This window comes from Streptomyces sp. NPDC104313 (assembly GCF_055583985.1).
Genome location: NZ_JBVJMW010000008.1, coordinates 113159 through 169728, shown reverse-complemented (window position 1 = coordinate 169728; position 56570 = coordinate 113159). Strand labels below are relative to the sequence as shown.

General features: G+C 72.2%; 47 protein-coding genes, 3 tRNA genes and 1 pseudogene (2 of these 51 running past the window's edge). 18 read left to right on the top strand and 33 right to left on the bottom strand.

Features of this window, described 5'->3' with window-relative positions; translation table 11 throughout:
• The 3 genes from ACZ60Q_RS20505 to ACZ60Q_RS20495 form a co-directional block, all read left to right on the top strand.
• Positions 1-1997, top strand: partial view of an SPFH domain-containing protein gene (locus ACZ60Q_RS20505; RefSeq protein ID WP_469636811.1) — the 3' portion only. 160 nt of this gene lie to the left of the window's left edge; 1997 of the gene's 2157 nt are visible here — the last part of the coding sequence; its start codon lies off the left edge, out of view; its stop codon occupies positions 1995-1997.
• Positions 1998-2231: 234 nt separating this feature from the next.
• Entirely contained in the window at positions 2232-2822 is a 591-nt protein-coding gene (locus ACZ60Q_RS20500) for a lytic polysaccharide monooxygenase auxiliary activity family 9 protein (RefSeq protein WP_469636324.1), read from the top strand.
• Between the two features lie 26 nt (positions 2823-2848).
• Positions 2849-4501 carry a long-chain-fatty-acid--CoA ligase gene (locus tag ACZ60Q_RS20495; protein ID WP_469636322.1) on the top strand — a complete coding sequence of 551 codons (1653 nt, stop codon included), beginning with the start codon at positions 2849-2851 and terminating at the stop codon, positions 4499-4501.
• 54 nt (positions 4502-4555) lie between these two features.
• Here the strand turns inward: ACZ60Q_RS20495 and ACZ60Q_RS20490 are convergent.
• The 7 genes from ACZ60Q_RS20490 to ACZ60Q_RS20460 form a co-directional block, all read right to left on the bottom strand.
• Positions 4556-4629 (bottom strand) — tRNA-Lys (locus ACZ60Q_RS20490).
• Between the two features lie 187 nt (positions 4630-4816).
• Positions 4817-5575, bottom strand: coding sequence for an IclR family transcriptional regulator (locus ACZ60Q_RS20485; protein WP_469636321.1), 759 nt, complete (start codon positions 5573-5575; stop codon positions 4817-4819).
• A 167-nt stretch (positions 5576-5742) separates the two neighbouring features.
• Complete coding sequence (gene ehuA / locus ACZ60Q_RS20480; protein WP_469636319.1) at positions 5743-6600, bottom strand: ectoine/hydroxyectoine ABC transporter ATP-binding protein EhuA; 858 nt, start codon at positions 6598-6600, stop codon at positions 5743-5745.
• Entirely contained in the window at positions 6590-7231 is a 642-nt protein-coding gene (gene ehuD, locus ACZ60Q_RS20475; RefSeq protein ID WP_469636316.1) for an ectoine/hydroxyectoine ABC transporter permease subunit EhuD, read from the bottom strand. The genes ehuA and ehuD overlap by 11 nt, the downstream gene beginning before the upstream one ends.
• On the bottom strand, positions 7228-7959 hold the full coding sequence (gene ehuC, locus ACZ60Q_RS20470) for an ectoine/hydroxyectoine ABC transporter permease subunit EhuC (protein ID WP_469636313.1): 732 nt from the start codon (positions 7957-7959) through the stop codon (positions 7228-7230). The genes ehuD and ehuC overlap by 4 nt, the downstream gene beginning before the upstream one ends.
• A gap of 18 nt (positions 7960-7977) precedes the next feature.
• Entirely contained in the window at positions 7978-8880 is a 903-nt protein-coding gene (ehuB, locus tag ACZ60Q_RS20465) for an ectoine/hydroxyectoine ABC transporter substrate-binding protein EhuB (protein ID WP_469636310.1), read from the bottom strand.
• 286 nt (positions 8881-9166) lie between these two features.
• A complete protein-coding gene (locus ACZ60Q_RS20460) occupies positions 9167-10180 on the bottom strand; it encodes a D-2-hydroxyacid dehydrogenase (protein ID WP_469636307.1) in 1014 nt (337 codons plus the stop codon).
• Between the two features lie 241 nt (positions 10181-10421).
• Between ACZ60Q_RS20460 and ACZ60Q_RS20455 the strand changes: the two genes are divergently transcribed.
• Together ACZ60Q_RS20455 and ACZ60Q_RS20450 are read left to right on the top strand one after the other, a co-directional pair.
• A complete protein-coding gene (locus ACZ60Q_RS20455; RefSeq protein WP_469636304.1) occupies positions 10422-11186 on the top strand; it encodes a maleate cis-trans isomerase family protein in 765 nt (254 codons plus the stop codon).
• A 128-nt stretch (positions 11187-11314) separates the two neighbouring features.
• On the top strand, positions 11315-12481 hold the full coding sequence (locus ACZ60Q_RS20450) for an LLM class flavin-dependent oxidoreductase (RefSeq protein WP_469636301.1): 1167 nt from the start codon (positions 11315-11317) through the stop codon (positions 12479-12481).
• 32 nt (positions 12482-12513) lie between these two features.
• Here ACZ60Q_RS20450 and ACZ60Q_RS20445 read toward each other — a convergent pair whose 3' ends face one another.
• The gene (locus tag ACZ60Q_RS20445) at positions 12514-14544 is read right to left on the bottom strand and encodes a putative bifunctional diguanylate cyclase/phosphodiesterase (protein WP_469636298.1); all 2031 of its coding nucleotides are present in this window, start codon (positions 14542-14544) and stop codon (positions 12514-12516) included.
• A 386-nt stretch (positions 14545-14930) separates the two neighbouring features.
• Here ACZ60Q_RS20445 and ACZ60Q_RS20440 point away from each other — a divergent pair, with 386 nt between their 5' ends.
• Positions 14931-16172: a M6 family metalloprotease domain-containing protein gene (locus ACZ60Q_RS20440; RefSeq protein WP_469636808.1), complete on the top strand. Its 1242-nt coding sequence runs from the start codon at positions 14931-14933 to the stop codon at positions 16170-16172.
• A 104-nt stretch (positions 16173-16276) separates the two neighbouring features.
• Here ACZ60Q_RS20440 and ACZ60Q_RS20435 read toward each other — a convergent pair.
• From ACZ60Q_RS20435 to ACZ60Q_RS20405, 7 genes are all read right to left on the bottom strand, one after another.
• Positions 16277-16350, bottom strand: a tRNA-Lys gene (locus ACZ60Q_RS20435).
• Positions 16341-17036, bottom strand: coding sequence for a bifunctional DNA primase/polymerase (locus ACZ60Q_RS20430; RefSeq protein WP_469636295.1), 696 nt, complete (start codon positions 17034-17036; stop codon positions 16341-16343). The genes ACZ60Q_RS20435 and ACZ60Q_RS20430 overlap by 10 nt, the downstream gene beginning before the upstream one ends.
• Positions 17037-17387: 351 nt before the next feature.
• Positions 17388-17729, bottom strand: coding sequence for a hypothetical protein (locus ACZ60Q_RS20425; RefSeq protein ID WP_469636291.1), 342 nt, complete (start codon positions 17727-17729; stop codon positions 17388-17390).
• 181 nt (positions 17730-17910) lie between these two features.
• Positions 17911-19245: an AAA domain-containing protein gene (locus ACZ60Q_RS20420; protein WP_469636288.1), complete on the bottom strand. Its 1335-nt coding sequence runs from the start codon at positions 19243-19245 to the stop codon at positions 17911-17913.
• On the bottom strand, positions 19242-20861 hold the full coding sequence (locus ACZ60Q_RS20415; RefSeq protein WP_469636285.1) for a hypothetical protein: 1620 nt from the start codon (positions 20859-20861) through the stop codon (positions 19242-19244). Before ACZ60Q_RS20415 ends, ACZ60Q_RS20420 begins: the two co-directional genes overlap by 4 nt.
• Positions 20852-21886 (bottom strand): hypothetical protein, encoded by a 1035-nt coding sequence (locus tag ACZ60Q_RS20410; protein ID WP_469636805.1) that lies wholly within the window; start codon positions 21884-21886, stop codon positions 20852-20854. Before ACZ60Q_RS20410 ends, ACZ60Q_RS20415 begins: the two co-directional genes overlap by 10 nt.
• Before the next feature lie 106 nt (positions 21887-21992).
• Complete coding sequence (locus tag ACZ60Q_RS20405; protein WP_469636282.1) at positions 21993-23006, bottom strand: phosphatase PAP2 family protein; 1014 nt, start codon at positions 23004-23006, stop codon at positions 21993-21995.
• Positions 23007-23251: 245 nt separating this feature from the next.
• On the opposite strand from ACZ60Q_RS20405, the gene ACZ60Q_RS20400 reads away from it, so the two are divergent.
• Positions 23252-23848 (top strand): histidine phosphatase family protein, encoded by a 597-nt coding sequence (locus ACZ60Q_RS20400; protein WP_469636279.1) that lies wholly within the window; start codon positions 23252-23254, stop codon positions 23846-23848.
• A gap of 338 nt (positions 23849-24186) precedes the next feature.
• Here ACZ60Q_RS20400 and ACZ60Q_RS20395 read toward each other — a convergent pair whose 3' ends face one another.
• Positions 24187-25707, bottom strand: coding sequence for a tetratricopeptide repeat protein (locus ACZ60Q_RS20395; RefSeq protein WP_469636276.1), 1521 nt, complete (start codon positions 25705-25707; stop codon positions 24187-24189).
• A gap of 225 nt (positions 25708-25932) precedes the next feature.
• On the opposite strand from ACZ60Q_RS20395, the gene ACZ60Q_RS20390 reads away from it, so the two are divergent.
• Together ACZ60Q_RS20390 and ACZ60Q_RS20385 are read left to right on the top strand one after the other, a co-directional pair.
• Positions 25933-26370: a hypothetical protein gene (locus ACZ60Q_RS20390; protein ID WP_469636273.1), complete on the top strand. Its 438-nt coding sequence runs from the start codon at positions 25933-25935 to the stop codon at positions 26368-26370.
• Positions 26371-26446: 76 nt separating this feature from the next.
• Complete coding sequence (locus tag ACZ60Q_RS20385; protein WP_469636271.1) at positions 26447-27412, top strand: spermidine synthase; 966 nt, start codon at positions 26447-26449, stop codon at positions 27410-27412.
• A gap of 21 nt (positions 27413-27433) precedes the next feature.
• Here the strand turns inward: ACZ60Q_RS20385 and ACZ60Q_RS20380 are convergent, their stop codons facing one another.
• On the bottom strand, positions 27434-28006 hold the full coding sequence (locus ACZ60Q_RS20380) for a hypothetical protein (protein WP_469636268.1): 573 nt from the start codon (positions 28004-28006) through the stop codon (positions 27434-27436).
• Between the two features lie 161 nt (positions 28007-28167).
• Between ACZ60Q_RS20380 and ACZ60Q_RS20375 the strand changes: the two genes are divergently transcribed.
• Together ACZ60Q_RS20375 and ACZ60Q_RS20370 are read left to right on the top strand one after the other, a co-directional pair.
• Positions 28168-28896 carry a response regulator transcription factor gene (locus ACZ60Q_RS20375; protein ID WP_469636266.1) on the top strand — a complete coding sequence of 243 codons (729 nt, stop codon included), beginning with the start codon at positions 28168-28170 and terminating at the stop codon, positions 28894-28896.
• Positions 28893-30329 (top strand): sensor histidine kinase, encoded by a 1437-nt coding sequence (locus ACZ60Q_RS20370; protein ID WP_469636263.1) that lies wholly within the window; start codon positions 28893-28895, stop codon positions 30327-30329. The genes ACZ60Q_RS20375 and ACZ60Q_RS20370 overlap by 4 nt, the downstream gene beginning before the upstream one ends.
• A gap of 277 nt (positions 30330-30606) precedes the next feature.
• Here the strand turns inward: ACZ60Q_RS20370 and ACZ60Q_RS20365 are convergent, their stop codons facing one another.
• The 3 genes and pseudogenes from ACZ60Q_RS20365 to aspT form a co-directional block, all read right to left on the bottom strand.
• Positions 30607-32259, bottom strand: coding sequence for a bifunctional aspartate transaminase/aspartate 4-decarboxylase (locus tag ACZ60Q_RS20365; protein WP_469636260.1), 1653 nt, complete (start codon positions 32257-32259; stop codon positions 30607-30609).
• Between the two features lie 23 nt (positions 32260-32282).
• Positions 32283-32699, bottom strand: a pseudogene (locus ACZ60Q_RS20360) (aspartate-alanine antiporter-like transporter); the annotation flags it as partial.
• A 49-nt stretch (positions 32700-32748) separates the two neighbouring features.
• On the bottom strand, positions 32749-34425 hold the full coding sequence (gene aspT / locus ACZ60Q_RS20355) for an aspartate-alanine antiporter (RefSeq protein ID WP_469636257.1): 1677 nt from the start codon (positions 34423-34425) through the stop codon (positions 32749-32751).
• Positions 34426-34809: 384 nt separating this feature from the next.
• On the opposite strand from aspT, the gene ACZ60Q_RS20350 reads away from it, so the two are divergent.
• From ACZ60Q_RS20350 to ACZ60Q_RS20325, 6 genes are all read left to right on the top strand, one after another.
• Complete coding sequence (locus ACZ60Q_RS20350) at positions 34810-36132, top strand: ABC transporter substrate-binding protein (protein ID WP_469636255.1); 1323 nt, start codon at positions 34810-34812, stop codon at positions 36130-36132.
• 101 nt (positions 36133-36233) lie between these two features.
• Complete coding sequence (locus tag ACZ60Q_RS20345) at positions 36234-37250, top strand: carbohydrate ABC transporter permease (RefSeq protein WP_469636253.1); 1017 nt, start codon at positions 36234-36236, stop codon at positions 37248-37250.
• A complete protein-coding gene (locus ACZ60Q_RS20340) occupies positions 37247-38167 on the top strand; it encodes a carbohydrate ABC transporter permease (protein WP_469636250.1) in 921 nt (306 codons plus the stop codon). Before ACZ60Q_RS20345 ends, ACZ60Q_RS20340 begins: the two co-directional genes overlap by 4 nt.
• A 104-nt stretch (positions 38168-38271) precedes the next feature.
• Positions 38272-39741 carry a GH1 family beta-glucosidase gene (locus ACZ60Q_RS20335; protein ID WP_469636247.1) on the top strand — a complete coding sequence of 490 codons (1470 nt, stop codon included), beginning with the start codon at positions 38272-38274 and terminating at the stop codon, positions 39739-39741.
• 168 nt (positions 39742-39909) lie between these two features.
• Positions 39910-40947, top strand: a complete 1038-nt coding sequence (locus tag ACZ60Q_RS20330) for a LacI family DNA-binding transcriptional regulator (protein ID WP_469636244.1) — start codon at positions 39910-39912, stop codon at positions 40945-40947.
• A gap of 240 nt (positions 40948-41187) precedes the next feature.
• A complete protein-coding gene (locus tag ACZ60Q_RS20325) occupies positions 41188-41778 on the top strand; it encodes a lytic polysaccharide monooxygenase auxiliary activity family 9 protein (protein ID WP_469636241.1) in 591 nt (196 codons plus the stop codon).
• Positions 41779-41849: 71 nt separating this feature from the next.
• On the opposite strand, the gene ACZ60Q_RS20320 is transcribed toward ACZ60Q_RS20325, so the two are convergent.
• The 3 genes from ACZ60Q_RS20320 to ACZ60Q_RS20310 form a co-directional block, all read right to left on the bottom strand.
• Positions 41850-41922 (bottom strand) — tRNA-His (locus ACZ60Q_RS20320).
• Positions 41923-42042: 120 nt separating this feature from the next.
• The gene (gene orn / locus ACZ60Q_RS20315) at positions 42043-42648 is read right to left on the bottom strand and encodes an oligoribonuclease (RefSeq protein ID WP_469636238.1); all 606 of its coding nucleotides are present in this window, start codon (positions 42646-42648) and stop codon (positions 42043-42045) included.
• 10 nt (positions 42649-42658) lie between these two features.
• Positions 42659-43876 carry a helix-turn-helix domain-containing protein gene (locus ACZ60Q_RS20310; RefSeq protein ID WP_469636235.1) on the bottom strand — a complete coding sequence of 406 codons (1218 nt, stop codon included), beginning with the start codon at positions 43874-43876 and terminating at the stop codon, positions 42659-42661.
• Between the two features lie 1027 nt (positions 43877-44903).
• On the opposite strand from ACZ60Q_RS20310, the gene ACZ60Q_RS20305 reads away from it, so the two are divergent.
• Entirely contained in the window at positions 44904-45425 is a 522-nt protein-coding gene (locus ACZ60Q_RS20305) for a universal stress protein (protein ID WP_026290787.1), read from the top strand.
• A gap of 143 nt (positions 45426-45568) precedes the next feature.
• Here the strand turns inward: ACZ60Q_RS20305 and glmS are convergent, their stop codons facing one another.
• The 10 genes from glmS to ACZ60Q_RS20255 all read right to left on the bottom strand — a co-directional run.
• Positions 45569-47398, bottom strand: coding sequence for a glutamine--fructose-6-phosphate transaminase (isomerizing) (gene glmS, locus ACZ60Q_RS20300; protein WP_469636232.1), 1830 nt, complete (start codon positions 47396-47398; stop codon positions 45569-45571).
• Between the two features lie 70 nt (positions 47399-47468).
• Positions 47469-47744 carry a hypothetical protein gene (locus ACZ60Q_RS20295; RefSeq protein ID WP_003968990.1) on the bottom strand — a complete coding sequence of 92 codons (276 nt, stop codon included), beginning with the start codon at positions 47742-47744 and terminating at the stop codon, positions 47469-47471.
• Between the two features lie 86 nt (positions 47745-47830).
• Positions 47831-48718, bottom strand: a complete 888-nt coding sequence (locus ACZ60Q_RS20290; protein ID WP_469636229.1) for a DUF4429 domain-containing protein — start codon at positions 48716-48718, stop codon at positions 47831-47833.
• Between the two features lie 131 nt (positions 48719-48849).
• Positions 48850-50628 (bottom strand): IucA/IucC family protein, encoded by a 1779-nt coding sequence (locus ACZ60Q_RS20285; protein WP_469636227.1) that lies wholly within the window; start codon positions 50626-50628, stop codon positions 48850-48852.
• Complete coding sequence (locus tag ACZ60Q_RS20280) at positions 50625-51194, bottom strand: GNAT family N-acetyltransferase (RefSeq protein WP_469636224.1); 570 nt, start codon at positions 51192-51194, stop codon at positions 50625-50627. The genes ACZ60Q_RS20285 and ACZ60Q_RS20280 overlap by 4 nt, the downstream gene beginning before the upstream one ends.
• Positions 51191-52468, bottom strand: coding sequence for a lysine N(6)-hydroxylase/L-ornithine N(5)-oxygenase family protein (locus tag ACZ60Q_RS20275; protein WP_469636221.1), 1278 nt, complete (start codon positions 52466-52468; stop codon positions 51191-51193). Before ACZ60Q_RS20275 ends, ACZ60Q_RS20280 begins: the two co-directional genes overlap by 4 nt.
• Positions 52452-53900 carry a pyridoxal phosphate-dependent decarboxylase family protein gene (locus ACZ60Q_RS20270; protein ID WP_469636218.1) on the bottom strand — a complete coding sequence of 483 codons (1449 nt, stop codon included), beginning with the start codon at positions 53898-53900 and terminating at the stop codon, positions 52452-52454. Before ACZ60Q_RS20270 ends, ACZ60Q_RS20275 begins: the two co-directional genes overlap by 17 nt.
• A gap of 156 nt (positions 53901-54056) precedes the next feature.
• Positions 54057-54977 carry a siderophore-interacting protein gene (locus tag ACZ60Q_RS20265; protein WP_469636215.1) on the bottom strand — a complete coding sequence of 307 codons (921 nt, stop codon included), beginning with the start codon at positions 54975-54977 and terminating at the stop codon, positions 54057-54059.
• A gap of 331 nt (positions 54978-55308) precedes the next feature.
• The gene (locus ACZ60Q_RS20260; protein WP_469636212.1) at positions 55309-55968 is read right to left on the bottom strand and encodes a GNAT family N-acetyltransferase; all 660 of its coding nucleotides are present in this window, start codon (positions 55966-55968) and stop codon (positions 55309-55311) included.
• 119 nt (positions 55969-56087) lie between these two features.
• A protein-coding gene (locus tag ACZ60Q_RS20255; RefSeq protein ID WP_469636209.1) for an MFS transporter crosses the window boundary here: on the bottom strand, positions 56088-56570 show its final stretch. It continues 987 nt past the right edge of the window; 483 of the gene's 1470 nt are visible here — the last part of the coding sequence; its start codon lies beyond the right edge, outside the window — the gene reads right to left on this strand; the stop codon is at positions 56088-56090.

Below are 56570 nucleotides of genomic sequence, written 5' to 3'. Positions count from 1 at the left end.
CCCGCGAAGACAAGGCCCCGCCGCCGGACGGCGAGCTTCCGCCGTCGCCGGTCGCCGAGCCCACGCCTGCGCAGCACGCGAAGCCCGCGTCCGGCCCGGACGGGCAGCCCGCGCCGGTGCCGGTCACGGACGGGCGGCCCGCGCCCGCGGCAGTACCGGAGGCCGAGCTTCAGCCGCCGCCGTCCGGCCGTGCGGGCCGGGACTCCGCCCCGCCGGACGGCGGTGGGGTCCCGCCCGTGACCCCACGGACCGTAGCCCCGGAGCCCCCGAACGTGAGCCTGCACCTCGGCCCCGCCCCGGACCGCCGGACGGGCGGGCCGGGCGGGCCGGTCCCCGTCGCCGCTGCCGATGGCCGCGCCGACGACGCCTCCGCCGGCGGGCGTCCGGTCTCCGGCCGCCCCACCCCCGACCATCGAACGGGCGGGCCGGCCCCGGCGACCGCTTCCGGCGGCCGTCCCGCCCCCGACGGCCCTGCCCCCGAGGGCCCAGGCGGCGACGGCCCTGGCGGCGACCGGCGCACCCCCGGCCGCCCCGCCTCCGCGCGCCCTGTGCCGCTCGACGGGAACCTCCACTTCAGGCCCGTCCGGCGTTCGAGGACGGAACCCTCGGCGGAGTGGACCCCGCATCCGTCCTACGGGGCCGAACCCGGGGCCGGAAAGGGCCCCACCCGCAAGGGCCCGCCCGGGCCCGGGCCCCAGGGCGAGCACCCCGGGCCCGACACCGAGCCGGACCTCGTCCTGGACCTGGCCCCCGGCGACCGGGCCGCCTCCGCCACGTTCTCCGTACCCGTATCCCTTCCCGTGTCCGTGTCCCCGACCGCCGCCGCGACACCCACTCCGGCCGCGGCGACGCCCTCGTACCCCGGCCGCCGCCACTCCGTCATCGCCAACGAGACCACCGCCTCCATCCCCGTACACCTCCTCTTCCGTGACGACCAGGAGTCGGCCGAGCCGGGCGGGGCGGCGGCGCTGCCCGCGACCGTCGTCCGCCGCCCCGCCGCCGGGGACCGCTCGCCCGCCACCCGGCGCCCCGCCGTGCCGCGCTCGCCGCGGACCCGGGTCCAGCCGTCGACCCGGCCCGCCCCGGTCGCCGATCCCCGCCTCACCGAACGGCCCGGCCCCGCCCTGCCCGGCCTCGCCGCCCTCCTCGTCGGCGCGGCCGGCATCGCCGGCGGACTGGCCGTCCTGTGGTGGCGCGGCGCACTGCCCGCCGCCTGGCAGACGGCTGCCGGCCTCACCCCCCGGGCCGACCTCGGCGTCGGCGTCGGCGCCTGGGCCCTCCTCGCCCTCCTCGCCACCGTGGTGCTCCTCGCGCTCGGCGGCCTCGGCCGGGGGCGGGTCGGGTACGCGTGGGTGCTGACGCTCTGCGGCGACTACCGGGGCAGCGTCCGGCGCACCGGCCTCGTCTGGATCTCCCCCCTGCTGCTGCGCCGCCGCGTCGACGTACGGCTGCGGCACTGGCGCAGTGAGCCGCTGCCCGCCGTCGACGCGAACGGCACCGCGCTGCGCGTGGTCGTCCTCGTGGTGTGGCGGATCAACGACACGGTCCGGGCCGTCCTCGGCATCGAGGACCACGAGGCGTACCTGAGCGCACAGGTCGAGGCCGCGATGGCCCGGGTCCTCTCGCAACTGCCCGCCGACGCGTTCCACGAGGACGCCCCGAGCCTCCGCGACGCGGAGGCGGTCGGCGACGCGCTGACCCGGATGCTGAAGGCGGACTGCGAACCCGTGGGCGTGGAGGTGTACTCGGCGCAGCCGACCGGCATCGAGTACGCCCCCGAGGTCGCGGCGGCGATGCAGCGGCGGCGGATCGCCGCGATCGACTCCATGCACCGGGACAGCGTGCTCACCTCCGTGGTGGACGCCGTCGACGACACGGTCAACAGGCTCACCACGCGCGGCATCGTCGAACTCGACGACTACGAACGCAAGGCGCTCGTCAAGGACTTGACGGTCGCCTTCTACACCGGTCGCAGTGGGGGAGGAGAGGGGGCCTGAGAGGCAGGGGGAGGTCCGGGGGGGAAGCGCGGGGGGTGCTCCGGGGCGGTCCGGGGCACTTCGTCCACCCGCCGGAATACGACGCCCATTGGTCTGGACATGTTCACGTCGCGTCAATAATCTAGGACTTGGTCTAGACCGCAGTACCTCGCAGGCACAGCACCACGCACCAAGCGCGCAGCAGTCGAGCAATGCTCATGGAACCTCCCCCACGTTCTAGAGGAGCGACAGCCCATGCGGAAAAAGGCAAGCGCGGCCGTGATCGGTCTGGCGATAGCGGGCGTCTCGGTGCTCGCGACCACGAGCGCCAGCAGCCACGGCTACACGGACTCCCCGATCAGCCGTCAGAAACTGTGTGCCAGCGGCACGGTGACCGGCTGCGGCAACATCCAGTGGGAGCCGCAGAGCGTCGAGGGGCTCAAGGGCTTCCCGGCGGCAGGACCGGCGGACGGCAAGATCTGCGCCGGTGGCAACGGGCAGTTCGCCCAGCTCGACGACCCGCGTGGCGGCAACTGGCCCGCCACCCAGGTCACCGGCGGACAGGGCTACAGCTTCCGCTGGCAGTTCACCGCCCGCCACTCCACCAGCGAATTCCGCTACTACATCACCAAGGACGGCTGGGACTCCACCAAGCCGCTCACCCGGGCCGCGCTCGAATCGCAGCCCTTCATGACCGTGCCGTACGGCAACAAGCAGCCGCCGTCCACCCTGACCCACCAGGGCACGATCCCCACGCAGAAGAACGGCAAGCACGTCATCCTCGCCGTCTGGAACGTCGCGGACACCCCCAACGCGTTCTACGCCTGCTCCGACGTTAAGTTCTGACGCTTCTTCGGTTATCGTGCGGCGCCATGAGAAGTACCGGCACCGTCGCGGAGCTCGTACGACGTCAATGGGGTGACCACCGGCCCGCCCTGAAGCACGGCCCCACCGTGCTCAGTCATCACCAGGTGGTCGAGGGCGCCGCCGCACGGGCGGCGCTCCTCGCGGATCTGCTGCCGCGAGGCGGCGAGCCGCACCTCGGCGTACTGCTCGACAACACCTCCGAGTTCCCTTTGTGGCTCAGCGCGGCGGCCCTGGCCGGGGCCGCCGTCGCGGGGATCAACCCGACCCGGCGCGGCCCCGAGCTGGCCCGCGACATCCTGCACGTCGAAGCCCCCGTCCTGATCACCGAGCGCGCCCACCTGCCGCTCCTCATGGACCTGGAGCTGCCGGGTGTACGGGTCCTGGTCACCGACACCGAGGCGTACGCCGCCCTGCTCGCCTCCTACACGGGCGCCCGGCCCGGCGACGCCGTCGTCGCCCCGGTCAGCGGCGACAGCCGCATGCTCCTCTACTTCACCTCCGGGTCCACCGGCGCGCCCAAGGCCGCGATCTGCACCCAGGGCCGGCTCGCGGGGGCCGGAGCGTCCCTCGCCGGACACTTCGGCGTACGGCCGGACGACGTCCACTACATCTGCATGCCGATGTTCCACGGCAACGCGGTGCTCGCCGACTGGGCCCCCGCCCTCGTCGCCGGAGCCGCGATAGCGCTGCGCCCCCGCTTCTCCGCCTCCGCCTTCCTCGACGACGTACGTGCCTACGGGGCGACGTACTTCACCTACGTCGGGCGGGCGGTGCAGTATCTGCTGGCCACCCCCGAACGCCCCGACGACCGGGACCACTCGTTGCGCCTGGGCTTCGGGACCGAGGCCGGGGCGGTGGACGCGGCCCGGTTCCGGGAGCGGTTCGGGGTGCGGCTCGTGGAGGGGTACGGCTCCTCCGAGGGCGGCGCCGCCATCCGGCGCACCCCCGGCACCCCGCCCGGCGCGGTCGGCCGGGCCGCCCCCGCCGACGATCTGGCCGTCGTCGACCCGGAGACCGGTGCGGAGCGGGCCCCGGCCCGCTTCGGCCCCGGCGGCCGGCTGCTCAACGGGGACGAGGCGATCGGCGAGCTGGTCAACCGGGGCCCGACGCCCTTCGAGGGCTACTGGCGCAACCCGGAGGCGGACGCGGAGCGGGCCCGCCGCGGCTGGTACTGGACCGGCGACCTCTTCTACCGGGACGCCGACGGCTTTCTCTACTTCGCCGGACGCACCGACGACCGGCTCCGCGTCGACAGCGAGAACCTGGCCGCCGCGACGATCGAGAACATCCTGGCCCGCTGGGAGGAGGCGGCCGCCACCGCCGTCTACGCGGTCCCCGACCCGGTCACCGGCGACCAGGTGATGGCCGCCCTGGCCCTCCGGGCGGGCGCGGTCTTCGACCCGGCGGCCTTCGCCGCGTTCCTGCGCGCCCAGCCGGACCTGGGGACGAAGATGGCACCCCGGTTCGTCCGGATCCTCGACCGGATGCCGGTCACCGCGACGAACAAGATCCACCGCGTGGCGCTGCGCCGGGCGGGCTTGCGCTGTCCGGGCCCTCTCTGGTGGGACCACGCCGGCGACGGCTCGTACGCCCCGCTGGACGCGGAGGGCCTCGAGATCCTGCTCGCCCGGTACGCGGAGCACGGCAGAACGCTCTGAGAGGGCAAAGCGCAGTGGGCGGCCTCCGTGAAGGAGACCGCCCACTGCGTGTCGTGCGCCGTCAGGGACTCGAACCCCGGACCCGCTGATTAAGAGTCAGCTGCTCTAACCAACTGAGCTAACGGCGCCTGCTGACTCGAAAATAATACCTGGTCCGGAAGGGTGCTGATGACGCCCCTCGCGGCCCCGCCTTCCGCGGCCCCGGCCGCAAGGACGACCTCGTTGGGGTCCTCGAACTCCTTGAGGAGCTTCAGCGCGGGTATCGGTGCGTACACGGCGGTGACGCTACCGCCGATCAGCACCGGCCCCCGGCCGCTACAGCGCCAGCGACAGCAGGACCGGCGCCGCCCGGCGGCTGAGGGTGTCGGCCGCCGCCCGCAGCCGGTGCGCGTCCTCGATCGGCAGCGACAGGGCGAGGCAGCCCGCGGCGGAGCCCGCCGTCAGCGGCACGGCCGCGCAGACGGTGCCCACCGCGTACTCCTGGAGATCCAGCACCGGGACCGTGGCGGACTGCGCGTCCAGCTGGGAGAAGAGGATCTTCTCACTGGTGATCGTCCGGGAGGTGAGCCGGGCCGCCCGGTGCCGGGAGATGTGATCGCGCCGCCCGTCGTGGTCGAGCTGGGCCAGCAGGCACTTGCCGACCGCGCTGGCGTGCGCGGAGGAGCGGAAGTCCACCCATTCGTTGACCGCCGGTGTCAGCGGTCCGTCCGCGACCTGCGTCACACTGACCTCGCCGTCGACATACCGGCTGAGATAGACCGCCGCGCCGACGGAGTCGCGCAGCTCGGCCAGGGCGTGCTGGAGGCGGTCCTCCAAGGCCTGGCGCCGGACCGCCCCGGAGCCGATCAGCAGCAGCGAGGCGCCGATGACGTACGCGCCGTCGCTGATCTGCTCCACATATCCCTCGCGGCGCAGCGTGAGCAGCAGGGAGGCGAGGTGGCCGGTCGGCAGCCCCGTCTCGCGGGAGATCTGCGCGGCGGTCACGCCGTTGCCGTGCCGGGAAACCGTTTCGAGTACGCGCAGTGCGTACTGCACCGAGTGGAACGGTGCGGTCGGCTCGGGCTTCAACGCCACGGTGTCCCCCTACCAGGTTGTGACCGCAAGCTTTCGCCCCACGATAGCCGCCGGAACGCCCCTGCGGGGCGGCAGTCGACGGGTCGCTGGGCGCGCCCCGGAGCTGTCATCTGGAGCGCACCCGTCTGGCATATGCCACCGTCATGAGCGGAGGTGCAACCGCGAGGTCACAGCACCGCGTTGAGGAACTCGCGCGTACGTTCGTGTGACGGATCGGAGAAGATTTTCTCCGGGGATCCGGACTCCACGACCCGTCCCGCGTCGAACATCAGCACCTTCTCCGAGACGTCCCGGGCGAAGTTCATCTCGTGGGTCACACAGAGCATGGTGATGTCGGTGTTGCGGGCGATGTCCCCCAGCAGCTCCAGCACGCCCGCCACCAGCTCCGGGTCGAGCGCCGACGTCACCTCGTCCAGGAGCAGGATCTCCGGCTCCATCGCCAGGGCGCGGGCGATGGCGACCCGCTGCTGCTGGCCGCCGGAGAGCTGCGAGGGATGGGCGTCGACCTTCGCGGAGAGCCCGACCAGGTCCAGCAGCTCCCGCGCCCGCGCCTCCGCCTCCTCGCGGCTCTTGCCGAGCACACTGACCGGGGCCTCGGTGATGTTCTCGATCACCTTCATGTTCGGGAAGAGGTTGAACTGCTGGAAGACCATCCCGATCTTCTTCCGGGACTCGCGCAGCCGCTTCTCGCCCGCGGGCTTCAGCGAACCGTCCGGGGCGCGGACGTGGGACAGCGGGTCGCCGTCGACCCAGATCACCCCGTCACTGATCTTCTCCAGCGTCATCAGCAGCCGCAGGATCGTCGTCTTGCCCGAGCCGCTGGGCCCGATCAGGGTGACGTGCTCGCCACGGTCCACGGTGAAGTCCAGCTCGTCCAGGACCACATGGTCGCCGTAGCGCTTCACCACCTTGTCGAAGCGCACCAGCGGCTCGCCGGTGCGCGCGGTGGCCGGCGCGGCGTCCACGGGAGCTCCGGCCGGCCCCGGCGACTCCGTCTTCTTCAGGGGGAGGGGTTCAGTGACCAAGGCGCTTCTCCAGCCTTCTCATCAACAGCGACGTGGGGTAGCTCGCGACCAGGAAGATCAGGCCGGCGAGGGTGAACACCTCGGTGTAGGCGAACTGTTCGGCCCCGTACTTCCGGGCCTCGAAAACCATCTCCTGCACCGTGATCACGGCGAGGAACGGTGTCTCCTTGAACATCGAGATCGCGTAGTTCCCGAGCGCGGGCAGCACGTTGCGCACCGCCTGCGGCAGGATCACGGCCTGCCAGGTGCGCCGGGGCGACAGGGACAGCGCGCGGCACGCCTCCCACTGGCCTTTCGGCACACCGTCGATCCCGGCCCGGTAGACCTCGGAGGTGTACGCGGCGTAGTGGACGCCCAGCACGGCGATACCGATGTACAGCGGCTCCACCGTGTTGAACAGGGCTGCCGCCCCCACCAGTTGGACCAGCAGTGGGGTGGAGCGGACGAACTCCGTGACAACGCGCACCGGGACCGTCACGAAGCTGCTGGGCGCGCGCCCGGCCATCGCGACGGCCAGTCCCAGCACGGCCGCCACCAGGGTGCCGAGCACCGTGGCGAGCAGGGTGACCTTGAACCCCTCCAGGAGGAGGGGCAGGGACTCCCCGAGGGCGTTCCAGTCGAAGCCGTTCACCGGGTACCTCCCAGGGCGGTCGTGGACGCGCTGCGGCTTGTGAACAGGCTCTTCGCGCCGGTGTCCAGGCCGAGCCGCCGCTTGGCGCTCCGCTCCAGCAGATTCATCAGCAGGGTCAGCGCGTACGCCAGGACGAAGTAGGCGACCAGCAGGGTCAGATAGGCGGTGAGGGTCTCACCGGTACGGTCGCGCAGCTGCTGGATCACCGTCATCAGATCGGCGGCGGAGATCAGCCACAGCAGCGGGGTGCACTTCAGCAGCTGGATCAGCAGGTTGGTGAAGGACGGGATCATCTGTACCCAGGCCTGCGGCAGGATCACCTTCCACAGCCGCCTGGAAGGGCTCAGGTTGAGCGCGATCGCCGCCTCGTACTGCCCGCGCGGTACGGAGTTGATCGCTCCCCGTACCACTTCGGCACCGTAGGCGCCGTAGTTGAGGCCGAACGCGACCACGCCGCAGGCGACCGGCGTCAGTTCGTAGCCGGTCAGCAGCGGCATCGCGTAGTAGAGCCAGAAGAGCTGGATGTAGAGGGAGGTGCCCCGGAAGAACTCCACGACCACCCGGGAGAACCCGCGGGCAAGCAGCAGCCGGCTGCCCGCCATCAGCCCGAGCGCGAAGGCCAGGACCCCGGCCAGCAGCGCGCCCAGGACCGTGGCCTGGAGCGTCACCCACAGGCCCGACCGGACTCGGGGGAACTCCTCGACGAGGAGGGAGAAGAAGTCACTCATGCGTGCGCGTCCGCCCCGTCAGCCCTTGCACAGATCCGCGGTCCTCAGGTCCTCCGGCGGGATCTCCGACTCCCCGAAGCCGTAGGGCTCCAGGAGCCGCACATAGCGCGAGCGGTCGGAGACGATCTTCTTCAGCTCGCGGTTGAAGGAGTCCCGCAGATCCTCGTTGCCCTTGCGGAACACCGCCCCGCCCGGCGAGAACTGCGCGTTGCCGTCGATCTCCGGGACGAACGGCTCCGTGACCTCGGTGTCCGGGTTGGTCTTCGCCAGCCAGCGCAGCGAGATGCCGGTGAGCAGGAAGGCGTCGACCCGGCCGCCCTTGACGGCGTCCGCTCCGTCCTGCGGCTTCTGCAGCGTTTTGATCCGGTCCTCGGCTATGCCCGCGCCCTTGGCGTAACCGCCCTCCACCGCACCCGACATGACGCCGATGGTGATCCCCGCCTCCTTCGCGGAGGCCAGGTCGGTGATCTTCTTCGGATTGCCCTTCCTCACCATCAGCGCGGTCGGCGAGATGAACTCCGGCTCGGAGAAGACCGCGTTGCCGCAGCGCTCCGGGGTGATGGCCATGCCCGCGCTGACCACGTCGTACTTCCCGGCCTGGAGCCCGGGGATCAGACCGTCCCACTCGGAGAGCGTCGGCTTCAGTTCGGCCACCCCGAGCGCCTTGAAGATCTCCCGGTGCAGCGTCGGGGCCTCGCCCTTGAGCTCCTTGCCCTCCAGGTAGCCGTACGGTGCCTCGTTCGCGTACGCCACCCGTACGAAGCCCTGCTTGCGGAGCTTTTCCAGGGCGCCCTCGCCGGTCGCGGAGCCGGAGTCGGTCTTGCTGCACGCGGTGAGGAGGCCGGGAACGGCGAGGAGGCCGCCCACGGCCGCCGATCCGTTGAGGAAGCGCCGGCGGGACAGGTTCGGGAATTCAGCCATGGTTCGCAATCTCCTGGAGGTCGAACAGTCCGGACAGGGTGAGTGCCTGCCCGATCCCGTACATCTATGCAGGAGGCCGGAGTCATGTAACCCAACAGTGGCCGGAAGGTGACCTTCCCGTGCCCGAACGGGGCGGAGCGCGACCAGTGGTGTGCGGGACGTGTCGACCGCTCGGGATTCGTCCGGACACGACGCCGCCGGACACGACGCCGCCGGACACGACGCGCCGGACACGACGCGCCGGACGCCGAGGCGAGGGAGGTGATGGAGGCGATCAAGGCATTCGTCAGCCGGGCTTCGTCGCCGACCCGTTGACCCGGGGGTCCGGGTCTTGGTGCGGACCGGTGCTCCCGGGGAGGTCGGGGGAGGGGACGTAACCGAGACTCTTGTCGACCACGTTCGGCAGCGGCCCGCCCCGCTCCCACCGTTCGTACAGCGCGACGAACTGCTCGCTCAGCCGGTCGCACCACCCCACCGTGGCCCCGCTCGGGTGCGGCGTGAGCAGCAGCCCCGGGACGTCCCGCGACGGGCCGTCCGGGACCGGCGGTTCGCCCTCGGGCACGTCGAGCGCGGCGGCCGTGAACCAGCGGCGGTTCAGCGCGTCCACGAGGCCGGCCCGCACCACGCACGCCCCGTGCCCCACGTTGATGAACCGTGCCGATGGCTGGAGCAGGCCGAAGAACCGGCTGTCGAACATCCCGCGCGTCGACTCCGTCAGCGGGACCGCCGCGATCACCCAGTCCGCCCGCGCCGCCAGCCGGTCCAGGTCAGCCGCCCCGTGGATGGTGCGCCGGGCGGTCCGCCCCACCAGGGCGACCGTCACCCCCAGGCCGTGCAGCAGCCGGGTGATCTCCCGGCCGACCGGCCCCGCGCCGACCACCACCGCCCGCGTACCGGCGACCTGCTGGGCCTCGCGGTGGCGCGGGTGTCGCTGGAGCTCCAGGGCACCGGGGAGATCCTTGGCGAACGCCAGCACCAGGCCCGCCACGTACTCCGCGACCGACCGCTCGAAGACGCCCCGCGCGTTGGTCACAACGGTGTCGGACGCGACCAGCTCCGGACAGAGCAGCCGGTCCACAGCCACGCCCGCCGTGTGCACCCAGCGCGGCCGCCGCCCTGGGCCCGGCCAGGCCGCGCGTACCGCCTCCGACGCCGTGTCCCATACGAGCAGCACGTCGGCGGCCGGGAGCAGCCCGGCGAGCGAGGAGGCGTCCGTGTGCCGCATGTCCACCCGGCCGGTCAGCCGGCCCAGCCGCGGGGAGGGCGCGGCGTCCAGGACGAGCAGGACGGGAACCGGCATCGCTGGTCAGCCCTCCGCGGTGGAGCGGACGTACGGATCACCCACGCTCGCAGCAGGCTCCCCCTTCGTCAACGAGGCCCGGCCGCGCCCCGGTGCTCGCCCGGGGGAATACTGGGAACAAGTCGGGGCAAGAGTGACCGGTCGCGCGGGCACGGCCGCCGGAGCGTCCGGAGGGCCGCCGCGACCCCGTAACGGGGTCGCCCGCCGTGCGGCGAGCTGCCGACGCACAGGAAGGGTGGACATGACGACCGTAGGGCTTCTCTACCCGGGCCACGCCGCCGAGGACGACTTCCCACGGACCGAGATCCTGCTCGACACCGACATCCGGCTGCCGCTGTTCTCCACCGGGACGGGGGAGGACGCCTACCGTGCCGACGCGCTGCGCGAGCAGGGCGCCCCCGCCCGGATCGCCGAGGGCGTCGAGGAACTGCGTCTCGCCGGGGCCGAGGCGCTGCTCTGGGCCTCCAGCGGCGGCAGCTTCGGGCAGGGCTGGGAGGGCGCCCACGAGCAGGTCGCCACGCTCGCCCGGACCGCGGGCCTGCCCGCCTCCAGCACCTCGATCGGCTTCGTCCACGCGCTACGGGAGCTGGGCGCGGGCCGGGTCGCCGTCGCCGCCCCCTACCCCGAGGACGTCACCGGGCTCTTCGCGGAGTTCCTGGCGTCGGCGGGCGTCGAGGTGGTGGCCGCCGTGTCCGGCGGGGCCGCGTCGTCGGCCGAGGCCGGATCGTGGGTCCCGGAGCGGGTGAAGCGGCTGGCGCGGGACGCCGACCACCCGGACGCCGAGGTGGTGCTGATCCCGGACACCTCCCTGCACACCACGGCGTACGTCCCCGAGCTGGAGGAACTGCTGGGCAAACCCGTCCTCACGGCGAACCAGGTCACGGTGTGGGAGGGGCTGCGCCTCGCCGACCGCCGGACGTGGGCCCCCGTGCTGGGCACCCTGTTCGCCACCCGCGAGCCGGTTCTGGGGTCGCTGGAGCCGAAGGGCATCGAGGTACGGGAGTAGCCGCCCTGTACGCCTCGGTCCGCCGGGCGTGCTTCCCGGGCCTCCTCCGGGAATAAAACGGAGCCATCCTCCTGTTGTCTCCCTCCGATACGCAGACGTACGACAGCAGCACCGGGAGAGGCCGACACGTGGACGAGATCCGAGGCGACGGGACCAGCGGCGACGCGAGGGGTGGCGCGAGCGGCGGCATGAGCGGCGGCGCGGCCGATGCCGACGGGATCCGGGGCGCCGCAGCCGGAACGGCCGCCGTTCCGCTGTCCGTCCTCGACCTGGTCACCGTGGGGCAGGGCCGCACCGCGACCCAGGCCCTACGCACCGGCGTGGACATCGCGAAGCTCGCCGAGAGCCGCGGTTTCCACCGCTTCTGGGTCGCCGAGCACCACTCCATGCCCGGGGTCGCCTCGTCCTCCCCGGCCGTGATCCTGGCGCACATCGCCGCCCACACCGAGCGCATCCGGATCGGCTCCGGTGGGGTGATGCTGCCCAACCACGCGCCGCTGGTGATCGCCGAGCAGTTCGGCACCCTGGAGGCGATGGCCCCGGGCCGGGTCGACCTCGGCCTCGGCCGGGCCCCCGGCACCGACGGCGCGACCGCGGCGGCCCTGCGGCGCGGCGACCGGCTCGACGAGGGCGCGGACGACTTCCCGCAGCAGCTCATGGAGCTGATCCGCTTCCTGGACGACGACTTCCCCGACGGGCACCCCTACGCCCGGATCCACGCCGTGCCGGGCCCGGTCCAGGCGACCGCCCCCGGCGGCGTGCAGTCCGCGCACCGGCCGCCGGTCTGGCTGCTGGGCTCATCCGGCTTCAGCGCGCGGCTGGCCGGGACGCTCGGGCTGCCGTTCGCCTTCGCGCACCACTTCTCGGCGCAGAACACCATCCCCGCGCTCGATCTGTACCGCGAGTCCTTCCGGCCCTCCGCCGTGCTCGACGCCCCGTACGCCCTGATCGGGGTCTCGGCGCTGGCCGCCGACGATGAGCGTGAGGCACGCCGCCAAGTGCTGACCGGCGCCCTGTCCATGGTCCGGCTGCGCACCGGCCGTCCGGGGCTGATCCCGAGCCCCGAGGAGGCGGCGGCGTACGATTTCTCCCCGATGGAGCGGGAGTTCGTCGACGGCTGGCTCGCCAACGTGATCCACGGCACCGCCGACGAGGTCCGCGGCGGACTCGACGACCTGGCCAAGCGGACCGGCGCCGACGAGCTGATGATCACCGCCAACGCACACGGCGGCGACGCGCGGCTGCGCAGCTACGACCTGATCGCGGACGCCTACGGCCTGCCCGCGGCCCCGTAGCGCCGCACCGGGTCCCGGCCCGTCCGGGGGCGTCAGCCCTCCAGTGGGCGGGACCCGATCAGCCCGGCGATCTGTTCCGGCGCCACGGCCCGCGAGTACAGCCACCCCTGCCCGGTGTCGCAGCCGATCCGCCGCAAGCGCTCCGCCTGCCCGGCCGTCTCCACGCACTCCGCGGTGACGGTCAGGCCCAGCCGGTGCGCCAGCTGCACCATGGCCTCCACGATCGTCTCGTCGGCGGGGCTCGGATGCGTTCCGTCCTCGTACCGGAAGCCCTTCACGAACGCCCCGTCCAGCTTCAGCACGGAGACGGGCAGCCTGCTGAGGTAGGCGAGGTTCGAATAGCCGGTCCCGAAGTCGTCGATGGCGATCCGTACGCCCATGTCGCTCAGCGCCTGGAGCGCCCGCAGGGGACGGCCGCCCGAACCCATCACCGCCGACTCGGTCAGCTCCAGCTGGAGCAGCCCCGGGGCCAGCCCGGTCTCGGTCAGGATCTGGGCTACGTCGGCGACCAGATCGGAGTCCCAGACCTGCCGTACGGCGACGTTGACGCTGATGAACAGTGGCGGCGCGTCCGGATGGTCCAGCTGCCAGCGCCGCGCCTGCCGGCACGCGGTGCGCAGCACCCACCGGCCGAGCTGGACGATCGAGCCGTCCTCCTCGGCGATCTGGACGAACCGATTCGGCGGCAGCACACCGAACTGCGGATGGTTCCAGCGCACCAGCGCCTCGACGCCGCGCACCACCCCGTCCGCCATCCCGACCAACGGCTGGTACTCCAGCGTGAACTCGCCGCGCTCCACGGCGGGCCGGAGCGTGGAGGAGAGGGACTGCCGGGTCATGCGGTGGGCGTTGCGCTCGGGGTCGAACAGGGTCCAGCGGGCTTTGCCGTCCGCCTTCGCCCAGTACAGCGTGGTGTCGGCGGCCTGCATGAGACCGGTGGGCGAGGTGCCCGCCGCGACCCGTTCGACCACCCCGATCGACGCGGAGACCGAAAGTCGCTGTCCGGCGAGGTCGAACGGCTGCTGGAGCGCGGCGAGGACCGAGCGGGCCAGCTCGGCGAGTTCCTCGGTGCCCGCCGAGTCCTCGACCAGGATCGCGAACTCGTCGCCGCCCAGGCGCGCCACCAGCCGGCTGCCGCCGGGATTCCGTGAGGCCTCGCTCTCGGCGCAGTCGGTGAGCCGCGCGGCGACGGCGGCCAGCAGCCGGTCCCCGGTCCGGTGCCCCAGGGTGTCGTTGATCGCCTTGAAGCCGTCCAGGTCCAGGTAGCAGAGCCCGATCCGGGCGTGCTGACGCGGTGGCAGCGAGTCGTCCTGGTACGGCGGGGTCTCCAGGACCGAGGCGAGGCGCTCGAAGAACAGCGTCCGGTTGGGCAGCCGGGTCACCGGATCGTGCATCTGGAGGTGGCGCAGCCGCTCCTGGAGCTCGCGCCGGTCGCTGACGTCCGCGACCGTCAGCAGGATCCGGGCGGACTCCGCCGCCGACGCGCCGGTCATCGGCACGATGGTGATCTCGGCCCACAGGGAGCGCCCGTCGGGGTGCTTGAGGCGGCGGGTGCAGCGGAACCGGGAGCGGCGGCCCAGGAGGACCTCGCGATAGGCGTGCCAGGTGCGGTCGTCGGACGCCAGGTCGAGCAGTTCGCTCGACTGCCGCCCGGCGAGGACCGCCGCCGGGACCCCCAGCAGGCCGCCGAGCGCCTCGTTGGCCCGCACGACGTGGCCCCGGCCGTCGACGACACCCATGGGGAGCGTGGCGGTGTTGAAGGCGGCCCGGTAGTCACGCAGCTCGGAGGCGGTGGGATCGCCGTCGGTGGAGGGCGGGGCCGTGGAGTCCGGACCCTCGTGCGTCGGGCCGGTGACCGGTGGACCGGTGACCGGTGGCTCCGTGACCGGTGGACCGGTGACCGGTGGCTCCGTGACCGGTGGACCGGTGACCGGTGGGCCCGTGACCGCCGACTCCGTGACCGGTGGGTCCATCGTCGTCGTATGACGCTCCGTGACCGGCGCGGGGGGCACGTCGGAGGCCGTGCCCGCCGGCGCGCTCGGCCCTTCGGAGGTTCCGCTCACCGCTCGCTCCCGCTGTGAAGGTCGTCGTGAACTGGTGGGGTCGGACTGGCCACCGGGTGGTGGTCCCGTGAACGGGCCCGTTCCACGCGGGAAAGCGTGGTGAAGCATAGAGGGTGCCGCGCCGGCCGTTCCAGCTCACCGTCCGGTCCGCGCCATCGCGCGGGTCCGCGAGGTGACGGGAGTAAACGTTCCGCTTTGCCCGATCCCGATCTTTTCTGTGCGGATCTGTTTCATCGGCCGGCCGGAATGGCCGATGGTGACGTTCCGTGAAGGTGTGGGAGGCGATTTTGTCCGCTGACCCGTGTGGGGCAGCACAACAGGGCGTGGCGTGGTGAAGCGGCACAGAGTGGACGGGATGGACCGTGTTTCCCCACCCGGAGGTCGATGTGCCGTGCCGTCGCGGACCTGAGGGAGCGGAACGGCCGCCTCTGCGCAGTCTGGCCGCCGCCGCCACCTCCCTCCTGGCGCTCGCCGCCATGTCCCTGGTCACGGGCCCCGCCGCGGCCGTCACGGGGGACGCCGCGCCCTGCGCCCTGCCCCGGACGGCGGCGCACCACTCGCTGGGCCTGAACACCTGGAACGCGGCGTACCCGCGGCCCGACCAGGGCCTCGACGCGGTCATGATCTTCCTGTCCTTCCCGGACTCCGAGCCCACGCTCACCCCCGAGGCGCTCACCGCCGACCACTTCCCCGCCACGACCCGCTTCTTCGAGCGCGCCAGCTATGGCCGATTCACCCTGCGCCCCCATCCGCGGCGGACCTGGACGCAGATGCCGCGCGACTCCACCTGGTACGGCATAGAGCGTGACTGGAGCGCCGAGCGGCGCACCGCCTACCTGCGCGACGCCATCGACGCCGTCGACCCGGAGGTGGACTTCTCCCGGTACGACGTCGTCTACCTGGTGGCCGACCCGGACGCCCCCGGCGTCGACTCCGACGCCACCAAGGTCGTCAACTTCGACCGGCCGCTGCGCGCCGACGACAGCGACATCCGGCGCGTCGTCACCGTCTTCGAGCAGCACCCCCCCGACCGCAACGTCCTCGCCCACGAGACCGGGCACGTCTTCGACCTCGCCGACCTCTACCACCGGCCCACCGACGGCAAGGGTGACTGGGACACGCACGTCGGCGACTGGGACGTCATGGGCAGCCAGTTCGGCCTCGCCCCGGACCTGTTCGGCTGGCACAAGTGGAAGCTCGGCTGGCTCAAAGGGCGCCAGGTCGTGTGCGTCCAGGGCTCGGCCGACCTCACCCTCGAACCGGTCGCCGCCGCTCCGGTGCCCGGCGGGTCGATCGGGACCCGGCTCGCCGTCGTCCGTACCGGCGCCGACAGTGCCTTGGCCATCGAGGCCCGCAGTGCCACCGGGAACGACCGGGGCACCTGCGCCGAGGGCATCCTGATCTACCGCGTCCGCGGCGAGACCGCCTCCGGCGGCGGGCCCGTCGAGGTGGTCGACACCCACCCGGACACCGGGGCCTGCTGGGACCGCTCGGTCTACCCGCCGCTGGCCGACGCCCCGCTCGGGGTCGGGGAGACCTTCACCGTGCCGGGCGGCGACACGCGCGTCGAGGTCGCCGACCGCACCCCGTCCGGCTCCTGGACCGTCCGGGTCACCACCGGCGTCTGAAACGCGGCCCGGAAAGTGCTCCCGGACACGAGGAAGCTCCCGCACACGAAGAGGGCCCGCACACGAAGAAGCCCCCCGCTTTCGCGGAGGGCTTCTTCTGTCTGTGCGCCGTCAGGGACTCGAACCCCGGACCCGCTGATTAAGAGTCAGCTGCTCTAACCAACTGAGCTAACGGCGCCTGGTGACGTCGTAGACATTAGCACCCTGATCCGCCCGAGGAAAAATCGAATGCCCGGCGGCCGGGGACGACGCGGACCGGCTCACCCGTACACACGCCCAGAGCAGCACATCGGGGCCCGGAAGCCATGGGTTACGGGTGTCGGGGGCGACCACCCAACGCGGCCCGCCCTCTGGTGACGCGCAGGTCAGCGGCGGTACGGTCACGGCGTCACCGGTGCCGTGGCAGAGCAGGGGCGGCACCGTGCCGCGCCGTTCCGCGGAGTCTTCGGCGCCCCTGGAACCGCCGGTTCCCCACTCCTCCCAGGCGAGCAGCGAGGGCAGTCGCTGGGCCGTTCCGGGGGCGGCGAACAGCAGCATCCGGCCCCGGTGCGTGGCGACCGGACCGGAGCCGGGACCCTCGGCCCAGAGCTGCTCCAGCATCCGCCGCCCGAACAGCGCCGGCACGTTCACGACGTCGAAAGCGGAACCGCAGGGGAGCACTCCGGGGGCCTTGGGGCGTTCCTCCCAGTGGGCGAGCGTGCTGCGCGGGTAGGGGGCGGCCCCCGCCAGCCAGGCGGCGCCTGCCGCCGTGACCTGTGCGGCCTGGGGGCCGGACTGGTCCCGCAGCAGGGCGAAGATGTCGACGCCGAGGTGCGGGGCGGCACCGGCCTGCAGGGTCGTTCCGTCTTTCAGCCATGCGCTCATGGAGCCAGGTCTACCGGGAGTGACGGAAAGGATTCCGAGAGTTGCCGGAAACCGGGACGGGCCGGGAGGGGGAGGGGTATCTTGCCCGCCGGAATATGCCACGGGACCTGACCCCCGGCGTGGCGTACCGGCATCTGCCCCTGCTGCCTCCCAGGTCCCATCGGCCCTACGGGTCCCAGATGTCCCACAGGTCCCATCGGCCCTACGGGTCCCATCGGCACCGCAGGCCACATCGGCACCGCAGGCCACATCGGTACCGCAGGCCACATTGGTACCGCAGGCCACATTGGTACCGCAGGCCACGTCGGCCTGGTGGGTCCCGTCGGCCCGGTGGTCCCGTCGGCCTCGGGTTCAGGCTCTGGGTGCGTCCAGCAGGGAGCGGCCGAACTCGATCATCTTCTTCGCGTAGTCCTCGGTCCACTCCGCGCGCTCCGCGACGTCCGCCGCGGTCAGCCGGTCGAACCGGCGAGGATCGGCGAGCTGAGCCGCCGCCATCGCCTGGAACTCCACCGACCGGTCCGTCGCCGCGCGGAAGGCCTGCGTCAGCTCCGTCGCACGGGCCAGCAGCTCACGGGGGTCCTCCACCGACTCCAGGTGGAAGAAGTGCTCCGGATCCGCCGTGGCCTGAGACGGCTCGAAAAGCAGCGGCGCGGGGCGCAGCCGCTGCCGTTCGTTCCGGTCGGACTGTGTCATGTGGTGTTCCTCCCTCGGACGACCTGATGACCGGAAGATCCGGACGGCCACCCTCCATTGTCCAACCCCGCGCAAGGGGGCCGGGGCGTGCGACGGGGGCGCGGGCACGTGCCTCCCGCGCGGGGCGGCAGGGCCGAGGTGCGCTCCGGGCCCGGGCCCCGGGCGGCGGATGCGCCCCGGCTCAGGGCCGCCATCGGACGCGGCGTTCCGAGAGGTGCGCCAGCACCGCGTGGTTCGCCTCCCAGCCGTCGGGGAACTTCACCGTGACCCCCAGCTGGACCGGATCGGTGGACGGGTGCTCGTCCAGCAGGTCGGCCACCCCCTCCCGGCACACCACGACGCAGGCGTGCCGGTGCCGCGAGGCCAGCACGCACAGGCGCCCCGTCTCCAGGTGGAACGCGGTCGCGTCGGGCCGCCCCGACAGCGGGTGCAGCACCACCGTGACGTCGAACTCGCGGCCCTGGAGCCGGTTCGCCGTGTCCACCGCGACCCCCGTGACGCCCAGCTCCGTGAGGGCCGCCCGCACCGCCGCCGCCTGGTCCCGGTGGGCCGTGCCGACCGCCACCCGGTCCGCCGTCACCGGCACCGGCCCCTCGGCCCGCTCGCTCGTCGCGACCCCGCCCCGGTCCAGCAGCCGCCGGACCACCAGCGCCACCACCCGTACCGCCTCGGGATCGGTGCGCGGGGTGTGCCGGGCGGGCAGCTCCAGCAGCCCCCACCCGGACTCCGCCGCCTCGTCCAGCACCCGGTCGGGCCCCGACCCGTCCGACGCCACCCCGAAGGAGAGCTTCCGGTCCCCGTGGTCCGTACCGCTGCGGAAGGGCGTGTACGGGTAGAACGCGTGCGACACCAGCGGGGCCGCCGACGCCGGGAGCCGCCACGACACCGGCAGCCGGTGCTGCGGCAGCTCCGGATTGTGCGCGAGCAGCGTGGACACCGCGCTCGCGGAGGGGTCGTAGCTCAGCCCCGCCCACTGGTCCGCGCCGACGATCGAGAACGGGTCCAGCTGGCCCGGGTCCCCGACGAACAGCGCCCGCTCGAACAGCCCGGCCACGGCCAGCAGCGCGTCCGAACGCATCTGGTACGCCTCATCGACGATCGCGTGCCCCCACGGCTCCACGTTCTTCACGTGCGCCCACTTGGCCGCCGTCGAGATCACCACGTCCAGCCCGGCCAGATCCGCCGCCTTCGCCGACTTCCGTACGTTGCCCAGCCCGTCCAGCACCTTGTCGTACGGGTCGGAGTCGTTGCTGTGCAACCGGCCCACCGGCAGCTCCGGGTCCTTCTCCGCGAGCCGCACCACCAGGTCGTCGACCTGGGCGTTGGTCTGCGCGATCACCATCAGCGGATGCCCGGCGGCGGCCAGCTCCAGGGCCGCCCGGACCACCAGCGTCGACTTCCCGGCACCGGGGGGCGAGTCCACGACGATGCCCCGGGCGGTGCCGCGCAGGGTGTCGTCGAGGATCGCGCCGGTCGCCCGCGCCGCCTCCGCACCGGGGTCGAACACAACGGTCACAGCAGATCCTCCGGGGTCACGGGGTCGGGTCGCTCCGCGCGCACGGCGGCGTCCGCGCCCGGCGGGCCGCCGTGGGTCCACGGCGTCTCCTCCGGGTCCGGCAGCTTCGGGCCGCCGCGCTGGTCGTGCTCGAACAGGGTCCAGACGATCCGCTCGCCGGGCTCCGGCACCGAACCGGGCGCGGGCTCCTTGCCCCGGCCCATCCGGTCCAGGATCCGCAGCACCAGCGGGATCTCGCCGTCGTCGGCCGGCGGCCCGTCCGCGTACCGCACGAACTCCGCCGTCTGCGGCTTGCCCTCCAGCGAGCGGTAGACCTTCGTCCCCTCGTCCAGGTGCGGACGCTCGTCCGTGCGGACGGTGACCAGCGGGCGTGGGGAGGGCCGCTTGGACTCGGTGTACGCCATCTCCACCTCGGACACCGTGGCGAGGAACGCCTCGCCCGCCAGCCGTCGTCCCGCCAGCACCAGCGGATCGTCCAGCGCCTCCTGCGCCTCCAGCTGGGCCTGGGCGGTCTCCCGGGAGGCCAGCTTCTGGGCTGCCGTCACCGCGTCGTCGCGGCGTGGCTGCGGCGGCTCGCCCGAACGCACCCGGTCCCGGTGCCCGGTGAACGACCACCGGTCCCGGGTCCAGCGGTCCTCGGCCCGGGCCCCCTCGGGCAGCTCCCGCAGCAGGTCCAGACCCCGCCAGACCGCGTCCCAGGTCGGCAGCATGACCCGCGCCAGCAGCGAGCGGATCTCCCGCTCGGCGCCGCTCAGCTCACCGAGGCGGGCATCGGCGGCGAGGCCGTCCTCGGCGGACGCGAGCGCCGTGCGCGCCCGGTCGTACCGCTCGATCGCCGGGGCGAGGAGGCGGTTGTCGAAGTCCGGGTCGGTGGCCGGACCCGCGGGCGGGCACAGCAGCTGCCCCTCCCCGTCCCGGGCCAGCTCGGCCCGGAACGCGGCCTTCGCCCCCGAGGAGCCGGCCGGCGGGTCGATCCAGGCCAGCAGCGCGCCCAGATGCTGGTCCTCCAGGCTGCTCTGCCCGGTCGCCCAGTGCCGGTTCAGCAGATCCGTGACGGCGGGCAGCAGCGAGGAGCCGGGCACCCGGGCCCGCTCCCCGTAGTGCGTCAGCCAGCGGCCGAGCAGCGGCACCCGCGCCGGGGCCGGATACGGGGTGTCCGGATCGTCCTCGGCGGTACGGCGGAACCGCATGGACCGGCCCAGCAGCCGGACGAACTCGACGCCCGCCCGGCTCGGCACGATCAGCTGGGCGGCGTCGACGCACAGCTCTACCTCGACCTTGGTCTTCTTGCCGGTCGCCGGGTCCGTCTCGTTGCGCTCGGCGGGCTCGACGACGTCCGCGTACCCCTCGATGTGCGGCAGGACCGCCTCCGCCAGCTCGGCCAGGAAGGCGAACCGCAGGTCCCGGTCGCGCGGCTGGGCGACGGCCAGCAGCCGGGGCGCCTGCCGGTCCGTACCGACCAGCGCCCCGAGCGGGGCCCCGGCCTCACCGGCGGTGGTCAACGGCACCAGCACGAGCGGCCGGTCGGTGAGATGACGGTGCCGGACGGTCGCCAGCGGCTGGGCCCGACCGGTGTCGACGGCCTCCAGCCGGGCCAGGGTGGTGATCAGCGACATGCGGCCGCACCCTCCGGCGCTCCCGCGCGCGCGACGCAGGCGGCTTCCGGCACCTCGGAGCGCAGGACGGCGGCACGCTCCAACGCCTCGGAGCGCAGGACGGCGGCCCGGCGCAGCGCGGCGACCGTCGGATCGGCGGGATCGCCCTCCTTGCCCGCCGCGGCGGCCAGCACCCCGGCCACCGTGGTCAGCCCGCCCAGCTCACCGCGCACGCTCCGGCCCAGCGCCTCCACGGCCCCCTCGGCCCGGGACCTCGCCCGGCAGTGGAAGGCCAGCTCGCAGGCGGCCAGGCACTCCGGGGCGTAGGCCGGGGGCACCGCCGCCACGGCGGCGTCCAGCTCCGCCGGCGGGCACGCCGGATCGAACGTCGTCCCCTCCGGCAGCCCCGCCGCAAGGTCCTCGACGCGCGTCAGCCGGGTCAGCTGCCGACGGGTCACGGCGCGCTGCTTGCGTACGTCCACGACGGAGGCGGTCGGCAGGTTCGAGAAGTCCTTGGGGCAGACCAGCAGCACCCGGTGCCCGACCTCCGCACCCTCGGTGACCGCCGCGACCCGCTCCAGCGCCAGCACGTACACCGCGGCCTGCCGGGCGGCGGCGCCGACCTTCGACGGGTCGGCCGACGCGTCGATCATGGGGAACGACTTGATCTCGACGACCGTCCACCGGCCGTCGGGGTGCACCACGACCGCGTCGGGCTCCAGATAGGCGGGGGAGCCCGCCACCTCCAGGGCCAGCATCGGATGGTCCAGCAGCGCCCAGCCGCCCGCCGCCGTGGCCTCCCGCAGGGCGAGCGCGGTGCGCGCGGCGCGTCCCTCGGGACCGGCGGCGCTCAGATCGGGCGTGGCGACGTCCCCGGCGGGGGCCGGCGTGCCCGCGCCGAGCCGCTCGTACAGCAGGCGCAGCAGCTCGGCACCGCCATCGGCCTTGACCTTCGCCTCGAAGGCGTTGCCCCGCATGAAGGCGAACTGGGACTGCCCGAAGGGGGCGGGGGAGCCGAGCGCGGTGGCCAGCACGCCCTTGTCCACCCCGGCGCCGTCCAGCAGGGCCCGCCGCTTGCAGCCGGGATTGGCGGCGAGGGCGGCCAGGGCTCTGGCGTCGAGCGGGTGCGGTGCGACGGAGGGGCCGCGCAGCTCAGCGAGCCGCTGCCGGAGCGTCGTCGACCGAGGCCGCGTCGGCGTCGTCTCGGGCTGCCGTGCCGCCGGCTGCCGGGCCGGGGGGATCTGCGGAGGTGGTCCGCTGGCCGGGGATTCGCTCACCCGGGGAAGTCTTGCATCCGGTACTGACATTCGGGGGCGCAGTCGCGGATACGGACCCGGCGACGGAGCTCCGGCCGCCCCCGCTCCGGCCCGCGAACAGGACGGCGGCCGGCCCGGTGAACCGCGCCGCGCCCCACGTCTTGAACCGGTCGGCGACCCGCATGACGGGCCTGACCAGCAGGGCTCCGGCGCCCATCACCGCGGCGCCCGCGACGGCGTCCAGGAAGTAGTGGTTGGCGGTGCCCATCACGATGATCGTGGTGATCAGCGGATAGGCGATTCCCGCCGCCCGTACGAGGGGATGGCGACCGTGCCGCCACAACAGGATCCCGCACCAGAGGGACCATCCGACGTGCAGGCTGGGCATCGCCGCGTACTGGTTGGTCAGACCGCTCAGCCCGCGCGGGGCGCTCGCCCCCTCGCCCCACCAGCCGTACGCGCTGTACTGCGCCATCGTGTCGACGAAGCCGTGGCTCGCGTCCAGCAGGCGGGGCGGACAGGTCGGCATCAGCGAGAAGCCGACCAGCCCCAGCAGCGTGGAGTTCATCAGCCAGACCCGGGCCGCCCGGTACGCGGCCGATCTGCGTCGGAACATCCATATGAGGACGGCCGGGGTGACCAGGTAGTGCAGGGACGCGTAGGCGAAGTCGGCGGGTATCCCGATCGCCGGAGTGCTGGTGAAGAGACGGTTCAGCGGCTGCTCGGCGTTGAGGTACAGCGCCTGCTCCAGCCGCAGGATCGCCAGGCCGTGGTCGACCGCCGTCGACACATCGCCGCGCACCAGGAGCCGGCCCACCGAATACAGCGCGTACACCACAGCGATCAGTGGCAGCTCCGTCCACCAGCGGGGCCGGTGACCGGTCGCGGGCGGCGCGGTGGCGTGCGGCATCCGTTAGCTCTCCCCATGTTCATGCGGCCGACGATGAACGTTCAACCGTACGGCGGCACGGTGCCGCCGGCTCCCCCGGGGGCCCCTTCCGGACATCCCGTACGCAGAGGCCCCCGCCCCGGTCCGCATCCTCGGCCCGGGGACTGCTCAGGATGGGACGCCCGCACGGCCCGGGAGGTTGCCTTCCGGGCCGGTACGGGATGATGGAAGGCCCCAACAGCACCAACGTTCCAGGGAGAGCCTTCATGGCATCGCGCATCCTGCTCGCCCGGCACGGCCAGACCCAGTGGTCGGTCCGGGGCAACCACACCGGCAGGACGGACATCCCGCTCCTCGACAGCGGGCGCGAGGGCGCGAGGCTGCTCGGCGAGCGGCTGCACCGGGCGCCGTGGGCGGGGCTGCCCGGCGTCGAGGTCCGCACCAGCCCGCTCGTCCGGGCCGCCGAGACCTGCGAACTCGCCGGGTTCGGGAAGCGGGCCGAGCCGTGGGACGCGCTGATGGAATGGGACTACGGGGCGTACGAGGGGCTGACCCCGGCCCAGATCAAGGCGGACCGCCCCGACTGGCTGATCTGGCGCGACGGGGTCCCGGAGGGGGAGTCCGTCGCCGACGTCACGGCCCGCGCGGACAGCATCGTCGCCTGGGCCCGCTCGGCGGACCGGGACGTCCTGGTCTTCGCCCACGGCCACATCCTGCGGGCGCTCGGTGCGCGATGGCTGGGCGAGGACCTGTCCTTCGGCGCCCGCATCCGCCTGGAGCCGACGTCACTGTCGGTCCTGGGCTGGGCGTACGGCCTGCCGGCCGTGGAACGCTGGAACGACACGGGACACCTGGAGCGGTAACCCGAGCCCCCTTCGGGCCTGCCCGGCGGCCGCGCAAGCCCGTCCCGCGGTCCGCGCAAGCCCGTCCGGCGGTCCGCGCAAGCCCGTCCGGCGCTTGAGGACGGAACCCTCTGCCCGGTGGGCGAGGCATTCACGGACCCCGTGGCGCGGGAGACCCATATCCGCACCCGGGAACATGCTGAACGGTTCCGTCCTCAAACGCCGGACGGGCTGGAGTGGCGGCCCGGGACGTGCTCGAACGCCAGGTAGGCCGGGAGGCGCGCCGGACGGGCTGGAGTGGCGGCCCGTGACGTCGTGCTCGAACGCCGGACGGGCTGCCTTGCGCACCCGGCGCATGCTCAAGCGTCCGGCGGTGGGGACTTCTGGTGGCGGGTCAGAAAGCCGGCCACCGTACCCACCCCGGCCCGCGGCTCCAGCACGCGCGCCGCCCCCGCCAGCATCCCCCGGATGCGCGAGGACTGGACCCGGGGCAGCAGGTCGAGCACCTGGTGCCCCGCCGCCGCGGCCTCGTCCACCCGGCCCGCCCGGGCCAGGTCACCCGTGAGCTGGGCCCGGTACAGCGCCAGGTTCCGGGTGAAGTGCGCGTCCTGGAGAGCCGTCGCCCGCCGTCCGTGCCGCGCCGCCCGGGACCAGTCGCCCAGCGCCGACCAGCACTGCGCCTCCAGCAGCTCCAGCTCGGCCTCCCGGAAGAAGCTCATCCACTCCGGATCACCCGCCGCCGTGCCCCGGTCGAACGCCGCACGGGCCCGCCCGATCGCCCGGTCGCACCCCGTCCGGTCCCCGAGCCCCGCCCGGCCTCCCGCCTCCCGCAGCGCGAGCAGCGCCAGCAGCCGGGGGGACCCCAGTGTGCGGGCGGCCCGCTGACCGGCCTCTGCCGCCCGTACCGCCTCCCGGGGCCGCCCCGCGTCCCGGGCCAGGAACGACGTGTTGCAGAACGCGTGCGCCTCCAGCCCCGCGTCCCCGGCCAGCCTCGCCGTGGCCAGCGCCTCCGCGTAGTGCGAGCGGGCGTCGTCGAAGCGGCCCGAGTCGTGGGCCAGCCAGCCCACCGAGATGGCCAGCTCGCCCGCCCCCGCGTGCAGCCGGTCCGCGGTGGCGCGCCGTGCGGTGGTCCCGGAGTCCAGCAGCTCGTACGCCGCGCGCAGCGGCTGGGCGGCCCGTCGGTAGAGCCCGTCCGCGCCGTGCCGGTCGTCCAGCAGCCGGATCTGCCGTACGGCCCTCTCGACGGCGTTCACCTCCGCCTCGCCGACCCGGCGCTGCGCTGGCAGAGAGACCCGGGCGGCGGAGGCGGGCGCCCCGCCGAGACCCAGGGAAGCGGCCGCCACCGTGGCGGTGCCGCTCGTCATGAACACGCGACGCAGCACGTCGCTCTCCTCGGTGGTGATGTCGTCGGTTTCGGTGTCGCGGTGGAGATGGGGGTTGTCATGGAGGTGGGTGGCGTCATGGAGAAGGTGGCCGCGGTGGAGAAGGGGGCCGTGGTCGAGACGGGAGTCGTGGGCGGGAGGGGGAGTGCGGGGGCTGGGAGGTGATGCGGCGGCGGCCGGGGCCGAAGCCGCCGCCCCCGTCGCGGGCGGAGGTTCGGACCCGACCCGGGCGCCCCGCCCCCGTACGCTCTCGCGGGTCGAGAACCCCAGGTCGGCCAGGGACGCCCCGGGGAACAAGTGCAGGAACACGCGTTCGTAGGCGTAGTTGGGGCAGCGGATCTCCCCGGACTCCACGCGCCCGATGTAGCGGGCGTCGCACGCGACCTGCTCCCCGATCTCCCGCGCCGCTCTGCGGACGGTCGCCGCGAACTCTCCGGCGGAACGCTGTCCGCGCAGCTGACGGAAGGCAAGGTTGGGAACTGCCGCTGTCGACACCATGGCCGGCCCCTCTCTGGTGCGGCCGGGGCCCGTGGATCCCGGTGCCCCGGCGGAGCAAGAACGTACCTGCTGTAACGGCTCGCACACACAGCGTTTCGTTGCGAAAGGGGCATAACGCCCTCTATCTGCCATGAACTGCCACCCTTTGCGGCGGTGTGGGCCCGTAGCCCTTGACGCGCCCCCGGCGTTGGTCCATGCGGAGACGGAGCGTGGCTCCGTTCGGCGATGAGAGGAGGGGTTCCCTTGTTGCATCTCGGCAGGGAGACCGGCTCACGGACGACCGCGACGAAACCGATCACCCCGCCGCAGGGGGACCGGTCCTGCGACCTCGTCACGGTCCCGGCGCGGCAGGGGCTCGAGGCCGTCGACATCCTCCGCCGCGGACGGGACCAGGAGCCCGTCGGCCCGGTCCTGCACGACGGCGCCTGCGACACCCTCGGCTTCCTCGTGCCGCCGGGCACCGCCGACGCCTGGGACGTACCGGGCAGCGCCTGTACACGGACCGACGGCCGTGGGCTGCGCATCCCCGCCGAGCCGCCTGTCTCCGGCTCCGGCTGGCTGCTCCCGCCCGCCGAGGACGCCCCGGTCACCGACCCGGCCGTGCTCCGCGCCGCCCTCGACCAGGCCGCCCGGCTGATCGAGGCGGCCGACAACCGCTGCTGAGCCCATAATGGCAGGACGGGCGGAACACCTCCGCGCGGCCGGCGACCCGGGCCCCCACCAGCAAGGATCAGCGAACGTGGCACGTCGAGGAGTGTCGGCCCAGGGCAAGAACAAAGCCGCAGGCAAGAACAGAGCCGCAGGCAAGGACAGGGCCGAAGGCGTGAAGGGGCGTCAGGGTGGTGGCCGGGGATCCGGCCGGGCCGAGCGGGAGTCGGTCTCCCAGCAGGTCGGTGGCGGACTCGCCGAGCTGATACCCGACCGGGAACGCCCGCACGGCTGGACGCTCCTGATCGACGGCGCCCCGCAGTCCCATGTGGACCTCGACGACCCCGCGCACCTCTCGTTCGCCTACCAGCGCCGCCTCGGCCACATCATCGACCTCGCCGCACCCCCGCTCCAGCCGCTGCACGTCCTGCACCTGGGCGGCGGCGCCTTCACCCTCGCCCGCTACACCGCCGCGACCCGCCCCCGCTCCACCCAGCAGATCGTCGAGCTCGACGCGCCCCTCGTGCGGCTCGTCCGCGACCGTCTCCCGCTGGACCCCCAGGCCCGGGTCCGGGTCCGGGCGGCCGACGCCCGCGAAGGGCTCGGCAGGTTCCCGGACGGCTGGGCGGACCTGATCATCGCGGACGTGTTCAGCGGGGCCCGCACCCCCGCCCATCTGACCTCCGCCGAATTCCTCGCGGAGGTGCGCCGGGTGCTGAAGCCCGAAGGGCGGTACGCCGCCAACCTCGCCGACGGTCCCCCGCTCGCCCACCTGCGCGGCCAGGTCGCCACCGCCGCCGCCGTCTTCCCCGAACTGGCCCTGGCCGCCGACCCGGTGGTGTGGCGGGGGCGCCGCTTCGGCAACGCGGTCCTGCTCGCCTCGGCCCTGCCGCTCCCGGTCGCGGAGTTCACCCGGCGGGTGGCGAGCGACCCGCACCCCGGCCGCGTCGAACACGGTCGCGCGCTCACCGACTTCACCGGCGGCGCGACCGTCGTCACCGACGCCGCGGCCAAACCGTCGCCCGCGCCGCCGCCGTCCGTCTTCGACAACCCGTGACCGGCCCCCGTCCTACCCGGATCACGGTTCGACGACCTGCACCGTCGGCGGAGTCCCGTTCCAGGTGCAGAACACCGAGTACGTCTTCCCGTTCTTCCCGCCCCCGTCGCTGAAGTCCACCCGGATCCAGGCGTCGTTCGGCCACACCTGCATCGACCAGCCCGGCTCGGGCGTCGCCGAGACGAGCTTCGCCGAGCGCGTGCCGAGCTCGAACACCACCCGGCCGCCGTCGGTGCGATAGCTCTTCACCTTGCCCGATGCCGACGGCGCGGGCGGCTTCGTCGGTGTGGTCGACGGCGTACGGGAGGGGCGCGCGGCCGACGGCGAGGGGCGCGCCCCACCGGGGCGCGACGAGGCGGAGGGAGAGGGGGAGCGAGAAGGGGAGGGTGAGGTCCGCTGCGTCGAGGAGACGAGCGGCGCCCCGGTGCCCTGCCCGATGCGCTGAGGGAGCCCCGAACCCACCGAGACCGGAACGGCCAGGGGCGGGTCGTAGGCCGTCTCGGTCATGACCGTGTGCACACCCCACCACGAGAGCGTGACCGCCGCGCCGGTGGCGAGCAACCACGCCAGCGCGTGTACGAGTCCTCGTTGCATCGGGACATCCTGCACCACCCGCCCCGTCCGGGCCTGTTCGGGCCTGTCCCGGCCCGCCCGGCTCTTCCCCGGGCCGCGAACAAACCGTCCTTCTCCAGCCTTTGCGGGGGATTCCGGCGGGACCAGGACCGGGCCCGCCGGCATGGCGTACGGTGCCGCCCATGGCAAGTGTGCTCGTGGTCGAGGACGACCAGTTCGTACGTTCCGCCCTCATCCGGCACCTGAGTGAGGCCTCCCACACGGTACGGAGCGTGGGCACCGCGCTCGAAGCGCTGCGCGAGGTCGCGCACTTCCGCTTCGACGTGGTCATACTCGACCTCGGGCTGCCCGACCTGGACGGCGCCGAGGCGCTGAAGATGCTGCGGTCCATCACCGACGTGCCCGTGATCATCGCCACCGCCCGGGACGACGAGAGCGAGATCGTCCGGCTGCTCAACGACGGCGCCGACGACTATCTGACGAAGCCGTTCTCCGTCGAGCACCTCTCCGCCCGGATGGCCGCCGTGCTGCGCCGCTCGCGCGCCGCCGGTGGCGAGGCTCCGCCGCCCGGGGTCATCCGCGTCGGCGGGCTCTCCATCGACCCGCTGCGTCGCAGCGCCGAGCTCGACGGAGCCGAACTCGACCTCACGCGCCGCGAGTTCGACCTGCTCGCCTTCCTGGCCGGACGGCCCGGTGTGGTCGTCGCCCGCAAGGAGCTGCTGGCCGAGGTCTGGCAGCAGTCCTACGGCGACGACCAGACCATCGACGTCCATCTGTCCTGGCTGCGTCGCAAGCTCGGCGAGACCGCCGCCCGGCCGCGCTATCTGCACACGCTGCGCGGCGTCGGCGTGAAACTCCAGCCGCCGGCCGACGTCCCGGCCGATACGCCGGTCACGGAGCCGCCCGCATGAGATGGGCCCTGGTCAAGGTCTGCCTGGCGGTCACCGCCATGGTCGTCATCGCCTTCGCCGTGCCGCTCGGACTCGTCGTCCGGGAGATGGCCGGCGACCGGGCGTTCTCCGACGCCGAACGCCAGGCCGCGATGATCGCCCCGACGCTCTCCATCACCACCGACCGCGAGGAGCTGACCCGGGCCGTCCTGTCCACCGAACCGGGTGACCGGGGACGCCTCGCCGTCCACGTCCCCGCCGAGGGAGGGCCCCTGGACATCGGCGCCCGGCGCGCCACCCCCAAGGACGTGGCGACCGTGCGCAAGGCCGGGCGCGCCTCCATCACCGAGGTCGCCGGCGGCTTCGCGCTCCTTCAGCCGACCGCACTGGGCACCGGGGACATCGCCGTCGTGGAGGTGTTCGTCCCCGAGGGCGAGGTCTCCCACGGGGTCACCACCGCCTGGCTGACGCTGGCGGGCGTCGGTGTCGCGCTGATCGTCGGCTCGGTCGCGGTCGCCGACCGGCTCGGCGTCCGGATGGTGCGGCCCGCCCAGCGCCTCGCGGGCGCCGCCCAGGACCTGGGGGAAGGGCGTCTGGGCACCCGGGTCCCCGAGGACGGCCCCACCGAACTACGGTCCGCCGCCGTCGCGTTCAACTCCATGGCCGACCAGGTCGTCCAACTCCTGGCCAACGAGCGCGAGCTGGCCGCCGACCTCTCGCACCGGCTGCGCACCCCCCTCACCGTGCTCCGGCTGAACGCCGCGTCCCTCGGCGAGGGCCCGGCGGCCGAGCAGACCCGGGCGGCGGTCCTGCAGTTGGAGCACGAGGTCGACACGATCATCCGCACCGCCCGCGAGCAGCGCCCGCAGGCCCAGGGCGGGCAGCAGACGGGGGCGGGCTGCGACGCCTCCGAAGTGATCCGCGAACGCATGGGTTTCTGGTCGGCGCTCGCGGAGGACGAGGGCCGCGAGGTGCGCCTCGCGGGAGTCGACCGTACGGTGCGCATCCCCGTGGCCCGGCCCGAACTGGCCGCCGCCCTGGACGCGTTGCTCGGCAACGTCTTCCGCCATACCCCCGAGGGCACCGCCTTCTCCGTCGACGTTCACCACAGCGGCGACGCGGTCATCGTGCTCGTCTCCGACGCCGGCCCGGGGATCTCCGACCCGAAGGCCGCCCTGGCCCGGGGGGCCAGCGGGCGCGACGCGGCGAGCGGGTCCGTCGGCTCCACCGGCCTCGGCCTCGACATCGTGCGCCGGGTCGCCGAGTCCACCGGCGGCGACCTGCGCATCGGCCGGTCCGTCCTCGGCGGCACGGAGGTCCGGATCTGGATCGGCCTGTACGGCAGCCGCCCCGAGCGCGCCCGGCGCGGGCACGGCCGGCGGGTCGGCCGCCGGACCGGCTGGCGGCGGCGCAAGGAGCCCCGGACCACGACCGGCCCCGGGGCCCAGCATTAACCCGCGCCGATGGGTTCCTTAAGCCCGCCCTAAGAACACCGGCCGCGGTCCGTAACGCCCCCTTTGTTCGTTGCGTTGCCGCTAGCGTGCTCGTTGTACCTCCTCGTCGGCGGTACAGACCCCCACGCCGGCCCCGCCGCCACCGGTCGCCCCGGTGGCGGTGGGGAACCCGGCGCCCAGTAGCCCGAACGCCCCCTCAGGCCACCTGACCGCACCTGTGCCCCCTCACCGCGCGCCCCGGCCGTACCCCACCCCACCCCCGGCCGGGGCGCGCACCCTACCCGGCCTGAGCCCGCCACTCCCGCGCGTACGCGTCGAAGATCGCCCGCAGATGGTGGCCGATCTTCAGGTAGTCCAGATCGTCCAGGTTGGCCAGTGACACCCGCACCGACCACTGAGGGCCGTCGAAGCCACCGCCGTTGAGCAGCACCACCGACGTCTGTTCGGCCAGCCGGAACAGGGGGTCGACCGGCTCGTAGTTCTTCTCCAGGAAGTCGGCGAACGGCTTTCCGTGCACGCGCTCGGCCTCGGCCAGCAGATCCAGTTCGATGTAGTACGCGGCCCGCTTCGAGTCCTCCGAGATCTTCATCTGCACGCCCTCCAGCAGGAGTTCGAGCCGTTGCCGGACGATCGCCCGGATCCGGTGCTTGTACGCCTGGCCCTCGTCCAACATGTCGAACAGGGAGAACAGCGCCATCATCACCTGCTGCGGCAGCGAGAGACCCGCCGTGTGGTTCAGCGCCACCTGCCGGGAGTCCGCTACCAGCCGGTCGATGAACCGGATCTTCTCCGGCTCCAACGACAGCGTCCCGTAACGCTTGTCGAGGCGGTCCTTCTGCGCCCGGTCCTGCTCCGCCAGCATCGCGTCGATGACGTTGTCGTCGTGCAGCGCGATCACCCCGAGCCGCCAGCCGGTCGCCCCGTAGTGCTTGGAGTAGGAGTAGACGAGGAGCGTGTTCCGCGGCAGGTCGGCCGCGAGCGAGCGGAACCCCTCCACGAAGGTCCCGTACACGTCGTCGGTCACGATGATCAGGTTCGGGTTCCGCTCGCCGACGATGGACACGATCTGCTCGGTGACCCGGGTGGAGAGCGCGAGGGAGGGCGGGTTGCTCGGGTTCACGCAGCACACCAGCTTCACCGAGGGGTCGGCCAGCTTGGCGATCTCCTCCTCCGGGTAGCGCCACTGCCGCACCCCGGTCTCCGTGAACAGGTTCGCCTCCACCCGCACCACGTCGAAGTCGTACGTGTCCAGCTCCGGGATCTCCAGGTACGGGGTGAACACCGGAACCATCAGGGCGATCCGGTCGCCCTTCCTCAGGATCCCGTTCTTCATCAGCGAGTCGAAGATGTAGCACATCGCGGCCGTGCCGCCCTCGGTCGCGAACAGGCTCAACGTCTGCCCCTCCGGCGGCCGGTGGTCGAACATCTCGTCCGCGACGTAGCCGCGCACGATCTGCTCGGTGTGGTGCAGGATCCGGTCCGGGACGGGGTAGTTGTCGCCGATCGAGGAGTCCGCCAGCTCGTGCACGAACGCGTCCCGGTCGAAACCGAACCGCTTCACCCCCAGGTCCACGCTCGCCTTCAACAGCTCGATGCCCGGCAGCTCCGGGTGCGTACGGACGAAGTGCTCGAAACGCTCCGCACACCCCGACTGCTCCGGCATGCCTCCCAGGTTGTCGGCCGTCCATACCCGCCGGGACTCCGACAGTGCGAAGTAGCCGAGCGCGTGGTACGCCTCGCGGGGCCCCGTGGCCACCCAGTTCGGGTTGCCGCGGCCCGCGTTCAGCATCGTCCGGGTCGACTGGCCCTTCTGCCCCGGACGATCGCTCTGCGCGTCCGTCGCGATCTGGATGAACTTGTCCTTCAGCTCGAAGGGGGAGAGCTGGGCGAACGACCGGATCTCTTCACGGCCGATGCTGGTCTTGGGCATGGTGGTGTCCACTCCGTAACGGGTCAGTGGTTCAGCAGGACGATCGCGGCGCCCCACACCGTCAGCGGGACGTCGCCGACGGCGTACGGGATGGTGTAGCCGAGGGTGGGGATCTGGGACTTCGAGGTCTCGTTGACGGCGCCGATGGCCGCCCTGGTGGTCCGGCCGCCCGCCGGGACGCCCATCAGGATCGGGATGCGGATCTTCCGCACGTGGTGCCTGACCGGGAACCCGAGGTGCAGCGGTACGACGGCGGCGACCGCGCCGAGGAGCAGCGGCCCCCGGCCGGCCGAGGACAGCCCGCTGGTGAAGCCCGGCCCGGCGTTGATGCCGACGACGGCGACGAACACACAGAGTCCGAGCGTGTCCATGAGCCACTGCGCGCCGGGCGGCACGTTCCCGTACGTCGGGTACGTGCCGCGGATCCCGCCGAGGACGAGCAGTTCGGGGTGGGGCGGGGAGGTGTTCCGGTTCAGGAAGCCGATCACATCAGGCCCCCAGGACGCCGACGAGGATGGGCCCGGTCAGCGGCAGCAGGAAGTTGGAGAGCGTGTACGTGATCGTGTAGCCGAGAAGCGGTACGGAGCTCTGGGCCACCTGGGTGATGGAGGTGATCGCCGGGGTCGAGCACTGCTGTCCGGCGATCGCGCCGATCAGCAGCGGCTTCTCGATCTTCAACAGCTTGCGCCCGACGACCAGTGAGATCGTCGCCGGAACCAGCACCATGGCGATGCCCGCGAACGGCAGCAGCGCCCCGTACTCCTTCAGCAGCGGCCAGGCCTGGGGCCCCGCCGCCAGTCCCGTACAGGCGATGAAGACGGCCAGGCCCATGTCCTTGAGCGTGGTCGCGGCCTGCGGCGGGAACGCGCCGAAGGTCTGGCTGCGGGAGCGGAACCAGCCGAAGACCAGGCCGGAGATCAGACAGCCGCCGCCGGTGCCGAGCGACATCGGGATGTCCCCGAACTTGACGACGATCTGGCCGAGCAGGGAGCCCGCCACGATGCCGAAGCCGAGGTAGATGAAGTCGGTGGCGTCGTTCTTCACCACCGCGCCGAGCTTGGCGACGAGCCTGTTCAGCCCGCCCCGGGCGCCGACCAGGGTGAGCACGTCGCCCCGGGCGAGGACCGTCTCCCCGCTGGCGGGCAGGTGCTGGTCGTTGCGCAGCACGTCGGTGACGTAGACGCCGTCCTTGCGGAACTCCGGGTGGCGCTTCTCCAGCCGGTCGATGGTCGAGCCGATCGTCTCCTTCTCGGTGACGGCGACCTGACTGGTGGCCAGCGGGGTGTCGAGTCCCGGCACGGCCGGGGTCTCCGGGCCGATCTCCCGGCCCGCCTCGATGATGGCCGCCCGCTCCCCGACCACCTGGATCAGGTCGCTGAGCGTCAGCTCAAGGCCGGGGGAGGGCGTCAGCAGCTTGCTGCCGCGTTTGACGCCCTCGACGGTGATCCGGCCGCCCATGGCGCTCTGGAGACCACCGACGGTCCGCCCGTCCGCCCGCGTCACCAGATAGGTGCGGCCGACCATGCCGGGCAGCGCGTCGCGCTCGTCGGACTCCAGCCCGCCCTGGCCGCCGCGCATCTTCTCCCACAGCTCGCGGGAGGCGTCCGCCAGGTTGATGCGGAGCAGCATCGGCATGATCTGGCTGGTGTAGAGCACGATGGTGATCAGGCCGAACAGGTAGCAGACCGTGTACGCGGTGGCGACGTGCCCCTGGTACTCGTTGATCTGCGCGGAGGTCAGGTTCTCCAGCTTGCCGATGGCCTCGGTCGCCGTGCCCACGACGGCGGACTCGGTGGCCGCTCCCGCGAGGATGCCGGATGCCGTGCCGACGTCCAGGTCGAAGGCCTTGGCGAGCCCGAAGGCGATGCCGAGGACGCAGACCAGCTCGATCAGACAGAGCGTGAAGAAGCGCAGGCTCTTGCGGTTGAGGTTGGCGAAGAACTGCGGCCCGGCCATGTAGCCGAGCGAGAAGATGAACAGCGCGAAGAAGACCGTCTTGACGTCGTCGTCGACGCTGACGTGCCGGGTGCCGAGCAGCAGCGACACGATCAGGGTGCCGCAGATGCCGCCGAGCGTGATCGGGCCGACGCGGAGCTTGCCGACGAGGTAGCCGACCGCGAGGCAGAAGAAGAGGGCCAGTTCGGGATGGTCGCGAAAGATACCCATCCCGCCTCACCCACCGGGGCTGGTGTCGGTGACCAGGATGATCGAAAGGTGCATAAGGGAGAAATTAACAGGGGTGGGCCGCTCTGGCGGCTCACCCGGCCCGGCCCGGCCCCGTTCACCTTCCGACGGGAGGGTGGCCCAACGCCCCATCGGTGACGCGCCGGACGCTCCTCGGCAACGGAATCGTCTTCAACTCTTGACACCCGGCCCTCCAGGCAGCAATCTTCCGGCAGCGGCGCATGGGAGCGCTCCCACTCCAGGGGAGGGTCTCGGGCGCTCCGTCTTCCCGCACCGGACCCGACGCCTGCGCCCCTGCCTCGCGGAGCAGCGCCGGACCATCCCGGAACCCATCCCGGAACCCATCCCGGAACAAGGAGCAGTGGAATGCGCATCACCCGCAGCGTTGCCGGTCGACGCCCAAGAACCGCCCTCGTGGCCACCACGGGCCTCACGGTCACCGCCCTCCTCCTCACCGGATGCGGCGGCTCCTCCGACTCGGGCAAGGGCGCCGACGCGGACGGGAACATCACCCTGGTCCTCGCCGACTTCGGGCAGTTCGGGTACAAGGAGGCCGGGCTCTTCGAGAAGTACCACGAGCTGAACCCGAAGATCACGGTCAAGGAGGACACCACAGCCGAGGAGAAGAACTACTACCCCAAGCTCCTCCAGCAACTGAACTCCGGCAGCGGCCTCGCCGATGTCCAGGGCATCGAGGTCGGCCGGATCAAGGAGATCGTCGACACCAAGGCGGACTCCTTCGCCGACCTCTCCCGCGCGATCGGTGTGGACGAGTGGGTGTCGTGGAAGGCGAAGCAGGCCACCGCCCCCGGTGGCGCGGTCATCGGTGCGGGCACCGACATCGGCCCCATGTCCCTCTGCTACAACCGTGAGCTGTTCGAGAAGGCCGGACTGCCCACCGACCGCGCCGAGGTCGCGAAGCTGACCGAGGGCGGCTGGGAGGACTTCCTCGCCCTGGGCGAGCGGTACAAGAAGAAGGCTCCCGAGGGCACGTACTTCATGGACTCCGCGAGCGCCATGTTCAACGCCGTGGTCGGCTCCAGCCCCGAGCAGTACTACGACGCGAGCGGCAAGCCGGTCCATGAGAAGAGCGCCGGCGTCGAGAAGGGCTGGAAGCTCGCCGCCGAGGCCGCGTCCAAGAAGCTGACGCAGGGGCTGGCCCAGTTCGAGGACCAGTGGCAGGCGGCCCTGCGCAGGAGCACCGTCGCCACCGTCGTCTGCCCCGCCTGGATGGCCGGCCAGATCTCCACCTACGCCGGTGACGCCAACAAGGGCGAGTGGGACATCACCAGCGCCCCCGGCAGCACCTCCGCCAACTGGGGCGGCTCCTTCCTCGCCGTCCCGAAGGCCGGGAAGAACGTCGCCGAGGCCACCGAGCTCGTCGCCTGGCTGACCGCCCCCGAGCAGCAGGCCGCCGTCTTCAAGGCGATCGGCGTCTTCCCGTCCAACCAGGGCGCCTACGACCTGCCCGACGTGAAGAACGCGACCCTGCCGTACTTCAACGACGCCCCTATCGGCCAGATCTACGCCGACGGCGCCAAGTCCATCCCCGAGGCGGTCCTCGGCCCGAAGGACGGCGTGATCAAGGACTCCTTCTCCACCCAGATCAACAACATGGAGCAGCGCGGCACCAGCCCCGACGACGCCTGGGACGCGGCCGTGCGGACGATCGACAAGGCCATCGGCTGACCCCGCCGACTCACCCCGGGGCGGGTGGCGCCAGTCCCGTCCGCCCGCCCCACCCCGCCCGCCCGACTCCCCAGCCGCCCCCAGGGAAGGACTCCCCGCCCGTGGCAACCTCGACCCCCACCCGGGACGCGTACGCGAAAGCGCCCCGGGAACCGCAGAAGGAACCGCCCAGTGAGCGGCGGCAGTTGTGGCGCAGCCGGCTGTGGCGGTTCGACGACAAGGCGTCCCCGTACGCGTACATCGCGCCGTTCTTCCTCGTGTTCGGGGCCTTCGGGCTCTATCCGCTCCTCTACACCGGCTGGATCGCCCTGCACCGGGTGGAGATGACCGGCCTGGACGCGATGGAGTGGGTGGGCTGGGAGAACTTCGACAAGATCCTGCACGACCCCGAGTTCTGGACCTCGGTCGGCAACACGTTCCTGATCGGCGTCATCTCCACCGTCCCGCAGCTCCTGGTGGCCCTCGGTCTGGCCCACCTCCTGAACTACCGCCTGCGGGCCAGCACCTTCTGGCGTACGGTCATCCTCACCCCGTACGCGACCTCGGTCGCCTCGGCCGCCCTCGTCTTCGCCCTGGTGTTCCGGGCCGACGGCGGACTGCTGAACTGGGCGCTCGGCCTCGTCGGCTTCGACGACACCAACTGGGCCAACGGGCACTGGACGTCGAAGATCGCTATCTCCGTCATCGTCATCTGGCGCTGGACCGGCTACAACGCGCTGATCTACCTCGCCGCGATGCAGGCCGTCCCCCACGACCTCTACGAAGCGGCCTCGTTGGACGGCGCCTCGCGCTGGCAGCAGTTCCGCAAGGTCACCATCCCCTCGCTGCGGCCGACGATCCTGTTCACCATCGTCATCTCCACCATCGGCTCCATGCAGCTCTTCGGCGAGCCGCTGCTGCTGGAGGGCGGAGCGCTGGGCGCCACCGGCGGCAACGAGAACCAGTACGAGACGCTCAGCATCTACCTCTACAACTACGGCTGGAACCTCGGACACCTCGGTCCGGCCGCCGCCGTCGCCTGGGCGATGCTCGCCCTCCTGCTGATCATCGCCGCGGCCAACTGGTTCATCGGCCGACTCGTCCGCAGGTCCGCGGTCCGACCGGGGGCGCGTCCATGACCACGACCAGCCCCGCACGCACCGCCCCCGTCACGCTCGTGCCGTCCCCCAGGGGCAGCGCCCCGCAGCGCCCGCGCCGCTTCCGGATGGGCGCGGGGCAGCAGATGAAGGGCGGCCCGTTCGCGTACCTCGCGCTCGCCGTCGTCGGCTTCGGCTCGCTGCTGCCGCTCTACTGGACCCTGGTCGCGGCCTCCCGCACGCAGGACGAAGTCCTCGCCTCCACACCGCCGTTCCTCCCCGGCGGACGACTGCTGGAGAACGTCCGGACCGCCTGGGAACAGGCCCACCTCGGCAAGGCGATCGTCAACAGCGTCATCGTCTCGTCCTCCATCACCCTCGCGACGCTCTTCTTCTGCACGCTCGCCGGATACGCGTTCGCCAAGATGCGCTTCCGGGGCCGCGGCCGGCTGATGACCGCGGTCATCGCCACCCTCACCATCCCGCCTCAGCTCAGCGTCGTCCCCCTGTTCATGATGATGTCCGGCCTCGGCTGGGGCGGGCAGCTCGAATCGGTCATCTTCCCGACCCTGGTGAGCGCCTTCGGCGTGTTCTTCATGCGCCAGTACCTGATCGAGGCGCTGCCGTACGAGCTGATCGAGGCGGCCAAGATCGACGGTGCGAACAACCTCCGCATCGTGGTGAGCGTGGTGCTGCCGGTGGCGCGCCCCGCGATGGTGGTGCTCGGGATGCTCACCTTCGTCCAGGCGTGGAACGACTTCTTCTGGCCCTACCTCGCCCTCAACCAGCAGAACCCGACCCTTCAGGTGGCCCTCGGCCAGCTCAGCGCCTCGTACACCCCCGACCAGTCCATCGTGATGGCGGGCGCGCTGATCAGCACGTTGCCGCTGCTGGTGGTGTTCGTGGTCTTCGGCAAGAAGATCGTCGGCGGGATCATGTCCGGCGCGGTCAAGGGCTGATCCCCCTTCCCCTCCTGACGGCCTCCGGCTTCCCTTCCTGACGCCTCCCGCCCTTCCCGACCGCCTTCCTCCCACCCCTCACCTCTCCCAGGGAGCGCTCCCGTATGACAGCCGTCCGACCTGACACGGTCCCGCAGCACGCCCCCGCCGCCACGGCGCTCTTTCCGACCGGTTTCCTCTGGGGCGCGGCCACCGCCGCGTACCAGGTGGAGGGCGCGGCCACCGAGATGGGCCGTACCCCCTCCATCTGGGACACCTTCAGCCATACGCCCGGCCGGACCCTCGGCGGGGACACCGGGGACGTGGCGGCCGACCACTTCCACCGTTACCGCGAGGACGTCGCCCTGATGAAGCGCCTCGGACTCCAGGCGTACCGCTTCTCGGTCTCCTGGTCCCGCGTCCAGCCCACCGGCCGGGGGCCGGCCGTGGAACGCGGGCTCGATTTCTACCGGTCGCTCGTCGACGAGCTGCTGGCGGCCGGCATCAGGCCCGTCGCCACGCTCTACCACTGGGACCTGCCGCAGGAACTGGAGGACGCGGGCGGCTGGCCCGAGCGTGCGACGGCCGAACGGTTCGCGGACTACGCGGCCGTCGTGGCCCGCGCCCTGGGCGACCGCGTCTCCCTGTGGACCACGCTGAACGAGCCCTGGTGCTCGGCCTTCCTCGGTTACGGCTCCGGGGTCCACGCCCCCGGCCGCACCGAACCGGCCGCCGCGCTGCGGGCCGCCCACCATCTCAACCTCGCCCACGGCCGGGCGGTCGAAGCGCTGCGCGCGAACCTCCCCGCCGCCGCGCGGACCTCGGTCACCCTCAACCTCCACCAGGTGCGCCCACTGACCGGCAGCGCGGCGGACGCGGACGCGGCCCGCCGGATCGACGCGGTGGGCAACCGCGTCTTCACCGGGCCGATGCTGAAGGGCGCGTACCCCGAGGATCTGCTGGCCGACACCGAACGCATCGTGAAATGGGCCGAGTTGATCCGTGACGGCGACCTGGCCGCCATCGCCGCCCCGGTCGATGTCCTCGGCGTCAACTACTACACGCCCACCATCGTCAGCGCCTCGCCCACCGGTGCGGGCGACACCCGTGACGACGGCCACGGCAGCAGCGAGCACTCCCCGTGGCCCGGCTCGGAGCACGTCGCCTTCCACCTCGCCGAGGGCCGGCCGGTCACCGCGATGAACTGGTCGGTCAAGCCGGAGGGCCTGTACGACCTCCTCATGGACGTCTCGCGCGAGCACCCGGACCTGCCGCTGATGGTCACCGAGAACGGCGCGGCCTTCGACGACGCCCCGGACGCGGACGGCCGGGTCCACGATCCGGAGCGGATCGCCTATCTGCGGGGCCACCTGGAGGCCGTACGCCGTGCCGCTGCCGACGGGGCGGACGTACGGGGCTACTTCCTCTGGTCGCTGATGGACAACTTCGAGTGGGGCTACGGCTATGCGAAGCGCTTCGGCGCGGTGTACGTCGACTACGCGACCCAGTGCCGTACGCCGAAGTCCAGCGCCCACTGGTACGGCGAGGTGATCGCCCGTCACGCGCTGCCCCCGGCCGCGGGCCCGGACGCCTGACCCGGTGGGAGCGGTGGGCCCGGTCGTCCCGGACCGGGCCCACCGTCTTGTCGTCCCCCGCTTGGGAGCGCTCCCCAAACGCTGTCCGTACGCTCGTCGGGGTGATCGGTCCAGGACTTGGATTGACTGTACGGCTGTGAGAAATTGACCGGGAACGGGGAGGCGGCCATGGCGGCAGCGCGAGTACGGAGCGGCGGGCGGCCCACGCTCGAAGAAGTGGCGGCACGGGCCGGGGTCGGCCGGGGCACCGCCTCGCGGGTCATCAACGGCTCGCCCCGGGTCAGCGACGCGACCCGGCAGGCGGTCGAGGCGGCCGTGGCCGAGCTGGGGTACGTCCCCAACCGCGCCGCCCGCGCCCTGGCGGGCAACCGCACCGACGCCATCGCGCTGGTGGTGCCCGAACCGGAGACCCGCTTCTTCGCCGAGCCGTACTTCTCCGCGATAGTGCGGGGCGTCGGCGCGGCCCTGGCGGACACCGAGATGCAGCTGCTCCTCACGCTCGTCGGCAACGACCGCGAGCGCCGCCGGCTCGCCCAGTACCTCACCGCCCACCGCGTCGACGGGGTCCTCCTGGTCGCCGTGCACGCCGACGACCCGCTCCCGGAGCTGCTGGAGCAGCTGGGCATGCCCTGTGTGATCAGCGGCGCCCGGCACGCGGCCGAGACGCTGCCCTCGGTCGACTCCGACAACTTCGGGGGCGCGCGGGCCGCCGTCGAGCACCTGGTCTCCCGGGGTCGCCGCCAGGTGGCCACGATCACCGGCCGCCTGGAGGTCTACGGCGCCCAGCGCCGCCTGGACGGCTACCGCGCCGCGGTCTCCGCCGCCGGCCTGGCCCCCGATGAGCGCCTCATCGCCCCCGCCGACTTCACCGAGGAGGGCGGGGCGAGGGCCATGCGCGACCTCCTGGCCCGCCGCCCCGGCCTCGACGCGGTGTTCGTCGCCTCCGACGTGATGGCCGCCGGTGCCCGCCAGGTCCTGCGCGAGGCGGACCGCCGCGTCCCCGAGGACGTGGCCCTGATCGGCTTCGACGACTCGGTGGTCGCCCGCCACATGCACCCGGCCCTCACCAGCGTCCGCCAGCCCATCGAGGAGATGGGGCGCCGGATGACCCGGCTCCTCCTGGACGAGATCGCGGGCCGGACCCCGGGCGACGAGCGCCCCTCGGTGGTACTGCCCACGGAGCTGGTGGTCCGCGACTCGTCGTGACGGTCGACGGGCGGCGCGTCCGCCGACGGTAGGGGCCGGCCCCGGTCCTCGGACCGGGGCCGGCCCGCTCCGTTTGCCCGTCACGCGGACCCTGGGTCGGAGGCCGCCCGCCCGGGCCGCCTTTAGTGGTATGGACATGACTAAAAGACAGGACTAGCCTCCGTCTTGGTCTAGACCAAGCGGCGAGCCGCCGCCCGGTCCATCTGTCCGCGAGCTCCACCCCTCACCCAGGAGCACCACATGCGCAGAAAGATCACCTCCTTACTCCTCGGCCTCGGCATCGCCGGGGTCTCCCTGCTGGCCACCTCCGGCAGCGCGCAGAGCCACGGGTACACCGACTCGCCGGTCAGCAGGCAGCAGCTCTGCGGCAACGGCACCGTCCGCGACTGCGGACAGATCCAGTGGGAGCCGCCGAGCGTCGAAGGCTCCAAGGGCTTCCCGGCGCGGGGCCCCCGCGACGGCCTGATCTGCGCCGGGGGCAACCAGCGGTTCGCCGAGCTGGACGACCCGCGCGGCGGAGCCTGGCCCGCCTCCGACGTGAGCGCCGGGGCGAGCCACACCTTCCGCTGGCGGATCACCGCCCGGCACGCCACGACCGACTTCCGGTACTACGTCACCAAGGACGGCTACGACCCGGCGAAGCCCCTGACCCGGGCCGACCTGGACCCGCAGCCCTTCCTCACCGTGCCGTTCGGCGGCCGGCAGCCGGGGGCGACGGTCACCCACGCGGGCAACCTGCCGCAGAAGTCGGGCAAGCACCTGATCCTCGGTGTCTGGACCATCTCGGACACCGGCAACGCCTTCTACGCCTGCTCCGACGTCACCTTCTGAGCGACCGGGCGGCACACCGCACCACGACATGAAGAAGGGCCCCGGTCCACAGACCGGGGCCCTTCCCTCAGGGTGAGTAACGGGACTTGAACCCGCGACATCCTGGACCACAACCAGGTGCTCTGCCAGCTGAGCTATACCCACCATGTCGCCCGGTCGTTTCCGACCGGCCGAGAAAAAGTGTACAGGGTCTGGGAGGGTGCTCGCGCCCCCGTTTCCCGGGGCCGGTCCACGGGCGCTCTCACGCCCGTGACCAGCGGGTTCCTACCGTGCGGCCGGGGCCGACCAACGCGCCGCGATCTCCTTGGCGCGCTCCGAGTCCGGGCCGGGCTGCGGCACGAAGACCGCCTCCCGGTAGTAGCGGAGCTCCGTGATGGAGTCACGGATGTCCGCCAGCGCCCGGTGGTTGCCGTTCTTGGGCGGGCTGTTGAAGTACGCCCGGGGATACCAGCGCCGGGCCAGCTCCTTGACCGAGGACACGTCCACGATCCGGTAGTGGAGGTAACCCTCCAGCTCCCGCATGTCCCGCGCCAGGAAACCCCGGTCGGTACCGACCGAGTTTCCGCAGAGCGGTGCCTTGCCCGGCTCCTTCACCTGCTCACGGACGTAGGCCAGGACCTGCTCCTCGGCGTCCGCCAGGGTGGTCCCCCCGGCCAGCTCGTCGAGGAGGCCCGAGGCGGTGTGCATCTGCCGCACCACCTCGGGCATGGTCTCCAGGGCCGCGTCCGGCGGGCGGATCACGATGTCCACCCCTTCGCCGAGCACGTTCAGCTCCGAGTCGGTGACCAGCGCGGCCACCTCGATGAGTGCGTCGTCCGTCAACGAGAGCCCGGTCATCTCGCAGTCGATCCACACCATGCGGTCGTTCATGCGCCCCACCCTACGGGGCGCTCCGCTGTCCCGGCAGGGCCGGGCGTCCGGGAACGTACGCGTCAGGGCCCGGCAGGGACAGCTCCCCGGACCCCACCGACGCCGCCACGGCGACGGCCGCTGAGGACAGGGGTGAGCCCCGGCGTCCGGACGGTGGCCCCTGGCTGGGCACCATCGTCTCGACCACCGTCGCGGCGCTCTCCGCGACCCCCTGCGGACGACGGGCCCGGTAGGCGGCCCGGTACGCGGCGGGGGAGGAGCCGAGCTGGCGGCGGAAGTGCCCGCGCAGCGCGACCGGGGAGCGGAAGCCGCAGCGGCCGGCGACCTCGTCGACCGAGTAGTCGGAGGTCTCCAGCAGCCGCTGCGCCTGCAACACCCGCTGGGTGATCAGCCACTGCAGAGGTGCGCTGCCGGTGAGCGAACGGAACCTCCGGTCGAAGGTCCGCCTGCTCATGTAGGCGCGCGCGGCGAGCGTCTCCACGTCGAACTGCTCGTGCAGATGCTCCAGAGCCCAGGCCACGACCTCGGCGAGCGGGTCGGAGCCGATCTCCTCCGGGAGGGACCTGTCCAGGTAGCGCTCCTGCCCGCCACTGCGCCGTGGCGGCACGACGAGCCGGCGGGCGAGTGCCCCCGCGGCCTCCGTGCCGTGGTCGGTGCGGACTATATGGAGGCAGAGATCGATCCCGGCGGCCGTGCCGGCGGAGGTGAGCACATCGCCGTCGTCCACGAACAGCTCGCGCGGATCGACGTGCACCGACGGATAGCGCTTGGCCAGCGTCGGTGCGTACATCCAGTGTGTGGTGGCCGGCCGGCCGTCCAGCAGGCCGGCGGCCGCGAGCACGAAGGCTCCCGTGCACAGACCGACGATGCGGGCGCCCTCCTCGTGGGCGCGCCGCAGCGCGTCCAGTGCCTCGGCGGGCGGTGGCGAGGTGATCGACCGCCAGGCGGGCACCACCACGGTGCCGGCCCTGCTGATCGCCTCCAGGCCGTACGGCGCGGTGAGTTCGAGCCCACCGGTGGTGCGCAGCGGTCCTTCCTCGCCGCCGCAGACCAGCAGGCGGTAGCGGGGAACTCCCGCGTCCTGCCGGTCGATTCCGAAAACGGAGAGCGGGATGGAGCTCTCGAAGATAGGGCCGCCGCTGAACAGCAGCACGGCAACGACTTCCCGGCGTCGCCGCCCGGTCAGCTTGCGTGCGGCCTCCGTCGCGGCGGCGGAGTCCTGGTTCATGACGCTAAGCCCCCCTCGGTGTTCGCGTCTCCCTGGTCCTTACGGGCCTGTCGCTCCTGCACGTTTCCCCTCGGTGTCGCACGTGTCCCCAGTCTCCGATTTCCAAGATCGAATCTACTGCGTTGCGTGGTCCCGCCGTGACACCTTCCCCCACCGGCTCATTGTCGATAAGGAAACGTGGCGTGAAGCGTTCGATCACGAAGCGTTTCACCCGCGAAGCGCACAGGGAAGTGCCCTTCGACAACGTGGCCCGTCCGCGTCGGGTGAAAGCGTACCGCGCGGTCCGTTCCTGCCTGGTGGGCGGTGGGGTGTCCGGCCATCCTGCGAAGGGTTCGGCACCCAGGTGAAGTTGGCCTAAAACCATCGGTTGTGTGCGCTGTATCCGGTCACGCCGGGCGCACAACCGACACCTGACGATCGCGCCGGTGCGCTCCCTCGCCGCCGTGAACGATGGCGTGTTCGGACCGTCGCGGGTGGATTCGGCGGGCTGTCGCGACCTGGACGGAGCCGAGGCCCCGCGGGGCCGTATTACCGACCGATGGGCCGTGGGGCAAGAGAACCCCGGGCGTCGGACGTCGGTCGGGGGCGGTCCGTGCGGCCTCGTCGTCCGCCGGTCCGGGCGTCGTCGCCGGGCTCGACTCGAACAGAGATCGCGTCGGGCTCGTCACGGCGTCATGCCCCGGGGTGACGGCCCCGTGGCGGTGTGGCCAACAGGGACCGGGTGAGGGCCTCACCGCCGGGTGTTCCGGGTGACCGCCGACCGTCGTGAAAAACAGGACGGCCGACGGTGTTCGCCCCCTCCGAGGCCCGTGTACGACACAACCGGCATTGCCATCGCGGGCAGGCTCGGGCATGCTCCCTCCAGCGTCGCGCACGCTTTTGCGGGGGTCTGGGCGGTGCAGGAGTGACGCCGTACCCTTAGGGGTATGGGGTTGGGAAGATGATTCCCGGACAGAGCTTCACCACCAGCTGACGCACCTCTCGAAACCGTTCCCTTCTCACGAGGACTCTCTTCGCCGAGACACCGATGGCCGGTCACGAAATCCCTGAACCCAAAGACCGCAAGCCGGTAGCCGACCCAGGGTCGGAGCCGCGGACGGTCGAAGAAGCACGCCATGCGTGCGATCCCGCCTTCCGGCACGGAGTCGTCGTCGGTTTCGACGGCTCCACGTCCAGCGAGCGGGCTCTCGCCTATGCCATCGGCATGGCCGGCCGCTCCGGCTCCGGCCTGATCATCGTCCATGTGGCCAACCGGCTGCCGACCACGGTCTGGGCGGGCTGCGAGCCCCCCGTCTTCGTCGATGTACCCGACCACCGCACCGAGGTCCTCGGCCTGGAACTGGCCTGCGCGGACTACCTCTCCGAGGTGCCCTGGGTGCTCGTCGAGCGCGGTGGCGACATCTGCCACGAACTGGAGGAGGTCGGCCGGGAGTACGCCGCCGACGCCATCGTCGTGGGCTCCACGCACGGCATCGTCGGCCGGATCTTCGGGTCCGTGGCCGGCCGCCTGGCCCGCCGCGCGCAACGCCCCGTCATCGTCATTCCCTGACGGGCCCCGGGCGGCGGAGGCATCCCGAGCGACCTTGAGCGGCCGGGCTTCCTGAGGGGCCGCCAGAAGGCCGTGTGGCGGCACGCGTTGGGCCCCGTACCGTCTTCGCGACGGTACGGGGCCCCTTTTCTGCGCGCGGCCGTCTACTCGACCGTCACGGACTTCGCCAGGTTGCGCGGCTTGTCGATGTCGCGGCCCATCGCGAGGGCCGTGTGGTACGCGAACAGCTGGAGCGGGATGCCCATGAGGATCGGGTCCAGCTCGTTCTCGTTCTTCGGCACGACGATGGTGTGGTCGGCCTTCTCCTGCACCTGGTGGGCGACGGCGAGGATGCGGCCGCTGCGGGCCTTGATCTCCTCCATCGCGGCGCGGTTCTTCTCCAGCAGGTCGTCGTCCGGCACGATCGCCACGGTCGGCATCGCGGGCTCGATCAGCGCGAGCGGGCCGTGCTTCAGCTCGGAGGCCGGGTAGGCCTCGGCGTGGATGTAGGAGACCTCCTTCAGCTTCAGGGAGGCCTCGCGGGCCACCGGGTAGCCGCGTACCCGGCCGATGAACATCATCGACTTGGCGTCCGCGTACTCCGCCGCCAGCCGCTTGATCTCGTCCTCGTTCGCCAGGATCTCGCTGATCTGCTCCGGCAGCCTGCGCAGTCCGTCGATGATCCGCTTGCCGTCCGCGACCGACAGGTCACGGATCCGGCCCAGGTGCAGGGCGAGCAGCGCGAAGGCGACCACGGTGTTGGTGAAGCACTTGGTGGAGACCACGCAGACCTCCGGGCCCGCGTGGACGTATGTGCCGCCGTCGGCCTCACGGGCGATCGCGGAGCCCACCACGTTGACCACGCCGAGGACGCGGGCGCCCTTGCGCTTCAGCTCCTGGACGGCGGCCAGCACGTCGTACGTCTCGCCCGACTGGGAGACCGCGACGTACAGGGTGTCGGGGTCCACGACCGGGTTGCGGTAGCGGAACTCGGAGGCCGGCTCGGCGTCGGCGGGGATGCGGGCCAGCTCCTCGATCAGCTGGGCGCCGATCTGGCCCGCGTGGTACGAGGTGCCGCAGCCGAGGATCTTGATCCGGCGCACCCCGCGTGCCTCGCGGGCGTCCAGGTTGAGCCCGCCCAGGTGCACGGTGGAGAACCGGTCGTCGATCCGGCCGCGCAGCACCCGGTCCACGGCGTCGGCCTGCTCGGAGATCTCCTTGTGCATGTACGTGTCGTGGCCGGCCATGTCGTACGACTCGGCCTCCCACTCCACGGTGGTCGGCGTGGCCGTCGTGGTCGAGCCCTCCGTGGTGTACGTACGGAAGTCGTCGGCCTTCAGGGTGGCCATCTCGCCGTCGTCCAGCGTGACGACCTGGCGGGTGTGGGCGACCAGGGCGGCGACGTCGGAGGCGACGAACATCTCCTTCTCGCCGATGCCGAGGACGACCGGGGAGCCGTTGCGGGCGACCACGATGCGGTCGTTGAAGTCGGCGTGCAGCACGGCGATGCCGTAGGTGCCCTCGACCGAGCGCAGCGCCTCGCGGACCTTCTCCTCCAGGGTGTCGGCCTGGGCGCGGGCGACCAGGTGGACCAACACCTCGGTGTCGGTCTCGGAGAGGAAGACGATGCCGTCGGCGGTGAGCTTGGCGCGCAGCTCGGAGGCGTTGTCGATGATCCCGTTGTGGACGACGGCGACCTTGTTCTCCGCGTCCATGTGCGGGTGGGCGTTCTCGTCGCTCGGCGCCCCGTGGGTGGCCCAGCGGGTGTGGGCGATGCCGGTGGTGCCGGCGAAGCGCTTGGGGACCTTGGCCTCCAGCTCGCGGACCCGGCCCTTGGCCTTGACCATCTTCAGCGCGCCCGGCCTGCCCGCCGTCGCCTTGCCGGTGATGACGATGCCCGCGGAGTCGTACCCCCGGTACTCCAGCCGCTGCAGGCCTTCCAGCAGCAGCGGAGCGACGTCACGCCTTCCGATGTATCCGACGATCCCGCACATGAGTTCTCTGCCCCTCCATCGACGTACACGCATTCCCGTTCGGCGCCCCGCGCACGGGCGCCCGGCCCGCTCAGCCGTAGACGATGCGGCGCAGCTGGCGGAGCGAGAGCTCCGGCGGCGCCACGGCGCGGTGCGGCAGCTCGGCCGCGATCCGCTCGAAGATCTCCGTGTTGACCAGGCCGCCGGACTGCAGTTCGCGGTGGCGGCGCCGGACGAAGTCGTCGGTGCTCTCGTCGAAGTACGCCAGCACGTCGAGGATCACCCGGGCCGCCTCGCCGCGCTGGAGCGCGGTGGAGCGTACGAGGTGATCGATGAGGTCGTCGTGCGACGAGCGGCGTTCAAGCACCTGCTGATAGTGCTTGTCAGGGCGCGCTTACGCAAGAAATCTGCCCGATATCGGGCAGGCGGGACGTCGAAGGCTGTCAGATCGCGTCACATGCTCCGCAGAACGGCCTGCTTCGCGGCGCTGAACTCCTCGTCGGTGAGCACCCCGGCCCGGTGCAGCTCGCCCAGCTCCCGCAGCCGTCGCAGCAGCGTGTCGTGGTCACCCGCGGGCGGGGCGGGAGGGGCCGGCTCGGCGGCCTTGGTCAGGGCCGGGGCCGCCGTCGGGGCGTCGATCGCCGCCCGGGCCCCGGGCAGCCGCGCCAGCACCGCCGCGGCGACCAGGAGCGCCGTGTGCTCCTTCTTGGACAACCCCATCAGGTCCAGGGCGTACGTGTCGTACTTCGGCGGAGCAGAGACGGGGCCCTCGACCGGCTCGAAGCGCAGATAGCCGTTCTCCAGGCCGATCGAGGGCAGCCATCGCACGCCCGCGATCCGCGACAGCGGAAAGGTGGAGGGGCCCCCGGCGGTCTTGGACTCCTCGGCCTTCCAGTTCCAGGTCAGCCGGACCGTCTCCCCGTCGAAGGACGCCGTCCCGTCGCCGCCCCCGCCGGAGACCGGCAGCGCGGGGCCGGGCAGCAGGAAGCGGTCCACGGGGCCGTCCGGCACCTGCTCGATCAGCAGCGCGTTGCGGACCTCGTCGACGAAGTACTCCGCGACCCCCGTGCGGTCCTTCTCCACGGTCAGCGCGTAGGGGTCGGCGCCGTCCTTGAGCCGGCCGTCGGCGGCCCGCAGCACCGGGCAGGCGCCGCCGCGCAGGCGCAGCCGCAACCGCCCGCCCCTGCGGTCCGGTTCGAACGAGACACCCGCCACCGCCTGCACGGGGACGGCGATCTCACCCAGCTCCTGCCGGACCGGGTGCGCCTTTCCCCCCGGCACGATGCGCACGGTGTCCCCGTCGAACGTCCACGTTCCGTCCCGCTGGATGATTTCTGCCATGCCCGCGATTCTGCCAGCCCGCCTCCGGGCCGCGCGGACGAAGGTGAGCGCCCGGGGGGCCGCCCCCGGGCGCTCACCGGTCGGGAGGCCGCCGCGATCCGGCGGCCGGGTCCGGAACCCGCCGATCGGGCTCAGAAGCCGGTGATCGGGTTCTTCAGGCGACCCACCAACTGGAGCGCTCCGGCCGGGTCGTTGAGGTCGACCATCTGCTGGTTGTCGCGCAGCTGGAGGCGGTTGAGACAGGAGAGCGCGAAATCCGCCTCGAACAGGTCGTACTGCTCGAACTTCTCCGCGAGATACGGCGCCGACTCCTGGTAGTCGCGCACACAGGCGGCGACCGTCCGCCAGAAGGTGTCCTCGTCCAGGACGCCCTCGGTGGCCAGGCCCGCGCCCAGGAAGCGGAAGAAGCAGTCGAAGACGTCGGTGAAGACCGACAGGAGCTTCATGTCCTCGGGGACCTCGACCCGGATCCGCTCGACCTGCGGCGGCAGCACCGCGTCCGGGTCCATCACCGCGATCTCCTCGGCGATGTCCTTGAAGATCGTGCGGGTGACGACACCGTCCTCCACGACCAGGATCACGTTCTCGCCGTGCGGCATGTAGACGAGGTCGTAGGCGTAGAAGCTGTGCAGCACCGGCACCAGATAGGCGTCCAGGTAGTGCCGCATCCACACCTGCGGGTCCAGGCCCGACTCGGCGATCAGCGCCCCGGCCACCGAGCCGCCCTCGTGGTCGGTGTGGAGCAGCGAGGCCATCGTCGCGACCCGCTCGCCGGACCGGAGGCCCGGCACGGGGCTCTCGCGCCACAGGGCGGCCAGCATCTTCCGGTACGGGGAGCCCTTGACGGTGGCCGCCTCGTAGGACCGGTGGTGGTAGCCGATCGCGGCCCGCTCCCGGATGATCGAGAAACCGACCCCGCGCAGCAGGTCGTCGCGCTCGATCAGACCGGACAGCCAGTCGTTGATCGCGGGAGTGGCCTCCATGTACGCGGCGGACAGGCCGCGCATGAAGCCCATGTTCAGGACCGACAGCGCCGTTTTGACGTAGTGCTTCTCCGGGTGGTCGGCGTTGAAGAACGTGCGGATCGACTGCTGGGCGAGATAGCCGTCCTCGCCCTCGCCGAGCACCACCAGATGCCGTGCCGCCAGCTCTCCGGCGAAGGTGACCGCGAGCTTGTTCCACCATTGCCAGGGGTGGACGGGCAGCAGGAAGTAGTCCTCCGGGTCGAGGCCGAGCCCGCGCAGCGTGCCGCCGAACCGCTCCCGGGTCGCCTCGCTCAGCTCACCCTTGACCAGCGCGTCGTAGTCGACACCGGCGCCCGCGGTGAAGGTGGCCCGGTCCCGGTGGGCGGCCAGCCAGACGAGCCGGATCTCCGAGGCCGCCTCGGGGGCGTACGCCCGGTACTCGTCCACGCCGAAACCGAGCCGCCCGTTGTTGGCGACGAAGCACGGGTGGCCCTCGGTCATCCCGGTCTCGATGGCCTGGAAGCCGGCGGCGACGAGCTGGCCGGAGGTCGCCGGTTCCTTGGTGAGTTTGTAGGCGGTTCCGGCCAGGGTGGAGGAGACCTCCTCCAGATAGACCGGCAGGACCTCTGCGGAGATCCCGAGGGTGTTTCGCAGCTCGATGAAGAACTCCACTGTGTCCAACGGGAGTTCGGAGCCATGCCGGTGCCGGGTGATGGTCTCGGCGTCGATCTGCCAGTGGTCCAGGGCGAAGAGGCGGGCGGTGAAGCGGTACTCGGTGGAGGCGTCGTCGCTACGGACGGTGTAGCGGTCGTCGCCGAGCGGCGCGGGGATCAGCAGCCGTTCATGGCTGAATTCCGCCAGTGCTTTGCGCACCAGCAGTCGGTTTGCGGTGGCCCAGCGCCCCGGGGAGAGGTGGGCGACGCTGTCGGTGAGGGCGGTCGTCATCGGTCGTTACCTCCGGTTGCTGCTTGGAACTGCGCACGGGTGCAGGCGCTGAGCAGGGCGTCCTTCTCCGGTTTGGCGATCTCCCGGAGGACCTCGAAGCCGACGGCCTTGTTGAGGGCCTGCACGGCGCTGTTGGTCACGTCGGGCTCGACGACGACCCGGCGCACCGCCGGGTCGGCGAACAGGAAATCCATCACGGTGGTGATCACGGCCCGGGTGAAGCCGTGCACCGGGGTGTCCGTGGGCGCGACCAGGAAGTGCATCCCGACGTCGCCGGGCTCCGCCTCGTACAGCCCCTTCAGTTCGACCTCGGTGGGGTCGTAGCGCTCGATCAGGAAGGCGGGTACGCCGTCGTGCAGCCCGACGAACGCGTCGTGGTGCGGGTGGGCGGCGATGGACCGGTACTCCCGTTCCACGTCCGCGAGTCCGGCGTCGCCCATCAGCCAGAACGCGGCCTTGGGGTGGGTCACCCAGCCGTGCACCAGTTCGGCGTCGGCGGCGGGGTCCAGCGGGCGGACGGCGAAGGTGCCGAGTTCGTCGGGGCGGCGTTTGCCGGGGCGGCTCATACGGCGAACTCCTGGAAGGCGATGGACTTCTCGACCGGGTAGACCTCGCGGCCGAGCAGCTCGCCGATGATGTAGGCGTTGCGGTAGGCGCCCATGCCGAGGTCGGGCGAGGTGATCGAGTGGGTGTGCACCGCGGCGTTCTGGAGGAAGACCCCGCGCCCGGTGGTGTCGATGCTGTAGTTGCGGGCCACGTCGAAGCGGCCCCGGCTGTCGTGGCGCAGCCGTCCGGTCACGGGCGCGAGGAAGGCGGGCGCCTCGTACCGGTAGCCGGTGGCGAGGATCAGGCCCTCGGTGGCCAGGGTGTAGTCCTTGCCCTGTTCCTCCTGGCGCAGCCCCAGGCTGTACGCGCCGCCCTCCGCGTCGTAACGAGCGCTGATGAGGGCCGAGTTGGTCAGCAGTCTGGTCGGCGCCGGGCCGGAGAGGTTCTTCTGGTAGAGCAGGTCGAAGATCGCGTCGATCAGCTCCCCGTCGATGCCCTTGAACAGCCCCTTCTGGCCGGTCTCCAGCCGGTAGCGGGTCTCCTCGGGCAGCGCGTGGAAGTAGTCGATGTACTCCGGCGAGGTCATCTCCAGCGTCAGCTTGGTGTACTCCAGCGGGAAGAACCGCGGGGAGCGGGTGACCCAGTTGAGCCGGTAGCCGTAGGTGTCGATCTCGGAGAGCAGGTCGTAGTAGATCTCCGCCGCGCTCTGCCCGCTGCCGACCAGGGTGATCGACTTCTTCTTCTGGAGCTCGGCCTTCCCCGCCAGATAGCGGGAGTTGTGCAGGAAGTCCCCGCCGAGCCCCTGGCAGGCCTCCGGTAGGTGCGGCGGGGTGCCGGTGCCGAGGACCAGGTGCCGGGACCGGAACAGCTCACCGGTGGCGGTGCGCACGGTGTAGAGCTCGGAGCCCTCGTCGTACGTCACCGTCTCGACGGTCTCGTCGAACCGGATGCTGCTCAGTTTCGCGGCGGCCCAGCGGCAGTAGTCGTTGTACTCGGTCCGCAGCGGGTAGAAGTTCTCCCGGATGTAGAAGGAGTAGAGCCGGCCGCGCTCCTTGAGGTAGTTCAGGAACGAGTACGGCGAGGTCGGGTCGGCCATGGTGACCAGGTCCGACATGAACGGCGTCTGGAGATGGGCCCCTTCGAGGAACATTCCGGCGTGCCACTCGAAGTCCGGCTTGGACTCCAGGAAGACACCGTTCAGCTCGTCGATCGGCTCGGTCAGGCAGGCCAGGCCGAGGTTGAACGGGCCGAGCCCGATCCCGATGAAGTCGTGGGGTTCAGGAAGCGCGGTCAAGGGAGTCTCCCAGGTACTTCTCGGCGTGGCCGGAGATCAGTTCGAGGACAGCGGCGATGTCCCGCACGGTCGTTTCGGGGTTGAGCAGGGTGAACTTCAGGTACTGGCGGTCGCCCACCTTGGTGCCCGCGACGATCGCCTCGCCGGAGGCGAACAGCGCCTTGCGGGCGTAGAGGTTCGCCCGGTCGACGGTGTCCGGGGAGGCGGCGCCGGACGGGATGTAGCGGAAGACGAGCGTGGAGAGCCGCGGCTCGACGACCACGTCGAAGCGCGGGTCGGCGGCGAGCAGTCGCCAGCCCTCGGCGGCCAGGTCGCAGACCTCGTCGAACAGCTCGCCGATGCCGTCCGCTCCCATGACGCGCAGCGTCATCCACAGCTTGAGCGCGTCGAAGCGGCGGGTCGTCTGGAGGGACTTGTCGACCTGGTTGGGTATCCGCTCCTCGGCCATCCGGCGTGGGTTCAGATACTCCGCGTGGTAGGTCGCGTGCCGCAGGGTCGCCCGGTCGCGGACCAGTACGGCCGATGAACTCACCGGCTGGAAGAAGGACTTGTGGTAGTCCACGGTGACCGAGTCGGCGTGTGCGATGCCTTCGAGCAGAGCGCCCCGCTCGCGGGAGGCGAGCAGCCCGCAGCCGTACGCGGCGTCCACGTGCATCCAGGTGGCGAACTGCTCGCAGAGCGTGGCGATCTCGGGCAGCGGGTCGATGGAGCCGAAGTCCGTGGTGCCGGCGGTGGCGACGACGGCCATCGGGACGGAGCCTTCGGCGACACACTGTTCCAGCGCGCGGGCGAGGGCCACGGTCCGCATGCGCTTCTCACGGTCCACGGGGACGGAGACGACCGCGTCCGGGCCGAGGCCGAGGAGTTTGGCGGACTTCTGCACACTGAAGTGGCTGCACTCGGAGGTGAAGATCCGCAGTCGGGTGAAGTGCTCCGGCCGGATCTTCGTCTCCTCCCGCGCCAGCAGCAGGGCCTGGAGGTTGGACTGCGTACCGCCGCTGGTGAAGATGCCGTCGGCGGCCGGGCCGAGCCCGATCCGCTCGGTGGTCCAGTCGATCAGCCGACGCTCGATGAGGGTGCCGCCCGCGCTCTGGTCCCAGGTGTCCAGGGAGGAGTTGATCGCGGAGATCACGGCCTCGCCGAGCACGGCGGGTATGACGACCGGGCAGTTGAGGTGCCCCAGGTAGCGGGGGTGGTGGAAGTAGACGGCGTCGCGGAGGTAGACCTCACCGAGCTCGTCGAGGGCCGCGGCGGCGTCCCCCAGCGGCCGGTCGAGGTCGATCGCGTCGATGACGGGGGAGAGCTCGTCGACACCGATTCCACTGAAGGGACGCTCGGTGGCGGCGAGGGTGGCCGCGACCCGTTCCACTCCTGCGGAGACGGTGTTCCGATAGTGCTCCGCGGTCGTGTTGTTGAGCAGGTGCGAACGCATGCAGGGGTCCTCCCGGGTGAGGGGAACTTCATCGCGGCCCTCCGGGCAGGAAGGGGGGACGAGGGCGCGATGCCAAAGTAAGGCGAGCCTAACCTAACTCATGGCCGGTCGGTTCCCTCACCCCCCTGGGCGCACCGGTTGTCCGCTTTCCCGCCCCTATCCCTCCACTTGCTCTGCCTGCTCCCGTTTTCCCGGCCGGTCACAGGCGCCGCCGAAAGGACCTGTCGCGGCTTCCGCTTCCGTCCGCCGCGCCTGCTCCTGGGGAAGCCCGCGCCGCCAGTACGTGGCCGACGTCACCCGTTCAAGGTCGAAGCCCCGTTCGTGGACGAGGTGGTGACGCAGCGCCCGCACCCCGGACGCCTCGCCCGCGATCCACGCGTACGGTGTGCCCCCGGGCAACTCGGCGGCGCGCACGGTCTCCACGCCACAGGCGGCCCCCTCGTTCCGGACGAGCCAGCTGATCCGGGCCTTCGCCGCGGTGTTCAGCGCCTGCCGGTCCTCGGTGCACGGGACCTCCAGCCAGACCCGGGCCGGCAGCCCGGCGGGCAGCCACTCCAGGGCGGCGGCCGCGGCGGGCAGCGCGGTCTCGTCGGCCCGGATCAGCACCCAGTCGGTGTCGGCGGGCGGCCGGAAGCGCACGGCGGCGTTGTCCGGCGCGGTGGGGCCCAGCACCGTGAGCCGGTCGCCGGGGGAGGCCGACAGCGCCCACCGGCAGCCGGGACCGTCGGCGTCGTGCACCACGATGTCGAGGTCGACCTCGGTGGAGCCGTCCGCTCGCAGCCGCTGGGCCCGTACGGCGTACGAACGCGTCACCGCCCGTTCGTCCTCGGGCCGTGCCCGCCCTTTCTCGGGCCACGCCCCGCCCCCGCCCGCCGGGGCCACCGCCTCGCTCCGCCCCGGGCGGGGCAGCAGGGCCGACAGGCTCTGGTCGCGGCCCCCGCCGCTGAAGCCCTCGGCTCCCGGCCCGCCGAGCGTGATCCGCAGGATGGAGGGGCCGAGCCGCCTGGTCCGCAGAACGGTCAGCTCGAAGAGCCGGAACGGGGCGACTTCGGGGGCGGTGGTGGTCGTCGACGTCAACGGGGGCTCCTCCGGGACGGGCCGGAGCGGCGGGCGGACGGGCCCGGCTTCCGGCTGGGGCGATCCGGAGGAAGGTTAGCCTACCCTTGCCTGATTGAGGGGTGGTGTGACGGCCGCGTCCACTCTCACTCCGGCAGGGCGACTGAACCGGCCCCGGTCTTCCGCAGGGCGACCGAATCGGCCCCGTTCTTCCGTAGGGCGACCCAACCGGCCCCCGTCACCCCGCCCTTCGCCCGGGGCGGGATCCGCACCGCGTTCTCGCCCGGCACCGGGAGCACCGGATCGGCGCGCCCGCTCCGGTCGCGTACGACCGGAACCGGGAACCGCCGCCTCAGACCCCGAACTCCGCCCGGCAGGCGTCGAGTCCCTCCACGGTCACCTCGACGCTCCGGTGCGCCTCCCACCGGACCCGGTCCAGACGCAGCCGCCGCAGGGTGACGGGGACCCCACGCACGACATCCGTCCTCAGCCCGTCGTCCGTGTACCCGAGCCGCCGCGAGACCCCGAGCGAACGGGGGTTGTCGGTCATGGCGGCGGAGACCGCGTACCGCGCGCCGAGCCCGGCGAACGCCAGGTGGAGGGCGGCGGCGCGCATCTCCGTACCGAGGCCCCGGCCCTGGTACGGGAGGCCGAGCCACGAACCGGTCTCCGCCTCCCGCCGCACCCCGAACCGCTGCCCCATCAGGTCCTGCCGCCCGATGACCTTCCCTTCGTGGAGGACGGCCAGGCTGAGCGTCCAGTCCCGCACGGACCAGCCGGCCACGGTCCCCAGAACGTGCTGGAACACCGCCCGCCCCACCTCGTCGGGGGTCCCGTCGGTCCACGGCACGTTGAACGGCATACGGTCCGGGTCGTGCACCCCGTGCGCCGCCACCGAGGCCAGCTCGTCCAGGAGCCCGAGGCCGGGCAGCCGCAGTTCGAGGCGCGGCGTGCGGAGGCGGAGCCCGTAGAGGGGCCAGTGCTGGTGGTCCACGAAGTCCATGAAGTCCATGAGGGGACTCTGCCGGACACGCGCGCGAGGTGTCGATCGCATAGAGCGGGGGCGGGCGGCGTACGACCACGGGTGCGTCCGGGGCCACCCGGCCGCACCCTCTTCCTCCGCGGACGTGTTCAGGCTCCGATCGCGGCGGGCCGCTCGACACCGCCCGGAGCGGCGTTCCCGCTCGGCGAGGCACCACCGCTCCGACCGCCGCCGGAGGAAGGGCCGCCCGGCGCCGGCGTCCGCCGGGCGCGGAGACCGAACGCACTGACGGCGGCGGCGGTCAGGGCGGCGGCCAGCGGGACGACCAGGGCCGCCCGGTACCCGTCGAGGAGGGCGGTCGGCGACGTGCCGTCCGTGGCGGTGATGTTGACGGCCGCCACCGCCGACAGCCCCAGCGCGGCCCCGAACTGGAAGGACGTGTAGAGCAGTCCGCCCGCCACACCCTGCTCCTCCTCGGCGACGCCGTCCGTGGCGACGATGGTCAGGGGCCCGTAGACCAGGGAGAACGCCACGCCCAGCAGGAGCAGGCTCGGGAACATCGCCGCGTACGTCCAGTCCGCGGCGATCGGCAGGAACAGGGCGTACGACAGCGACGCGAGGAGCAGCCCGCC

What these genes read in the sequence shown, in the direction of transcription:
- ACZ60Q_RS20500 (WP_469636324.1), top strand. Translation starts at nt 2,232, where the DNA reads ATGCGGAAAAAGGCAAGCGCGGCCGTGATCGGTCTGGCGATAGCGGGC.
- ACZ60Q_RS20495 (WP_469636322.1), top strand. Translation starts at nt 2,849, where the DNA reads ATGAGAAGTACCGGCACCGTCGCGGAGCTCGTACGACGTCAATGGGGT.
- ehuC (WP_469636313.1), bottom strand. Translation starts at nt 7,959, where the DNA reads ATGAGTGACTTCTTCTCCCTCCTCGTCGAGGAGTTCCCCCGAGTCCGG.
- ehuB (WP_469636310.1), bottom strand. Translation starts at nt 8,880, where the DNA reads ATGGCTGAATTCCCGAACCTGTCCCGCCGGCGCTTCCTCAACGGATCG.
- ACZ60Q_RS20460 (WP_469636307.1), bottom strand. Translation starts at nt 10,180, where the DNA reads ATGCCGGTTCCCGTCCTGCTCGTCCTGGACGCCGCGCCCTCCCCGCGG.
- ACZ60Q_RS20455 (WP_469636304.1), top strand. Translation starts at nt 10,422, where the DNA reads ATGACGACCGTAGGGCTTCTCTACCCGGGCCACGCCGCCGAGGACGAC.
- ACZ60Q_RS20430 (WP_469636295.1), bottom strand. Translation starts at nt 17,036, where the DNA reads ATGAGCGCATGGCTGAAAGACGGAACGACCCTGCAGGCCGGTGCCGCC.
- ACZ60Q_RS20425 (WP_469636291.1), bottom strand. Translation starts at nt 17,729, where the DNA reads ATGACACAGTCCGACCGGAACGAACGGCAGCGGCTGCGCCCCGCGCCG.
- ACZ60Q_RS20415 (WP_469636285.1), bottom strand. Translation starts at nt 20,861, where the DNA reads ATGTCGCTGATCACCACCCTGGCCCGGCTGGAGGCCGTCGACACCGGT.
- ACZ60Q_RS20405 (WP_469636282.1), bottom strand. Translation starts at nt 23,006, where the DNA reads ATGCCGCACGCCACCGCGCCGCCCGCGACCGGTCACCGGCCCCGCTGG.
- ACZ60Q_RS20400 (WP_469636279.1), top strand. Translation starts at nt 23,252, where the DNA reads ATGGCATCGCGCATCCTGCTCGCCCGGCACGGCCAGACCCAGTGGTCG.
- ACZ60Q_RS20395 (WP_469636276.1), bottom strand. Translation starts at nt 25,707, where the DNA reads ATGGTGTCGACAGCGGCAGTTCCCAACCTTGCCTTCCGTCAGCTGCGC.
- ACZ60Q_RS20390 (WP_469636273.1), top strand. Translation starts at nt 25,933, where the DNA reads ATGAGAGGAGGGGTTCCCTTGTTGCATCTCGGCAGGGAGACCGGCTCA.
- ACZ60Q_RS20380 (WP_469636268.1), bottom strand. Translation starts at nt 28,006, where the DNA reads ATGCAACGAGGACTCGTACACGCGCTGGCGTGGTTGCTCGCCACCGGC.
- ACZ60Q_RS20375 (WP_469636266.1), top strand. Translation starts at nt 28,168, where the DNA reads ATGGCAAGTGTGCTCGTGGTCGAGGACGACCAGTTCGTACGTTCCGCC.
- ACZ60Q_RS20370 (WP_469636263.1), top strand. Translation starts at nt 28,893, where the DNA reads ATGAGATGGGCCCTGGTCAAGGTCTGCCTGGCGGTCACCGCCATGGTC.
- ACZ60Q_RS20365 (WP_469636260.1), bottom strand. Translation starts at nt 32,259, where the DNA reads ATGCCCAAGACCAGCATCGGCCGTGAAGAGATCCGGTCGTTCGCCCAG.
- aspT (WP_469636257.1), bottom strand. Translation starts at nt 34,425, where the DNA reads ATGGGTATCTTTCGCGACCATCCCGAACTGGCCCTCTTCTTCTGCCTC.
- ACZ60Q_RS20350 (WP_469636255.1), top strand. Translation starts at nt 34,810, where the DNA reads ATGCGCATCACCCGCAGCGTTGCCGGTCGACGCCCAAGAACCGCCCTC.
- ACZ60Q_RS20340 (WP_469636250.1), top strand. Translation starts at nt 37,247, where the DNA reads ATGACCACGACCAGCCCCGCACGCACCGCCCCCGTCACGCTCGTGCCG.
- ACZ60Q_RS20335 (WP_469636247.1), top strand. Translation starts at nt 38,272, where the DNA reads ATGACAGCCGTCCGACCTGACACGGTCCCGCAGCACGCCCCCGCCGCC.
- ACZ60Q_RS20330 (WP_469636244.1), top strand. Translation starts at nt 39,910, where the DNA reads ATGGCGGCAGCGCGAGTACGGAGCGGCGGGCGGCCCACGCTCGAAGAA.
- ACZ60Q_RS20325 (WP_469636241.1), top strand. Translation starts at nt 41,188, where the DNA reads ATGCGCAGAAAGATCACCTCCTTACTCCTCGGCCTCGGCATCGCCGGG.
- orn (WP_469636238.1), bottom strand. Translation starts at nt 42,648, where the DNA reads ATGAACGACCGCATGGTGTGGATCGACTGCGAGATGACCGGGCTCTCG.
- ACZ60Q_RS20310 (WP_469636235.1), bottom strand. Translation starts at nt 43,876, where the DNA reads ATGAACCAGGACTCCGCCGCCGCGACGGAGGCCGCACGCAAGCTGACC.
- ACZ60Q_RS20305 (WP_026290787.1), top strand. Translation starts at nt 44,904, where the DNA reads ATGGCCGGTCACGAAATCCCTGAACCCAAAGACCGCAAGCCGGTAGCC.
- glmS (WP_469636232.1), bottom strand. Translation starts at nt 47,398, where the DNA reads ATGTGCGGGATCGTCGGATACATCGGAAGGCGTGACGTCGCTCCGCTG.
- ACZ60Q_RS20290 (WP_469636229.1), bottom strand. Translation starts at nt 48,718, where the DNA reads ATGGCAGAAATCATCCAGCGGGACGGAACGTGGACGTTCGACGGGGAC.
- ACZ60Q_RS20285 (WP_469636227.1), bottom strand. Translation starts at nt 50,628, where the DNA reads ATGACGACCGCCCTCACCGACAGCGTCGCCCACCTCTCCCCGGGGCGC.
- ACZ60Q_RS20280 (WP_469636224.1), bottom strand. Translation starts at nt 51,194, where the DNA reads ATGAGCCGCCCCGGCAAACGCCGCCCCGACGAACTCGGCACCTTCGCC.
- ACZ60Q_RS20270 (WP_469636218.1), bottom strand. Translation starts at nt 53,900, where the DNA reads ATGCGTTCGCACCTGCTCAACAACACGACCGCGGAGCACTATCGGAAC.
- ACZ60Q_RS20260 (WP_469636212.1), bottom strand. Translation starts at nt 55,968, where the DNA reads ATGGACTTCATGGACTTCGTGGACCACCAGCACTGGCCCCTCTACGGG.